Annotated in this window: 47 protein-coding genes (1 of these 47 cut by a window edge); 23 read left to right on the top strand and 24 right to left on the bottom strand. The window is 53.9% G+C overall.

All coding sequences use genetic code 11. The features are described from left to right. Positions 1-28 precede the first annotated feature (28 nt). Positions 29-556: a hypothetical protein gene (locus AC0VXT_RS05980; RefSeq protein ID WP_475547906.1), complete on the top strand. Its 528-nt coding sequence runs from the start codon at positions 29-31 to the stop codon at positions 554-556. 112 nt (positions 557-668) lie between these two features. Here the strand turns inward: AC0VXT_RS05980 and AC0VXT_RS05975 are convergent, their stop codons facing one another. After that, the gene (locus tag AC0VXT_RS05975) at positions 669-2,129 is read right to left on the bottom strand and encodes an NAD-dependent succinate-semialdehyde dehydrogenase (protein ID WP_475547905.1); all 1,461 of its coding nucleotides are present in this window, start codon (positions 2,127-2,129) and stop codon (positions 669-671) included. 541 nt (positions 2,130-2,670) lie between these two features. Between AC0VXT_RS05975 and glpD the strand changes: the two genes are divergently transcribed. The 8 genes from glpD (at position 2,671) to AC0VXT_RS05935 (ending at position 11,411) form a co-directional block, all read left to right on the top strand. After that, positions 2,671-4,221, top strand: a complete 1,551-nt coding sequence (gene glpD / locus AC0VXT_RS05970) for a glycerol-3-phosphate dehydrogenase (RefSeq protein ID WP_475547904.1) — start codon at positions 2,671-2,673, stop codon at positions 4,219-4,221. Then, positions 4,218-5,318 carry an ABC transporter ATP-binding protein gene (locus tag AC0VXT_RS05965; RefSeq protein ID WP_475547903.1) on the top strand — a complete coding sequence of 367 codons (1,101 nt, stop codon included), beginning with the start codon at positions 4,218-4,220 and terminating at the stop codon, positions 5,316-5,318. The genes glpD and AC0VXT_RS05965 overlap by 4 nt, the downstream gene beginning before the upstream one ends. A gap of 15 nt (positions 5,319-5,333) precedes the next feature. Next, positions 5,334-6,428 carry an ABC transporter ATP-binding protein gene (locus AC0VXT_RS05960; RefSeq protein WP_475547902.1) on the top strand — a complete coding sequence of 365 codons (1,095 nt, stop codon included), beginning with the start codon at positions 5,334-5,336 and terminating at the stop codon, positions 6,426-6,428. Positions 6,429-6,442: 14 nt separating this feature from the next. Beyond that, positions 6,443-7,315 (top strand): carbohydrate ABC transporter permease, encoded by an 873-nt coding sequence (locus AC0VXT_RS05955; protein WP_475547901.1) that lies wholly within the window; start codon positions 6,443-6,445, stop codon positions 7,313-7,315. 1 nt (position 7,316) lies between these two features. Beyond that, entirely contained in the window at positions 7,317-8,120 is an 804-nt protein-coding gene (locus AC0VXT_RS05950; protein WP_101302526.1) for a carbohydrate ABC transporter permease, read from the top strand. Positions 8,121-8,144: 24 nt separating this feature from the next. Beyond that, positions 8,145-8,417, top strand: a complete 273-nt coding sequence (locus AC0VXT_RS05945; protein ID WP_102785279.1) for a DUF2160 domain-containing protein — start codon at positions 8,145-8,147, stop codon at positions 8,415-8,417. 134 nt (positions 8,418-8,551) lie between these two features. Next, positions 8,552-10,300, top strand: coding sequence for an ABC transporter substrate-binding protein (locus AC0VXT_RS05940; protein WP_475547900.1), 1,749 nt, complete (start codon positions 8,552-8,554; stop codon positions 10,298-10,300). Positions 10,301-10,550: 250 nt separating this feature from the next. Beyond that, positions 10,551-11,411, top strand: a complete 861-nt coding sequence (locus tag AC0VXT_RS05935) for a tetratricopeptide repeat protein (protein WP_475547899.1) — start codon at positions 10,551-10,553, stop codon at positions 11,409-11,411. A gap of 73 nt (positions 11,412-11,484) precedes the next feature. Here AC0VXT_RS05935 and AC0VXT_RS05930 read toward each other — a convergent pair whose 3' ends face one another. From AC0VXT_RS05930 to AC0VXT_RS05920, 3 genes are all read right to left on the bottom strand, one after another. Beyond that, positions 11,485-11,955 (bottom strand): NfeD family protein, encoded by a 471-nt coding sequence (locus AC0VXT_RS05930; protein ID WP_475547898.1) that lies wholly within the window; start codon positions 11,953-11,955, stop codon positions 11,485-11,487. Positions 11,956-11,976: 21 nt separating this feature from the next. Further along, positions 11,977-12,903 carry an SPFH domain-containing protein gene (locus AC0VXT_RS05925; RefSeq protein WP_022732194.1) on the bottom strand — a complete coding sequence of 309 codons (927 nt, stop codon included), beginning with the start codon at positions 12,901-12,903 and terminating at the stop codon, positions 11,977-11,979. A gap of 196 nt (positions 12,904-13,099) precedes the next feature. Then, positions 13,100-13,792 carry an NTP transferase domain-containing protein gene (locus AC0VXT_RS05920; protein WP_475547897.1) on the bottom strand — a complete coding sequence of 231 codons (693 nt, stop codon included), beginning with the start codon at positions 13,790-13,792 and terminating at the stop codon, positions 13,100-13,102. Between the two features lie 153 nt (positions 13,793-13,945). Between AC0VXT_RS05920 and sugE the strand changes: the two genes are divergently transcribed. Beyond that, positions 13,946-14,266 (top strand): quaternary ammonium compound efflux SMR transporter SugE, encoded by a 321-nt coding sequence (sugE, locus tag AC0VXT_RS05915; RefSeq protein ID WP_417824313.1) that lies wholly within the window; start codon positions 13,946-13,948, stop codon positions 14,264-14,266. 78 nt (positions 14,267-14,344) lie between these two features. On the opposite strand, the gene hydA is transcribed toward sugE, so the two are convergent. The 7 genes from hydA to aptA all read right to left on the bottom strand — a co-directional run bounded on the left by hydA (position 14,345) and on the right by aptA (position 22,534). Further along, a complete protein-coding gene (gene hydA, locus AC0VXT_RS05910) occupies positions 14,345-15,796 on the bottom strand; it encodes a dihydropyrimidinase (RefSeq protein ID WP_101302461.1) in 1,452 nt (483 codons plus the stop codon). A gap of 162 nt (positions 15,797-15,958) precedes the next feature. Further along, complete coding sequence (locus AC0VXT_RS05905; RefSeq protein WP_101302460.1) at positions 15,959-16,945, bottom strand: ABC transporter substrate-binding protein; 987 nt, start codon at positions 16,943-16,945, stop codon at positions 15,959-15,961. A 62-nt stretch (positions 16,946-17,007) separates the two neighbouring features. After that, positions 17,008-18,165 carry an ABC transporter permease gene (locus AC0VXT_RS05900; RefSeq protein WP_475547896.1) on the bottom strand — a complete coding sequence of 386 codons (1,158 nt, stop codon included), beginning with the start codon at positions 18,163-18,165 and terminating at the stop codon, positions 17,008-17,010. Next, entirely contained in the window at positions 18,162-19,091 is a 930-nt protein-coding gene (locus AC0VXT_RS05895) for an ABC transporter permease (protein ID WP_475547895.1), read from the bottom strand. Before AC0VXT_RS05895 ends, AC0VXT_RS05900 begins: the two co-directional genes overlap by 4 nt. After that, positions 19,081-19,872, bottom strand: coding sequence for an ABC transporter ATP-binding protein (locus tag AC0VXT_RS05890; RefSeq protein ID WP_028791527.1), 792 nt, complete (start codon positions 19,870-19,872; stop codon positions 19,081-19,083). The genes AC0VXT_RS05895 and AC0VXT_RS05890 overlap by 11 nt, the downstream gene beginning before the upstream one ends. Positions 19,873-20,085: 213 nt before the next feature. Next, positions 20,086-20,922, bottom strand: a complete 837-nt coding sequence (locus tag AC0VXT_RS05885; RefSeq protein WP_430470676.1) for a nitrilase-related carbon-nitrogen hydrolase — start codon at positions 20,920-20,922, stop codon at positions 20,086-20,088. A 280-nt stretch (positions 20,923-21,202) separates the two neighbouring features. Then, positions 21,203-22,534, bottom strand: a complete 1,332-nt coding sequence (aptA, locus tag AC0VXT_RS05880) for an omega-aminotransferase AptA (RefSeq protein WP_475547894.1) — start codon at positions 22,532-22,534, stop codon at positions 21,203-21,205. 475 nt (positions 22,535-23,009) lie between these two features. Between aptA and AC0VXT_RS05875 the strand changes: the two genes are divergently transcribed. The 3 genes from AC0VXT_RS05875 to AC0VXT_RS05865 all read left to right on the top strand — a co-directional run bounded on the left by AC0VXT_RS05875 (position 23,010) and on the right by AC0VXT_RS05865 (position 26,394). Further along, positions 23,010-23,690: a TetR family transcriptional regulator C-terminal domain-containing protein gene (locus AC0VXT_RS05875; protein WP_475547893.1), complete on the top strand. Its 681-nt coding sequence runs from the start codon at positions 23,010-23,012 to the stop codon at positions 23,688-23,690. Between the two features lie 217 nt (positions 23,691-23,907). Further along, on the top strand, positions 23,908-24,699 hold the full coding sequence (locus tag AC0VXT_RS05870) for a substrate-binding periplasmic protein (RefSeq protein WP_475547892.1): 792 nt from the start codon (positions 23,908-23,910) through the stop codon (positions 24,697-24,699). A gap of 183 nt (positions 24,700-24,882) precedes the next feature. Beyond that, positions 24,883-26,394 (top strand): alkaline phosphatase D family protein, encoded by a 1,512-nt coding sequence (locus AC0VXT_RS05865; protein WP_475547891.1) that lies wholly within the window; start codon positions 24,883-24,885, stop codon positions 26,392-26,394. A gap of 97 nt (positions 26,395-26,491) precedes the next feature. Here the strand turns inward: AC0VXT_RS05865 and AC0VXT_RS05860 are convergent, their stop codons facing one another. Genes AC0VXT_RS05860 through AC0VXT_RS05850 form a run of 3 tightly spaced genes read right to left on the bottom strand, consistent with a single transcriptional unit; the run spans position 26,492 to position 30,478 of the window. Further along, positions 26,492-27,769 (bottom strand): Zn-dependent hydrolase, encoded by a 1,278-nt coding sequence (locus tag AC0VXT_RS05860; protein WP_412776776.1) that lies wholly within the window; start codon positions 27,767-27,769, stop codon positions 26,492-26,494. Positions 27,770-27,816: 47 nt separating this feature from the next. Further along, on the bottom strand, positions 27,817-29,094 hold the full coding sequence (preA, locus tag AC0VXT_RS05855) for an NAD-dependent dihydropyrimidine dehydrogenase subunit PreA (protein WP_101302451.1): 1,278 nt from the start codon (positions 29,092-29,094) through the stop codon (positions 27,817-27,819). A gap of 22 nt (positions 29,095-29,116) precedes the next feature. Continuing rightward, on the bottom strand, positions 29,117-30,478 hold the full coding sequence (locus AC0VXT_RS05850) for an NAD(P)-dependent oxidoreductase (protein ID WP_475547890.1): 1,362 nt from the start codon (positions 30,476-30,478) through the stop codon (positions 29,117-29,119). 530 nt (positions 30,479-31,008) lie between these two features. On the opposite strand from AC0VXT_RS05850, the gene AC0VXT_RS05845 reads away from it, so the two are divergent. Then, entirely contained in the window at positions 31,009-31,425 is a 417-nt protein-coding gene (locus tag AC0VXT_RS05845) for an acyl-CoA thioesterase (protein ID WP_475547889.1), read from the top strand. Here the strand turns inward: AC0VXT_RS05845 and AC0VXT_RS05840 are convergent. The 6 genes from AC0VXT_RS05840 to AC0VXT_RS05815 all read right to left on the bottom strand — a co-directional run bounded on the left by AC0VXT_RS05840 (position 31,416) and on the right by AC0VXT_RS05815 (position 38,975). Beyond that, positions 31,416-32,480 carry an osmoprotectant NAGGN system M42 family peptidase gene (locus AC0VXT_RS05840; RefSeq protein ID WP_475547888.1) on the bottom strand — a complete coding sequence of 355 codons (1,065 nt, stop codon included), beginning with the start codon at positions 32,478-32,480 and terminating at the stop codon, positions 31,416-31,418. The genes AC0VXT_RS05845 and AC0VXT_RS05840 overlap by 10 nt on opposite strands. A 43-nt stretch (positions 32,481-32,523) precedes the next feature. Further along, positions 32,524-33,393, bottom strand: coding sequence for a FadR/GntR family transcriptional regulator (locus AC0VXT_RS05835; RefSeq protein ID WP_475547887.1), 870 nt, complete (start codon positions 33,391-33,393; stop codon positions 32,524-32,526). Positions 33,394-33,448: 55 nt separating this feature from the next. Then, positions 33,449-34,450 carry an ABC transporter ATP-binding protein gene (locus tag AC0VXT_RS05830; RefSeq protein ID WP_475547886.1) on the bottom strand — a complete coding sequence of 334 codons (1,002 nt, stop codon included), beginning with the start codon at positions 34,448-34,450 and terminating at the stop codon, positions 33,449-33,451. Further along, entirely contained in the window at positions 34,443-36,392 is a 1,950-nt protein-coding gene (locus tag AC0VXT_RS05825) for a dipeptide/oligopeptide/nickel ABC transporter permease/ATP-binding protein (protein WP_475547885.1), read from the bottom strand. Before AC0VXT_RS05825 ends, AC0VXT_RS05830 begins: the two co-directional genes overlap by 8 nt. Further along, a complete protein-coding gene (locus AC0VXT_RS05820) occupies positions 36,389-37,336 on the bottom strand; it encodes an ABC transporter permease (RefSeq protein WP_028791526.1) in 948 nt (315 codons plus the stop codon). Before AC0VXT_RS05820 ends, AC0VXT_RS05825 begins: the two co-directional genes overlap by 4 nt. 70 nt (positions 37,337-37,406) lie before the next feature. Next, positions 37,407-38,975, bottom strand: coding sequence for an ABC transporter substrate-binding protein (locus tag AC0VXT_RS05815; RefSeq protein WP_101302442.1), 1,569 nt, complete (start codon positions 38,973-38,975; stop codon positions 37,407-37,409). Positions 38,976-39,215: 240 nt separating this feature from the next. On the opposite strand from AC0VXT_RS05815, the gene AC0VXT_RS05810 reads away from it, so the two are divergent. From AC0VXT_RS05810 to AC0VXT_RS05790, 5 genes are all read left to right on the top strand, one after another. Next, on the top strand, positions 39,216-39,881 hold the full coding sequence (locus AC0VXT_RS05810; protein WP_475547884.1) for a DUF1028 domain-containing protein: 666 nt from the start codon (positions 39,216-39,218) through the stop codon (positions 39,879-39,881). 13 nt (positions 39,882-39,894) lie between these two features. Next, positions 39,895-41,142, top strand: a complete 1,248-nt coding sequence (locus AC0VXT_RS05805) for an allantoate amidohydrolase (protein ID WP_475547883.1) — start codon at positions 39,895-39,897, stop codon at positions 41,140-41,142. A 331-nt stretch (positions 41,143-41,473) separates the two neighbouring features. Further along, positions 41,474-41,908: a universal stress protein gene (locus tag AC0VXT_RS05800; RefSeq protein WP_022732168.1), complete on the top strand. Its 435-nt coding sequence runs from the start codon at positions 41,474-41,476 to the stop codon at positions 41,906-41,908. Between the two features lie 35 nt (positions 41,909-41,943). Next, positions 41,944-43,464, top strand: a complete 1,521-nt coding sequence (locus AC0VXT_RS05795; protein ID WP_475547882.1) for an alanine/glycine:cation symporter family protein — start codon at positions 41,944-41,946, stop codon at positions 43,462-43,464. A gap of 288 nt (positions 43,465-43,752) precedes the next feature. Continuing rightward, positions 43,753-45,399 carry a U32 family peptidase C-terminal domain-containing protein gene (locus AC0VXT_RS05790; protein ID WP_475547881.1) on the top strand — a complete coding sequence of 549 codons (1,647 nt, stop codon included), beginning with the start codon at positions 43,753-43,755 and terminating at the stop codon, positions 45,397-45,399. Between the two features lie 70 nt (positions 45,400-45,469). Here the strand turns inward: AC0VXT_RS05790 and AC0VXT_RS05785 are convergent, their stop codons facing one another. The 4 genes from AC0VXT_RS05785 to AC0VXT_RS05770 all read right to left on the bottom strand — a co-directional run bounded on the left by AC0VXT_RS05785 (position 45,470) and on the right by AC0VXT_RS05770 (position 50,477). Further along, positions 45,470-46,063: a DedA family protein gene (locus AC0VXT_RS05785; protein WP_475547880.1), complete on the bottom strand. Its 594-nt coding sequence runs from the start codon at positions 46,061-46,063 to the stop codon at positions 45,470-45,472. Positions 46,064-46,205: 142 nt separating this feature from the next. Further along, a complete protein-coding gene (locus AC0VXT_RS05780; RefSeq protein WP_475547879.1) occupies positions 46,206-46,619 on the bottom strand; it encodes a DUF3830 family protein in 414 nt (137 codons plus the stop codon). 98 nt (positions 46,620-46,717) lie between these two features. After that, a complete protein-coding gene (locus AC0VXT_RS05775) occupies positions 46,718-48,169 on the bottom strand; it encodes a SagB family peptide dehydrogenase (RefSeq protein ID WP_475547878.1) in 1,452 nt (483 codons plus the stop codon). A gap of 10 nt (positions 48,170-48,179) precedes the next feature. Further along, on the bottom strand, positions 48,180-50,477 hold the full coding sequence (locus AC0VXT_RS05770) for a TOMM precursor leader peptide-binding protein (RefSeq protein WP_475547877.1): 2,298 nt from the start codon (positions 50,475-50,477) through the stop codon (positions 48,180-48,182). Between the two features lie 964 nt (positions 50,478-51,441). On the opposite strand from AC0VXT_RS05770, the gene AC0VXT_RS05765 reads away from it, so the two are divergent. The 4 genes from AC0VXT_RS05765 to AC0VXT_RS05750 all read left to right on the top strand — a co-directional run. Beyond that, complete coding sequence (locus AC0VXT_RS05765) at positions 51,442-52,359, top strand: GNAT family N-acetyltransferase (RefSeq protein ID WP_475547876.1); 918 nt, start codon at positions 51,442-51,444, stop codon at positions 52,357-52,359. Between the two features lie 537 nt (positions 52,360-52,896). Beyond that, positions 52,897-54,030: a type III PLP-dependent enzyme gene (locus AC0VXT_RS05760; RefSeq protein WP_475547875.1), complete on the top strand. Its 1,134-nt coding sequence runs from the start codon at positions 52,897-52,899 to the stop codon at positions 54,028-54,030. A 24-nt stretch (positions 54,031-54,054) separates the two neighbouring features. Then, positions 54,055-54,561: a GNAT family N-acetyltransferase gene (locus AC0VXT_RS05755; protein WP_475547874.1), complete on the top strand. Its 507-nt coding sequence runs from the start codon at positions 54,055-54,057 to the stop codon at positions 54,559-54,561. Between the two features lie 261 nt (positions 54,562-54,822). Next, positions 54,823-57,671: the 5' portion of a hybrid sensor histidine kinase/response regulator gene (locus AC0VXT_RS05750; protein ID WP_475547873.1), read on the top strand. Its footprint extends 109 nt past the window's final position; 2,849 of the gene's 2,958 nt are visible here — the first part of the coding sequence; its start codon is at positions 54,823-54,825; the stop codon falls past the right edge of the window.

Here is a 57,671-nt window from a genome sequence, read left to right as displayed (position 1 = left end):
CGGCATCTTTTTCCCATGGAGGGCTCTTATGGGATTGTATGACACGTTGATGAATGTCACCAACACCGCCTATAGCGCCAAAAACACTGTTGAGCAGGCACGGACGATTGCATCAAACAGCCAGCCGCTTCCTGAGAAGAACAAGGAAGAAAATGCCGAGCTGGCCTATATCCGCGAACACGGTTTCACCACCTACGTCAAAGAAATCGAAGACCGCAAGATCGAAGAAATGCGCGCCAAGATGCTGCAAAGCATGGGACTGGATGAAGATGCGCTGGCCGAAATGGACGGTACCCAACGCCAGGCCATCGAAAAAGCCATATCCGATGCGATCGAGCAGAAGCTTAATGGCAATGCAGTTGCCAATGCGGAAATGAACACGCCGGAAAGTGAGAGCGAACGGCGCGACAAGATGCAAGCACAGATCGCCTTTAACCCGCGCATGTTTGATGTCTTTACCGAACTGCAGTCGCAACTGCCCGCCGGATCATCGCAATCGATCCTTGGCGATGACAACAAGAACGCCAAAAACACCAAAGACGATCAGCTTATCTAAGGTCAGGACATATCATCCGGCCTTACCTGTCGATGAAAAAGGGGCGCTGCAACCAGCAGCGCCCCTTTTCGTGTAAGCGAGATTGATCTGGCGTTCTGCCAAATATCACACGTTATTCGTCAACGCCGCCCATGCAGACGTATTTGACTTCGAGGTAATCCTCGATCCCGTATTTCGATCCTTCGCGGCCAACGCCAGACTGTTTGAAGCCGCCAAACGGGGCGACTTCGGTCGCCATGACGCCGACATTCACCCCGACCAGACCACTTTCAAGGCCCTCGGCCAGCTTCCAGATCCGCGAGATATCGCGTGAATAGAAGTAGGATGCGAGGCCGAACTCGGAATCATTGGCCATCTCAAGCACTTCATCGTCCGTGTGGAAGCGGATCAATGGGGCCATCGGACCAAAGGTTTCCTCACGGAAGACCGTCATCTCGCGGTTGGCATCGGCAATCACGGTCGGCTGGAAGAACGACCCGCCTTTTTCATGACGCTTGCCACCGGTCAGGATGCGCCCGCCTTTGGACACCGCATCGGCAACCTGGCTTTCAACCTTCTGGATGGCCTTTTCGTTGATCAGCGGACCAATCACGGTACCGTCTTCGAAGCCATCGCCAACCTGCATTTTCGCGACCTTGGCAGCGTATTTTTCCGCGAACTCGTCATAAACCGCGTCATGCACAAACAGACGGTTGGCACAGACGCAAGTCTGACCGGCATTGCGGTATTTCGATGCAATTGCGCCGTCAACAGCGGCATCAATATCGGCATCTTCGCAAACGATGAACGGCGCGTTCCCGCCAAGCTCAAGACTGATTTTCTTAACCGTATCGGCACACTGACGCATCAACAAACGACCCACCGCGGTCGAGCCGGTAAAGGTCAGCTTGCGGACTTTGGCGTTCTCGGTCATTTCGGCACCGATTTCGACCGCATCACCCGTCACAATCGACAGCAACCCTTTGGGCAATCCGGCCCGTTCGGCCAGAACCGCCATGGCAAGGGCGGAATAAGGCGTTTCCATCGCCGGTTTAACCACCATCGCACAGCCAACAGCCAGTGCCGGGGCGGCTTTGCGCGTGATCATGGCGGTCGGGAAGTTCCACGGCGTGATGGCGGCACAAACACCCACCGGTTCTTTGAGAACCAGAACCCGGCGTCCTTCGGCAAAGGTCGGAATGACATCACCGTAAACGCGTTTGCCTTCTTCGGCGAACCACTGCAGGAACGATGAACCATAGGCGATCTCGCCCTTGGCCTCGGCAAATGGCTTGCCTTGTTCTGCCGTCATCAGGGTCGCCAGATCGTCCTGATTTTCCATCATCAGGTCGTACCATTTCATCAGAATGGCACCGCGTTCCTTTGCTGTCCGCTTTTTCCAAAGCTTCTGGGCCTTTTCGGCAACGTCAATCGCGTGCGCGACGGCGTCACGGCCAAGAACCGGAACCGTTCCAATCACATCCCCGTTTGCCGGGTTGGTGACCTGTTCTGTTTTCCCATCTGGGGCGTCGACCCATTCCCCACCGACGTAGGCCTGCTGGGTGAAGAGTGACGGGTCTTTAAGCGAAACCATTTTAGTGCCTCCGGTATTCTTCATTGGGAGTGACAAAATGCGATAGCCATCATCTAGTCTGCTCCGGTCAAGATGCCACATCTTCGCGAGATATTTATGGATTGGCAATCGCAAACAGGGACAAACCCACGCTTTGCAACAAGATTGCACCCCATACGCCTGAAAGAGTTGGTTTTGGCAGAATGTGCGGCAAACACGGTCAAGGCGACCTGTTCCCGTCATGCACATATATCGCCACCGCATATCCCTGCCGGGTATTTAACACCGGCGCTGTTTTTTCATTTTCAACCGATTCCGATCACCAAACCGGGCATTCAGAAGCAACTTCGCCCCCCTTTCCCAAACCGACGATATGCATCTGAATTCAAAATATCGTTCAATTACAATTTGTTATCGGTTATGAAATTCAGTTCACTATCGAAAATTTCAGCTCACCATAATTTTCGCTTGCAATTATTTTGGGTGGTTCGTAACGTCTATGACAATAAAGAACGACAGTTGAGAACATCTGTCACAAATAAGAGCACCAGGGAGGAAGCGGTTGCTCAGTTCAGAAACATACGACGTCGCCATCATTGGCGGTGGCATCAATGGCACAGGCATCGCACGGGACGCTGCGGGGCGTGGGCTTAAGGTCTTTTTGTGTGAAAAGAACGACCTTGCCAGCGCCACGTCATCGGCCAGCACAAAGCTGATCCATGGTGGCCTGCGCTATCTTGAGCATTACGAATTCCGTCTGGTCCGCGAAGCGTTGATCGAACGTGAAGTTTTGCTGCGTGCAGCCCCGCACATTATTTGGCCACTGCGTTTTGTTCTGCCCCATGTCAAAGGCCTGCGCCCGGCATGGATGATCCGCCTTGGTCTGTTTTTGTATGACCATCTTGGCGGACGCGAAAAGCTTCCGGGCTCTGAAGGCATCAAACTTAAAAACCACCCGGCGGGTAAACCGCTGGTCGATGGCATGAATAAGGCATTTGTTTATTCCGATTGCTGGGTACAGGACGCGCGTCTTGTTGTGCTAAACGCGATGTCAGCCCGCGATCTGGGGGCGGAAATCGAAACCCGTACGGAATGTGTTTCGGCCAAACGTGACGGTGATCTTTGGAAAGTGGTCATCCGCAATGAGGATGGCGAACGGACCATCCCTGCACGGTCTGTCGTCAATGCGGCGGGCCCATGGTGTGCCGAGCTTCTTGAAAACCGGGTTGAGGCCAAAAAGAAACAGGGCATTCGCATGGTTCAGGGCAGTCACATTGTCGTGCCCAAGCTGTTTGACCATGACTATTGCTATATCTTCCAGAACCCGGATGGGCGGATTGTCTTTGCCATCCCCTATGAACAGGACTTCACCCTGATCGGCACGACAGATCGCGATTACAAAGGTGATCCGGCCAAGGTCGCCATCAGCGCCGACGAAACCGACTATCTGTGTCAGCTGACCAACACCTATTTCGAAAAGAAAATCACACCTGACGATGTTGTCTGGGCCTATTCCGGTGTTCGTCCGCTGTATGGCGATGGCAGCGAAGACGCATCACAGGTCACACGCGATTATGTTCTTGAAATCGACAAGGGTGATCGTGACGGTAATGCTGCGCCGCTTCTAAACATCTATGGCGGCAAGATCACCACCTATCGCAGGCTGGCAGAATCCGCGATGAGCAAGATTTGCCCGCTTTTGGGGCACGATGACATCCGCTGGACAGCCGACAAACCCTTGCCGGGCGGTGACATGCCGAACGCGGATTTCGATGATTATTTTGCCGCGATGCACAAGAAATTTTCTTGGATTCCGAAACCACACATCTACCGTTACGTGCAAAACTACGGCACACTCACCAAACTGATCATTGGTGATGCGTCTGATCTGGAAGGGCTTGGTAAGCATTTCGGCGATGACGTATATGAATGTGAATTGCGGTATCTGGTTGATCGCGAATGGGCCCGAACGGTCGAGGATGTCTTGTGGCGTCGCTCAAAACTGGGCCTGCATCTTTCAGACCAAACACGTAATGCCATCACCCAATGGTTTAACACCGAACTGAAATCAAAAAACACCGTGAAAGCGGGCGAAGGAAACAGTGGAATATGACCCTTACGCTTGAAAACATCACCAAGACCGTGGGCGGGGAGACTCACATCGACGACGTGTCGATGACGCTGGAACCGGGGTCATTCAACGTCCTTCTGGGGCGGACTCTGGCCGGTAAAACGTCCCTGATGCGGATGATGGCCGGGCTTGAACCCCCAACCAGTGGCCGCATACTCGTCAACAATGCCGATGTGACCGGCATGGCAGTGCAGAAACGCAACGTCGCCATGGTCTATCAGCAGTTCATCAATTATCCGTCGATGAATGTGTATGACAACATTGCATCCCCTTTGAAATTACAAGGTGTGGATAAGGCTGAAATTGAAAAGCGTGTGCGCGAAACTGCCGAGTTGATGCACATCGAACATCTACTTGATCGCCTGCCACAGGAATTGTCCGGTGGACAGCAGCAACGCACCGCGATGGCACGCGCCATGGTCAAGGATTGCACGTTGCTTTTGCTTGATGAGCCGCTGGTGAACCTTGATTACAAATTGCGCGAAGAATTGCGCGAAGAAATTCCTAATCTTTTGGCCAAGCGCGACACCATTGTTGTCTATGCCACGACAGAACCAATGGAAGCCCTTCTTCTGGGCGGAAAATGTGCCGTCATGCACGAAGGCCGCGTCACCCAGTTCGGGCCGACCACAGAGGTTTATCACAACCCGGCTTATGTCGAGACCGGCCTGATCTTTTCCGATCCGCCGATCAATCTGCTTAAGGCCGAGGTCCGTGACGGTGCGCTGTATCTTGCCAGCGGCCATCAGGTTTCGCTGTCGGGTCACTTGGCCGATCTTGGCAATGGCAACTACACCGTTGGTGTGCGCGCCAATCATTTGTCGGTCGAACAGGAAAACGCACAGTGCGTTGCCATGCAGGGTCAGGTTGAACTGGCCGAAATCACCGGTTCGGAAACCTTTGTTCATGTTCACTTCAACGATGTTTCGTGGGTGATACAGGAAGAAGGTGTTCACAACCCGCGGCTTGGCGAAGCCACCACATTCTATCTCGATCCGAACCGTCTGTTTGCCTATGACGCCGATGATCGCCTTGTGGCAGCCCCGCCCAGTGAAATTCAAAACGGCAAGGCCGCCTGAGGTTGGAGAATTAAAATGGCACGTATCGATCTTAAAAGCCTTGCGCATTCATACTTCCCCGATCCGAAATCGGACGCGGATTATGCGCTGCGTCGCATGGAACATGTTTGGGAAGATGGCGGGGCTTATGCCCTTCTCGGCCCGTCGGGTTGTGGCAAGACCACATTGCTCAACATCATTTCCGGCCTTTTGACCCCGTCGGAAGGACAGGTACTGTTTGATGGCAAGGATGTCACCAAACTGGCCCCGGAAGAACGCAACATTGCACAGGTTTTCCAGTTCCCGGTGATTTACGACACCATGACCGTTTACGAAAACCTTGCCTTCCCGCTGCGCAATCGCGGTGTTGATTCCAAACGGGTCGACGAACGGGTGCGTGAAATTGCCGGGATGCTTGATCTGACCGGCAAGCTTAAGCAAAAAGCACGCGGTCTGGGCGCGGATGAAAAACAAACCATTTCACTGGGCCGTGGTCTGGTGCGTGATGATGTGTCGGCCATCCTGTTTGATGAGCCGCTGACCGTGATCGACCCGCATCTGAAATGGGTTCTGCGCCGCAAGCTCAAGGAAATCCACAACAAGCTGCGCCCGACCATGGTTTATGTCACCCATGATCAGGTCGAAGCCCTGACCTTTGCCGACAAGGTTGTTGTCATGTATGGCGGCAAGGTTGTTCAGCTGGGCACGCCTCAGGAACTGTTTGAAAATCCGGCCCATACCTTTGTCGGATATTTCATCGGCAGTCCCGGCATGAACATCATGGATTGCAACATTGATGACGGTGCTGCCTGGATTGATGGGCAACGCATCGCGCTTACCGACCGTCATCTTGATGCGGTTTCAAAACAAACCGGCAAGATTGAACTGGGCATCCGGCCAGAGTTCCTGAAACTTGAAACCGGCGACGGGGTCAGCAGCGACAACGGCGTTGCGGTCAATATCACCAAGGTCGAAGATCTCGGCCAGTACAAGATCGCAACCACCCGGTTCGGATCATCCGACATCAAGGTCAAGCTTGGCGAAGACGCCCAAATCATCGGTCAGTCCGGCGTGCTGCGTTTTGCACCCGAATGGACCAAACTTTACGCCGACAGTCAGTTGGTCGCGTAAGGGGGAATAGGGAAATGAACAAAATTACCAACAATAAGGCCTGGTTCCTCGTTCTGCCGGTCTTCTTTATCGTCGCCATCAGCGCGATCATTCCGCTGATGACCGTTGTGAACTATTCGGTTCAGGACATTTTCGATCCGCAAACGCGGTTCTTTGTCGGCACAGAATGGTTCGAACAGGTTCTGGGTGATCGCCGCCTGCATGACGCGCTGATCCGTCAGATCGTCTACACCATGAGCGTGCTGCTTATCGAAGTTCCGTTGGGTATTGCAGTTGCACTGACCTTGCCGCGCAAGGGCTGGGGTGTTTCGGCGTCGATGGTTCTTCTGGCCTTGCCATTGCTTATTCCATGGAACGTGGTTGGAACGATCTGGCAGATTTTCGGCCGTGCCGACATCGGGCTTGGCGGCTATGTCATCAATCTGATGGGCATTGACTATAACTATTCGCAAAATCCGATGGATGCCTGGGTCACGGTTCTGGTGATGGATGTCTGGCACTGGACCAGTTTGATTGTTCTTCTGTGCTATGCCGGTTTGCGGTCGATCCCGGACGCCTATTATCAGGCGGCCAAGATTGATGGCGCGTCGAACTGGGCGATTTTCCGGTTCATCCAACTGCCGAAAATGCAGTCGGTTCTGGTGATCGGTGTGCTGCTGCGCTTTATGGACAGCTTCATGATCTATACCGAACCATTCGTTCTGACGGGCGGCGGACCGGGCACGGCCACCACATTCCTCAGCCAGTTCCTGGTGACGATTGCGGTTGGTCAGTTTGATCTTGGTCCGGCGGCGGCATTCTCGTTGATCTACTTCCTGATCATTCTGCTGGTTTGCTGGGTTTTCTATACCGTCGTGATGAACGCCGGAAAGCGGGAGGAACAATAAAATGCGGTTCCAGAAACGTCATATCGCACTCATTCTTTACATACTGTTCCTGTTGCTGCCGATCTATTGGCTGTTCAACATGTCGATCAAGACCAATTCGGAAATTCTCGGTGCAATGACCTTGTTCCCGGACAATCCGACACTGGCCAACTATGCAACGATCCTGACCGATCCGGCGTGGTATTCGGGCTATATCAACTCGATGATCTATGTTGCGATCAACGTGGTCATATCCTTGGCGGTCGCCCTGCCCGCAGCTTATGCTTTCTCGCGATTTAACTTTGTCGGCGACAAGCATCTGTTCTTCTGGCTTTTGACCAACCGTATGGCACCGCCTGCTGTGTTCCTGTTGCCGTTTTTCCAGCTGTATTCAAGTGTCGGTCTGTTTGACACCCATATTGCGGTCGCCCTTGCGCACTGTCTGTTTAACGTGCCGCTTGCTGTGTGGATCCTCGAAGGTTTCATGTCGGGTATCCCCAAGGAAATCGACGAAACCGCCTATATCGATGGCTATTCGTTCCCGCGCTTCTTTGGCACGATCTTCATTCCGCTGATCCGTTCGGGCATTGGGGTGACGGCATTCTTCTGCTTCATGTTCAGCTGGGTGGAATTGCTGTTGGCCCGCACCCTGACATCGGTTGATGCAAAACCGATTGTCGCCACCATGACCCGTACTGTTTCGGCATCGGGGCTTGATTGGGGTGTTTTGGCCGCAGCGGGTGTTTTAACCATCGTGCCCGGGGCCTTGGTGATCTGGTTTGTTCGAAACTACATCGCCAAAGGTTTCGCGATGGGCCGCGTGTAATCGGAAAACAGGAGGAATAATAATATGTCTTGGATGGCCTGGACCCCGATTACGGCAGTGTTTTTCAGCTGCATTATCCTGATGCTGATCGGGATGGGAATTTGGCAGACAGTTTCACCAACGGTGCCACGTCGCGGCTTCTTGCCGCTGACCACCACGCGCGGTGATCGCCTGTTTATCAGCCTTCTTGGCGCGGCCTATATCCATTTGGGCTGGCTGGCATTTACCGATGCCGCCCTGTGGATTGCGTCAATCATAGCACTTTTCTGGCTCTTCATTGTGATGCGCTGGGGATAAGAAACCGGACCGGCACGGCGTCCTACACCCGTGCCGGTCCCAATCCATTCATTACGGTGGGTACCCGTCTTCCCCCACTGTTGATGACCGGTTCGACCGGACGAGAAAAAGGAAGACGATCAGGGAGAAACGACATGATCGTTAAGTTTAAGGGATCCTCTGCCGTAATCAAAGGCAGTGCAGTTGCCGTCGCCCTTGGCCTTGCCGTGCTGGCAAACCCAGCATCAGCAGACCAATATACCGACGCAGCGAAGAACTGGATCGACAGCGAATTTCAGCCGTCGAGCCTGAGTAAAGATGCCCAGATGGCCGAACTTGAATGGTTCATCAAAGCCGCAGAACCGTTCCGCGGCATGGACATCAACGTGGTGTCGGAAACCATCACCACGCACGAATATGAGTCCAAGGTTCTGGCAAAGGCGTTCTCGGAAATCACCGGGATCAACATTACCCATGACCTGATTGGCGAAGGCGATGTCATCGAAAAACTGCAAACTCAGATGCAGTCGAACCGCAACATCTATGACGCCTATATCAATGACTCGGACCTCATCGGCACCCATTCGCGTTATGACGCGGTTGTGCCGCTGACTGACTTTATGGCCAGCGAAGGCGCTGATGTGACCTCTCCGACGCTTGATCTGGACGACTTCATCGGTCTGTCCTTTACCACGGGCCCGGATGGCAAGCTTTATCAGCTTCCTGACCAGCAGTTCGCGAACCTTTACTGGTTCCGGTATGACTGGTTCCAGCGCGATGACCTGCAAAAGCAGTTCAAAGACAAATATGGCTATGATCTTGGTGTTCCGGTCAACTGGTCGGCTTACGAAGACATCGCCGAATTCTTCACCAATGACGTGAAGGAAATCGACGGTCAGAAAGTCTATGGCCACATGGATTACGGTAAAAAAGACCCGTCACTGGGTTGGCGCTTTACTGATGCGTGGCTGTCGATGGCTGGTGCTGGCGACAAGGGCATCCCGAACGGCCTTCCGGTCAACGAATGGGGTATCCGTGTTGAAGGCTGTGCGCCTGCTGGCTCAAGTGTCACCCGTGGTGGTGCCGCAAACGGCCCGGCAGCGGTTTATGCTTTGACCAAATACATTGATTGGCTCAAAGCCTATGCGCCGCCAGAAGCCGCTGGCATGACCTTTGGTGAAGCTGGTCCGGTTCCGGCCCAGGGCCAGATTGCTCAGCAGATCTTCTGGTACACGGCCTTTACCGCCGATATGGCGAAAAAAGGTACGCCAGTTGTGAATGACGATGGCACGCCGAAATGGCGTATGGCCCCGTCCCCGCATGGCCCGTACTGGGAAGAAGGCATGAAGCTTGGTTATCAGGATGTGGGTTCCTGGACGCTGATGAAGTCCACCCCGCTTGAGCGCCGTAAAGCAGCATGGCTCTATGCACAGTTCACGACGTCGAAATCGGTATCGTTGAAAAAGACCCTTACGGGCCTGACACCGATCCGTCAGTCTGACCTGGATTCCCAGGCCATGACCGACATCGCACCGAACTGGGGTGGTCTGGTTGAGTTCTATCGCTCACCTGCCCGTGTTCAGTGGTCCCCGACCGGTACCAACGTTCCCGATTATCCAAAACTGGCTCAGCTCTGGTGGCAGAACGTTGCCGAAGCTGTTACCGGGGAACGGACCCCGCAGGAAGCAATGGATAACCTTGCAACTGCGATGGACCGTGTGATGCAGCGTCTGGAACGTGCAGGCATCGGTGGTGAATGTGCACCGAAGCTGAACGAAGAACGTGACGCACAATACTGGTTCGACCAGCCGGGTGCGCCGAAACCGTTGCTCGACAACGAAAAACCGCAGGGTGAGACCGTTAAATATGACGATCTGATCGCGGAATGGAGTGCTGCCCAGTAATTCGGGCTTCACTACTGGGGGTGTCGGGGGTGATTTTTCATCCCCGGCCGTCCCACCGGATTTTAAAGACGTTCTTTTGTTGATCCCTATTTCACACCCGAATTTGTATTTTTTAAATCAATTCACGCATCTGCCCTCAATCTGATCCTCCCTGCCATGAGCGGACTTTCCGGGACTGATACCGCCCCAAAGCACCATCAGTCCCGGAGCTTTTTGGCCGCCACACAGCAAGAATGTTAGACAGAAGTTTATGAAAACCCTGATTACCCGTTTTTCCAAATCACCCGCGGCACTTATCCTGACCGCATCCCTGACATTGGTCCCATTCGCCGGTCAGGCCGATGCATCTTCTGTACTTGATGACGGCATTTCGGCCTACCGCCATGGTGATTTTGAAAAATCGGCACAGGTTTTTACCTCGCTTGCCGATCAGGGCAACGCCACCGCGCAGTACCTTTTGTCGTGTCAAATGATCAATGGTGTCGGCGTTAAGGCCAATGAAGACGCCGGATGGACCATGATGAAGGCGTCGGCGGGCAATAAGAACCCTGATGCCAGCATTGTCATGGCCCGCAAACTTGAGGCGACTGGCGCCCCTGCCGATCTGATCCGCACCCTGTATCAACAGGCCGCCGATCAGGGACAAACACAAGCCATGCTGTGGCTTGCCCTTGATGCGCTTGATCAGGGTAAAACCGACCCGGCAAAAGAATATCTGACCACCGCATGGGAGGCTGGTGATCCGCGTGCGGCCACCCTTCTTGCCAACCGCTTTGCCGCCAGCGATACCGCACGCTATCAATATCTGCGCCAAGCGGCCGAACGCGGTGAAATGCGCGCCGCAGCTTATCTTGCCGAAGAAGCCAAGTCCCTTGGCGATCCGGCCGAAGCCGTTGGTTGGTGCGCGATTGCCACCGGCCTTCCCGGCCACACCGAAGATGTCAACTGGAAAACCATTGGCGATGCGGTCGAAAAGAACTGTGGCAAGTACGACAAGGATCTTGAACCGACGGAGCGCGCAGCCAACCGTGAACGGGTTGATCAGTTTCTGGCCCGGTTCTTTGACGACTATAAGCCCTGGACGCCGTGGCGGGCCTGTGCGGTCAACTAACCAAATCAAAAAGGCCCCGATCAACCACGATCGGGGCCTTTCATTTACCAGAAACGTGACTAGGATCTAAACCCTAGCTTGGTGCGTCGGTTTTGACCGCCTCGATAAGAAGCATACTGCCTTCGATGCCGCAGACACGGACTTTCTGTCCTTTGGCAAGGTCTTCGTCTGATTTCAGGACCCAGCTTGATCCATAGACGCTTTGGCGCACGCGGCCATTGGTGGTTTTTTCGGTCAGGACCGTTGTTTTACCAACCAGCGAAGAACTGGCACTGCTGACATCTTGCTCGTTCGCACCGGAAACCCCGGGACGAAAGAACCGTCGTCCGATCACGAACGACAGCACACTAAACACGCCAAACGCGATCAGTTGCAGTTCCACAGAAATGTCGGGAACCAACAAAACGACAAATCCCACGGCCGCCGCCGCGACGGACAACCACAAGAAAATGATCCCCGGCAACACCATTTCAAGTACGAGCATCAAGCAGGCCAAAATCCACCAATGCCAAAACTCGATACTCAGATCAGCAAACAAATCCATTACAGCGATCCCAAGGTCACGTTAGCTTTTATCCGTCTGCGAAATCGTTTTGATCAACTCGGCAACACCGCCAATCGATCCAACGACACCTGACGCATCGAGCGGCATAAACACCAGTTTACTATTGGGGCTTGATGCAATTTGGCCCAGTGACTCAACATATTTCTGAGCAACAAAGTAATTGATCGCCTGAACATCGCCTTCGCGGATGGCTTTGGACACCGTTTCGGTTGCTTTGGCTTCTGCCTCGGCCGTACGTTCACGGGCCCGTGCATCCAGCTCGGCAGCGGCCATGCGGCCTTCTGCGGCCAGAATGGCCGCCGATTTTTCACCTTCGGCGCGCTTGATGTTGGCTTCACGTTCACCGTCAGCTTCAAGGATAAGCGCACGTTTTTCGCGTTCTGCCTTCATCTGACGGTTCATGGCATCGGTCAGATCTTCGGGCGGATTGACGTCCTTGATCTCAACCCGGGTGATTTTAACACCCCAATCGCTTGTCGCTTCATCAAGAACTGCCAAAAGCAACAGGCTGATCTTTTCGCGGTTTGACAGCATCTCGTCGAGTTCCATCGAGCCGAGCACACTGCGCAAATTGGTCATTGCCAAATTCTGAACCGCATAATCAAGCCGTTCGACTTTATAGGCCGCATCTTTGGTGGTGGTCACCCGGATGAAGACGACACCATCAACCGCAACGGACGCATTATCCTTGGAAATGACTTCCTGACTGGGAATGTCAAGTACCCGTTCCATCAGGCTCATACGCTGTCCGAGCCGATCAATAATCGGGACCAGGACGTGCATCCCAGGATCAAGCGTGCGCAAATAGCGGCCCAGTCTTTCGACGGTAACTTCGTAGCCCTGCGGCACGATCTTGACACTCATGAAAGTCAGAACGACTGCCAGCACAACAAAGGCGAGCGAGAATATTGCAAACGTCGATTGCATCTTTAGCCCTTAGAATGTCGAATCTGATAACGAAGATTCGGTGTTTAGATGGCCAGATCGGCGCAAAACATAGCCAAACGAGAACCACCAGAAATGAACAAGTCCAATCATACCTGCAACCTGCATTTGGTGTGCAATAATATTGTTCGAACTTTGATTTTCTAGAACATCACCCAAATGCCGTCCGGGGGAAGGGTTAGCCCCCCTTGCCGCCGACAAAGCCAGACAGCATTTTATGAAGTGCGCTTAAATCCTCCGGTGAGTTGACATTGGTAAAGGGCTCAATCGCCCCGTCGGAAACAGGAAACGTCACCTTTACCGCATCCATCATCCGCAAGGCAGCCCCAACGCGGCGGTTATCGTCGGCAAGCTGCCTTGCAATAACCGGCGCACTGCCGCGATGCCAGATACTTGAAAGATAATGATCCCGATCCGCGTAGCTGGCAAAGGCGGCTTTGACGTCTGCATTTCGGGCACCGCTCAACAACTGCGCAACCATGTCATCGGGTACAATCGGGCAATCGACTGGAAAACTCACAAGCCAGTCAATGTCGCCCGGCAATACATCCAGCCCCCCCAGAACGCCGCCCAACGGTCCCTGCCCGGCTTTGGGAAGGTCCCGCACCACCGACACGTCATATTCGGCAAATATCGCGGTATCTTCGTTTGACGAAATCATCACATGATCGCATTGGGCCCGCGCTGCTTTGATCACGCGCGCCAGCAATGTCATGCCGCCCACTTCGCGAAACGGTTTGTTGCCGCCCATGCGCCGCCCCGCGCCGCCAGCAAGGATCAGGGCGGCGGTCTTTGGTATGGCACAGGTATCAGATGATCTCATCATGTCGCCCAGAATGCTCAGAATAATGACAAAGTGGCATAGCGCCATTGCCAATCGGACAATTGCCCACCGGTGATTTGTCGCCTATAAATCCTGTTAGCACAATGGTGACCTTGCGCGCGCAAGGCACCCGGAAAACCGGACGACCGGTTTTCGGTATCAGAGCAACGGGGACGGCCCCTTTTTAAAAGGAGGCCGCCGATGGCCTGGATTGCATTGATCATTGCCGGTGTTTTGGAAGTTTGCTGGGCATCTGGCCTGAAATATTCCGAAGGTTTCACCAAACCCGTCCCGACCATTTTTACTCTTGTCACCATGGCCGGCAGTTTCTGGCTGCTCGCGCTTGCCATGCGGACCATTCCGCTGGGCACGGCTTATGCCATCTGGACCGGAATTGGCGCGGTTGGTGCGGTGATTTTTGGCATCGTCATGCTGGGCGAAGCGGCAAATATTGGCCGTTTGATCGCAATTTGCATGATCCTTGGCGGGATTGTGATGCTGAAACTGTTTAGCCCAAACTGACAGTCCCAAACGCAGCGCAGAATGCAAAACGGGGCAGCCGATGACTGCCCCGTTTGTCGTGCTATACCTGAACGAACCTTAGACGCCCGCTGGAATGCCTTTGCGTTCCACTTTGCGCGGTGAGGTCAGCTCTTTCCACTTTGAAAGCGCCTTGTTGACTGCCGGGTAAGCATCACGACGGACAAACTCGCCATCCCCGCATTTGGCAACAACAACGCCTTCCTCGGCGGCGATGCGGCCACGGCTGATGGTGTAGCGCGGAAGACCGGTGACTTCGATACCTTCAAACACATTGTAATCAATTGCCGATTGCTGGTGTTTCGCCGTAATGGTTTTTGACACCTTCGGATCCCAAACCACAAGGTCAGCATCCGCCCCGACAAGGATCGCCCCCTTACGCGGATAGACATTCAAAATCTTGGCAATGTTGGTCGATGTGACGGCCACGAATTCATTCATGGTCAAACGACCGGTATTCACACCGCGCGACCAAAGAAGCGGCATGCGGTCTTCAAGACCACCCGTCCCGTTCGGGATTTTAGTGAAATCACCAACGCCCATGCGTTTCTGTTCCGTCGTAAACGCGCAGTGGTCGGTTGCCACCACCTGAAGGCTGCCCGATGCCAGACCGTTCCAAAGACCGTCCTGATGTTCCTTGCTGCGGAATGGCGGGGACATAACCCGGCGTGCGGCGTGATCCCAATCGGTGTTTTTATATTCGCTGTCATCCAAAACAAGATGCTGGATCAGCGGTTCGCCAAACACACGTTTGCCGTTCTGGCGTGCGCGGCGGATGGCTTCGTGGGCCGGTTCGCACGACACATGCACGATATAAAGCGGCACATTGGCCATATCTGCAATCATGATCGCACGGTTACATGCTTCGCCCTCAACATCCACGGGGCGGGAATAGGCGTGCGCCTCAGGCCCGTTATTGCCTTCGGCCAGCAATTTTTGCTGCAAGGTCGCGACCACATCGCCGTTTTCGGCATGAACCAGTGGCATTGCCCCCAGTTCGGAACAGCGCTGGAAGGATGCAAACATTTCATCATCATCGACCATAAGCGCGCCCTTATAAGCCATGAAGTGCTTAAAGGTGTTGATGCCCTTTTCCTCGACGACGATTTTCATTTCGTCAAAGACCTGCTCGCTCCACCAGGTCACCGCCATATGGAATGAATAATCACAAACGGCTTTGGATGATTTGTTATCCCACGCCTGAAGCGCTTCAAGCAGCGACTGGTTCGGGGCTGGCAAACAGAAATCGACCACCATGGTCGTGCCACCGGCAACAGCCGCCTTGGTGCCGCTTTCAAAATCGTCTTCGGAATAGGTGCCCATAAAGGGCATTTCCATGTGGGTGTGCGGATCAATCCCGCCGGGCATGACATAGCAACCGTCGGCGTCAATCACCTTGTCACCGGTCAGATTGTCCCCGATCGCGGCGATTTTGCCGTCTTCGACCAGAATGTCAGATTTATATGTCAGATCGGCGGTAACAATGGTTCCGCCACGAATAACCATGGACATGGGTGGCTCCTTGTCTGTCTCTTGCGGAAAGGTGCGGGCAGCCCGGCATTCCGTCTGTTTCCCCAACTATGTCGGGGCATCATCTAAAGCATTTTCGGGAGGTGAACCCGTCCGGCGAACAGATGCCCGCCGGACGGTTTAAAGTCGCGGTTCAAGAACCGATTACATTGCCGATTTATCGGTTACGGCATGGGTCCAGGCACCTTCCGGTTTTTTGGTAATCACCGGATCAGAACCACCCGACAGCAGGCTATCGACGGTCCGCTGATAGGCCGCTTCGTCCAATGCACCGCTATCACCAAGCAGTTTGGCAACTTCGGTCATCATGCGGACCTGATGTTTTTCGGTCTGGGCACCGGTCATATCGTTATCAAGAACGATCATGGCCGCGTCTTGCGGGTTTTCTTTCGCCCACATCCAGCCTTTCATGCTGGCATCGACGAAGCGCGCCATTTTATCGACAAATGCCGGGTCCTTGAGGTTGTCCTCAAGCACATAAAGACCGTCTTCAAGGGTCGCAACACCCTGATCTTCGTATTTGAAGACCTTCAGGTCATCGGCTGAAATACCGGCATCAATCACCTGCCAGTATTCGTTATAGGTCATGGTCGAAATGCAATCGGCCTGCTTCTGGATCAGTGGATCAACGTTAAAGCCCTGTTTAAGGACGGTAACACCCTTGTCGCTGCCATCGGTCGGAATGCCAAGTTTCGACATCCAGCTTAGGAACGGATATTCATTGCCAAAGAACCAGACGCCAAGGGTCCGGCCCGGAAAATCGTCCGGGCTTTCAACGCCGGTTTCTTTCAAGCAGGTCAGCATCATGCCCGATTTGGCAAATGGCTGTGCGATATTGACCAGCGGAACGCCTTTTTCGCGTGACGCCAATGCCGATGGCATCCAGTCAACAATCACATCCGCACCACCGCCAGCAATTACCTGCGGCGGGGCCACATCCGGGCCGCCCGGGTTGATGGTAACGTTCAGATCGGCGTCTTCGTAGAAGCCTTTATCAAGTGCCACGTAATAGCCGGCAAACTGAGCCTGCGTAACCCATTTAAGCTGCAGGGTTACGTCATCTGCTGCCATCGCTGAAAGCGATGTCAAACCGAAACTCAACCCTAGTGCAGTCGCCAATAATTTCTTCATTCGTCGATGTCTCCTCAAGGTTATCGTCAAGTCCTCCCGGTGGGTCGTCTTTGATTGTGCCTTTAATGGCGACGTACCCTAAAAGACGGATGCCATGACGTTGCTTTTCTCTCAACATACGCAACGGCCCCGTAGAAGGCGGTCCCCGCAAGGGCCGCCAGTGCGATTTCCGCCCAGACCATGTCGATATTCATGCGGCCCACCTCGGTCGAGATGCGAAAGCCCATACCAACAATCGGGGTGCCGAAAAATTCGGCGACGATTGCACCAATCAGCGCAAGCGTGGAATTGATTTTAAGTGCGTTGAAAACAAACGGCATGGCCGCCGGCAACCGCAGACGGAACAGTGTCAACCAATAGCCCGACGCATAGGTCGCCATCAGGTCCTTTTCAAGCTTCCCCGCCGCATTCAACCCGGTCACCGTATTCACCAGCATCGGGAAAAACGTCATGATCACAATGACCGCGGCCTTCGATTGCCAGTCAAAGCCAAACCACATCACCATGATCGGCGCGACCCCAATGATCGGAAGTGCGGAGACCATATTGCCCAGCGGCAAAAGCCCGCGTTTAAGAAACGGCACACGGTCCACCGCAATCGCGACCAGAAACGCCGATCCGCAGCCCATGACATAGCCACTGAGTGCTGCCTTGACAAAGGTCTGGTAGAAATCGGCCATCATGGTGTCGGTCGAAGAAACGAAACGTACCCCGATCATGCTGGGCGGCGGCAGCAAGACCTGCGGCACCCCAAAGCCCGACACAACAACTTCCCAAACAAACAGCAACCAGACGCCAAACGCGATGGGCACAATAATATTGGCCGATTGCTGTTTGACGGTTTCAAGGCTGTGGTAATTGGCGATCACATCAATCGCACGCCAGACAAACGCCCAAAGCGAAATGATAAACAGCCAGAACCCGGTGCTGGCATAGCCCGCCACACCGTAATCATACAGCGCATCAATCGCCTGCCAGGCGCCAAACACCGCCACCGCCAGAAGGATCGCGGCATGCAGTATGGTGCGCACACCAATCCAGGTGAACGCCGCCCCGGCAATCACGCACAGCGCCATCGCACTGGCAAGACCGGGAATATCACCGACAAAGGCAACCTGTTTACCCGTGTCACCATCAATGCCCGCCAGCGGGAAAATCAGGGCCAACAGGGCAGCAACGGCACCAACAAGGCAGAATTTATCAAGCTTTACCTGTGTCATGCGTTTACCCCCATCCGGGCGAGAACACGCCGTTCACACCAGCCAACAATCACCACCATCATAGCGGCCAAAAAGGCTGCGGTGAACAATGCCGACCAGATTTGAATGGTTTGGCCATAATACGATCCGGCAAGCAGTCGTGCACCAAGCCCAGCTTGCGCACCCGTTGGCAATTCGCCAATAATCGCGCCGACCAGACTGATCGCAATCGCAACCTTTAAGCTGGCAAACAGGTACGGCATGGCGGATGGCAACCGCAGTTGCCAGAATGTCTGCCATTTTGAGGCATTATAGGTCCGCATCAGATCAAGCTGGATCACCTGAGGGGATCGAAGGCCTTTAACCATGCTGATCGTGACCGGGAAGAAACAAAGATAGGTCGAAATAATCGCCTTTGGCACCAGTCCCTTGATCCCGATCGCACCCAGTACAACGATGACCATCGGCGCAATGGCAAGGATCGGGATGGTTTGTGACGAAATTACCCACGGCATCAGGCTTTTTTCCAGCGTCATGACATGGACAATCCCCACCGCCAAAACAATGCCCAGCAACGTCCCAATGCCAAAGCCCAGAAGGGTTGACGAAAGTGTCACCCAACTATGATAGACCAAGGACCGCTTTGACGTGATCTTGATCGCAAAGATGGATTTATACATCTCCTCGACGACTTGATGCGGCGCAGGCAGGATTGGACGTTCCTGTGCCAGCGTATCTTCAATCAGCTGACTGGTCGTCCATGTTTGATCCGCCCGGTCATATCGGTCGATCTGGGTCGGCGCATTCATGAAAACCGCACCGACGTACCAAAGAACCAACAGGGCCAGCAGAACAACACAGACCGGTCCGCTGTGCCCCGACATCATCCGGGTCCAAAGCGACGGTCCAGTAACTGATCCCGACAGGGTTGCGGTGTTACTCGTCATGGCCATGCCCCGCGCGCAGTCCTTCGCGTACCCGATGGGCAATCTCAAGGAATTCCGGCGTTTCGCGTATGTCGAGTGTTCGGTCCTTGGGAAATTTGGTTTCGATCACATCAATGATCCGCCCCGGACGCGGTGACATCACGACAATCTTGCTTGAAAGATAGACCGCCTCGGGGATGGAGTGGGTGACAAAGGCCACCGTCTTGTTGGTCCGCGCCCACAGCTTCAAAAGCTGTTCGTTCAAATGATCACGGACAATTTCATCCAACGCGCCGAATGGTTCATCCATCAAAAGCAAATCGGCATCAAATGAAAGCGCACGCGCAATGGACGCGCGCTGCTGCATGCCGCCTGAAAGCTGCCATGGGAATTTCTTTTCAAACCCGTTGAGTTCCACAAGCTTGAGCGCGTCATGGGCGCGTTTGATGCGTTCTTCCTTGGACAGGTCCATGATCTCAAGCGGCAAAGTCACATTGCGTTCAATGGAGCGCCACGGCAACAATGCCGGCGCCTGAAATACATAGCCATATGCGCGCGCTTCACGGGCCGCCTCGGGCGAGACGCCATTGATCGAAATTTCGCCGCCGGTGGCTTTTTCCAGATCGGCAATCACGCGCAAAAGCGTTGTTTTGCCACAGCCCGACGGACCAATGAACGATACGAAATCACCTTCTTCAATCGTAAGATCAACTTCTGACAGCGCGTAGACCGGGCCATCAGCCGTTTGAAAAGTCAGCGATAAATCTTTGATATCAACAACGGCTTTTTTCGATGCGGGCATCGCGGCAACGTTATCAACAACTTGTTTTAGCGTCATGGGGTGTCCCCTGATCGTATGTCTCTCTCGGAACCAAAAGAGTTTCTTTTGGCACACTCGATGGAAGCCTCCCTCAGGGACGTTGCCCTGAACTTTGCCGGAATTTCGGGGTCATTGCCCCATATGTCGGTCAAAGCAAAACGGCGAGCGGGTTTCCCCGTTCGCCGGTATTCAATGTCAATTTCCGTCTGTCAGTCGGGTATAAGTCGAAGGACGACGGTCGCGGAAGAACTGCCAGTTATTGCGAATTTCACGCACCATCGACATGTCCATGTCATGGACCAGCAGTTCGTCATTCTCACGCGATGCCTGTGCTTCGATTTCGCCGCGCGGATTGACGAAATAGCTTTGGCCATAAAACTCGCCAATATCCCATGGCTGTTCGCGGCCAACCCGGTTGATCGCCCCGATAAAGCAGCCATTGGCAACGGCAGATGCGGGCTGTTCGAGTTTCCAGATATATTCTGAAACCCCGGCAACAGTGGCCGATGGATTGACGATATATTCCGCCCCATTTAAGGCCAGCGCACGCCAGCCTTCGGGGAAGTGACGGTCATAGCAAATGTAAACACCAAGCTTGCAATACTGGGTTTCAAACACCGGCCAGTTTGACGCACCGGGTTTAAAGAAGAATTTCTCCCAGAAACCGGCGACATGGGGGATATGGGTTTTGCGGTATTTACCAAGATAGGTGCCATCGGCGTCAATCACCGCAGCGGTATTGTAATAGACCCCGGTGATGTCCTCCTCATAGATTGGAACAACAATCACCATTTTGTATTTGGCCGCCAACTCGCACATCAGTTGCGTGGTCGGGCCATCGGGGATCTTTTCCGCCGCTGCATACCATTTCTTGTCCTGACTGGGACAGAAATAGGGCTGGGTGAAAACTTCCTGAAAACACAGGACCTGCACACCTTTTTTACCCGCCTCTTCGATATAGGGCAGATGTGCCTCGATCATGGCTTTGCGGATTTCTTCGGGGGTCTGATCGGTTGAACCTTTCAGGCTCATTTGAATCAGGCCGCCTCTCAGCTTTGACATCCGAGATAACCTCCTTGATCTGATATTTTAATGTCCTTTTGCCGGCTTATGCCGATCTTCGGACTTATGTCCAATCGCGCCCCAAAGACCCATTTTTTATGCGGATCTAATTCCCAGTCGGGACGCGATCAGAAAAATCGCGAAACAGATGTTTCCTCATCATGCGCCGATCTGCTGTCGTTGTTGTAATCAGCAGACCGGGCTTTTGTCCCCTGCCCGATCCGGGCAAGGGACATAGATCAACGACCAATCAGTCGATTTCTTTAAGCACTTCGCGCAGCGTGCCAAACAGCTGATCAATGTGTGATTTTTCAATAATCAGCGGCGGCGACAGCGCAATGATATCCCCGGTGGTACGGATCAGGATGCCTTTTTCAAACGCCTTGAGGAACGCGTTAAAGGCACGCTTGGTCGGGAATCCTTCGATCCCTTCAAGCTCAATCGCACCAATGAGGCCAAGGTTACGGACATCCTTGACCAACGGAAGGTCGATCAGGCTATGGACCGCATCTTCCCAATACTGGCCAAGTTCCTTGCCCTTTTCATACAGACCGTCTTCTTCATAGGTCTCAAGGGTGGCCATGGCGGCCGCACAGGCAACAGGATTGCCTGAATAGGTGTAGCCATGGAACAGCTCGATCATGTTTTCCGGGCCAGTCATGAAGGCATCATGAATATCATCGGTGGCAAACACTGCCCCCATCGGGATGGTGCCGTTGGTAAGGCCCTTGGCCGTTGTCACCAGATCAGGCTGAACCCCGAAATAATCCACCGCAAACGGCGCGCCAAGGCGACCGAAACCAGTGATGACTTCATCAAAGATCAACAAGATGCCGTGTTTGGTGCAAATTTCACGCAGGCGTTCAAGATATCCCTTTGGCGGGATCAAAACGCCGGTGGAGCCTGCAACCGGCTCGACAATCACGGCCGCAATGGTTGATGGGTCATGCAGCGCGCAAATGCGTTCCAGATCATCGGCCAAAAAGGCCCCATGTTCTGGCATGCCGCGCGTCACACCGTTTTCTTCTGGAAGGTATGTGTGGCGGATATGATCAACACCACCCAGCATCTGGCCAAATGTTTTGCGGTTGCCGGAAATACCACCAACCGAGATGCCGCCAAAGTTCACACCATGATAGCCGCGTTCACGCCCGATCAGGCGGGTGCGCTGGCCGTCGCCGCGTGCACGGTGATAGGCAAGGGCGATTTTAAGGGCGGTCTCAACCGATTCAGAACCAGAGTTGGTATAGAACACATGATTAAGGTCCCCCGGCATGATCTGTGCCAAACGATTGGCAAGCTCAAACGCCTTGGGGTGGCCCATCTGGAAGGCTGGTGCATAATCCAGCTCGTCCATCTGCGCCTTGACCGCTTCGACAATTTTCGGACGTTTGTGACCAGCGTTGCAGCACCAAAGACCCGCGGTCCCGTCAAGGATCTGGCGGTTGTCATCGGTTGTGTAATACATGCCTTCGGCCGCGACCAGCATACGCGGGGTCTGCTTGAACTGGCGGTTGGCCGTAAACGGCATCCAGAATGCCGAAAGATCATTCGGCCGGCTGATTTTCGTGGTGGCTGTCATAAAAGGTCTCCCGTACCTTTTCGCATTGCTTCCCTGATATCGGTCGGGGGACTTTCCCCAATCGCCGACACCTGACTTCTTCATCCAAACGTATGTTTTTCATCCAGCCCAAAGACCAACGCAGTGACCGAAATGTCGAACATTTTTAATTTGGGGTTGTCCGGCATGCGGACACGCAAAAATCGTTAGCATGAGACACGCCCATGCACTAGAGCTTTAACACCACCGGGGAATTGTTTCGAATTTTCGACCGTCAAATGCCATTTTAGGAACCCTGATTTTTGTTTACGGCGCCTTTTTTCTGTTTATCTTTCATCGGGAGTGTTCGATATTTCGGACAAAACCGACTCTGGAACCCTTTTTCGGGTCCCCAAAACATGACGCGCATAAAAAAGTTTCTTTTGCATATTTAAGGTAGAGGTTATTTTAACCTGACCAAACGGTCAAGATAAATGACGCAAATCAGAGAGCATGAATGACCCCACTTAAAACCGGCTCAAAAACAGATAGCAAGACAGCGGTAAAACCGGCGCAAAACGGGGCACACAAAGCCGCCATTCGCCAGGAAAACGAAGAGCAAATTCTTGCTGCCGCCGAGAAGGTTTTTGCTGATTACGGCTTTAAGGGGGCCACCACCGCACTGATTGCCGAAGTTGCCAACGTCCCCAAGGCAAATGTGCACTATTATTTCAGCACCAAAGAAGCGCTGTATCGCCGGATTATGGAAGACGTTTGTGATCACTGGCTTGAAGCGGCCATGACGTTCGACAACAGTGCTGATCCGGCCATTATCTTGCGCGGATACATCGAAGCCAAAATGGATTTATCGCGCGCGCGCCCTTACGGCTCGCGGCTTTGGGCGCATGAAATCATTCGTGGGGCAAAATTCTCGTCTGATTACATCTCGACCACGGTGAAAAACTGGCTTGATAGCCGCGTTGTCGTCATTCGCGGCTGGATTGCCGAGGGCAAGATGGACCACATAGAGCCCTACTCACTGATGTATATGATCTTTGCCACCACCCAGCATTACGCCGATTTCGGTGCTCAGATCGAGATTTTCAATAATGATCAGCCACTGAGCGAAACCCAATTCGCCGAGGCCAAAGAAAATGTCGTGCGCATTATCCTCAAAGGCGTTGGACTGGACGGATAATACATCAAAGATCGGCTTGAAAGCGCGGCTTGTCCACCTCTTGCCCCACTTATGGATAGTTGCAAGCCCCACCCGCGGAACAAACCTATAGCAGCAGATGTTGATATAACTTCCGCCGAGGTCAGAAATGGTGTGCAGGCACCCGCGATCAGGTACGGCTGGCTTTTTTGATGCTGCTTTATTTGTTGGTGCCTTATTTGTTGGCGCCGGGAGTATTTTGTCGATCAGCAGCGCGATTGCCGACGAACCCGACGCCTCCAATGATCAAATGACACGTTCTGTTGCCCTACAGGGATGTGAAACCATGTCTGTTGGCGGTGCTGAAGGCTGGGAACCGATCACCTATATCGACAATCAGGGTCGGCAGTTGGGCCTTGCCATCGACATCCTTGATGACTATGCCGCGCAACATGGCATTCACCTTGACCTCATGCTTGATATTCCCTGGTCACGATCAATTCAAATGCTGGAAAAGGGTGAGATTGACGTCATTGCCGGTGCCTATTTCACCAAGGAACGCAACCGTATTTACTCCTATAGTGCGCCATTCGCCTTTGACGATGTCATGGTTTTCCAGCACCGTCAGAACCGGTTTCCAATGAACAATATTTACGATTTGATCGGCTATCGCGGGGCACGTCCGCAAGGTGGAAGTTATGGCGATTACATCGATCATTACGCCGAAACCAGCCTTGATATGATCTATTCCCCGACAGGAAACAGAATTTTCGATGTTCTTATCAATGGCCGTGCCGATTATGTGATGCTGGGCCGCTATGACGGGCTCACCAACCTGTATAAAAACCATCTAGAAAACGTGATTGAACCCGCAGAACCCCCACTGACCCGCAATAAAGTTTTGCTGGTGTTTTCGCGCCAAAGCCCCTGCGCGCGGCATATTGCCGCAATTAATCTGCTGATCAACAGTTTGACAGAAGACGGCACGCTTGAAAGATGGACAACCAACCACCTTCGCGGCGTTATGAATGAGACGCCCTCAGACAGTTAGGGCATCGAGCGTTGCCTCAGATCATGTTGTTTCGGCAACACCCCATCATGACTGGCCCCCTTTGCGTCAAAACCGCCCGGCCACCGAAAAAAAAGCTTCAGAACAGGCGTTCAAATCTACTTTAAATTGCAATATATTGGCGACCCAAAGCGGGCATAAAATCAAAACAAAGGGGCGGGCACGATGAAAATCCTGATGGGACCGGTACTTTCATTTCGCGGTTATGACGCGGCAACAAACCGCTGGAAACTCAGTGCGCTAATGGTGACCAAAAACAGGCCGCCCGGCGATATTTTCTTTACCGGCGATGTCCAAGTTCCCACCGCCAGCGCGACCCTCCTTTGGCAACTTGGCGACCGTGCGGCGTACAGTTTTTCCTTTGAAGCGCCGCTTACAGATACACCCACCACGCTGACATACAGTCCGGCGCCGGACACCTATTTTGATGTTCATCTGCCACCCCGCGGCCATGCACCAAACATGGCCTATGCATCGTGCAACGGGTTTTCATCGCAAAAGGTGATGAAGGGGGTTGAGGTTAAAAACAAAATGTGGCTTGAGATGGCCGGGCGCCATGATCAAGCCCCCTATCATCTGATGCTTTTGGGCGGGGATCAGGTCTATGCCGATTCCGTTTGGGAAGTGGTCCCCAGTATCAAGACATGGAACGCCTTACCCAATGCCAAGGCCAACAAGGCAAGCTTTACCAAACCGATGGAAAGCCAGCTCGAAAAATTCTATTTCGATCTTTACACCGAACGCTGGGCCCAGCCCGAAGTCGCGCAAATGATGGCGACCGTTCCGGCAATTTCGATGTGGGACGATCATGATATATTCGATGGCTGGGGCTCCTATCCACCCGAACGTCAGAATTGCGATGTGTTTCAGGGCATCGGCAAAATCGCCACCCATGCCTTTGGCGTTTTTCAGCACCATCTTGCCGATGATCCCGAAAATACAGCCCCCTATCTGGCCCCCGATCACGGGTTTTCGGTCGGCCATATTGTCGGCAGCACGGCGATCCTGTGTGTTGATATGCGGTCCGAGCGCACCCAAAGACAGGTCTTATCGCCCGATCACTGGAACCAGATATATGACTGGCTCTCAAAGCTTGAAAACATCGACCATCTGTTTGTGATGTCGAGCATCCCGGTTGTCTATCCGGACTTCAATGTGCTTGAAACCTTGCTCGGAGCCGTGCCCGGCCAACAGGAACTTGAAGACGACCTCCAAGACCATTGGAGCAGCCGAAGCCATAAGGGCGAACGCAGCCGCATGGTCCATCGCCTGTTTAAAATTCAGGAAACCGGCATCCGGGTGACGATCCTGTCGGGCGATGTGCATGTCGCGGCCTTTGGCATGCTCGAAAACAACCGGACCGAATACATTGGTCAGACGCGGGTGATCAATCAGTTGATTTCATCGGCAATTGTCCATCCGGCACCGGGCAAGATGGTGCTGTTTGCCCTGACCCATTTGCTTGATAACGAAAAGGAAATCGATCCGTCGATCATATCGCGGATGGGCACATTCCCCGGCACCAACACCAAGTTTGTCGGTGCGCGCAATTTCCTTAGTCTTGAACCCGACACAAGCCGGGCCCGCCCGCGCTATTGGGCACACTGGGTTGCCGAAAACGAAGACGAGCCCTTTACCAAGGTCATCCATCCGGTCGAAAACGAATTCCCCGTATGATGCCCATGGCCGAAATAGAAAACGGGCGGACCGGATAACCGGCCCACCCGCAAGGACGGCTGCATGGTCAGCCGTCCCGTTATTTTCGATGCGAAACTCAGTCGGATTTCGCCATCACCGTTTCATCGGCCTTGGCCAGAACTGCACTCAAAAGAACCTGCCCACCGGCGTCAGACCAGTGTTTATGGACTTCTTCGATTTCGTTATGGGAAATGCCATCGACACACGGGATAAAGATCATCGCGGTTGGACACACCTGGGCCAAATAGCACGCATCATGCCCGGCACCTGAAACGATTTCCCGCGCCGAGAAACCACCAAGTTCGGCCCCCTTGCGCACCGCATCAACACAGGACGCATCAAACGGGATCGGCGCGTAATAGAAAATATTGTCCAATTCGCTTTCAAGCCCGATGTCTTTTGCGATTTTTTCCACACCTTCGCGCAGGGCCTTGTCCATGTCTGACAGTACCGCATCATCGGGGTGACGGAAATCGACCGTAAAGGAAACCTCGCCGGGAATGACGTTGCGCGAATTGGGATGGATTTGCATCATCCCCACCGTCGCACAGGCCAAAGGCGACCGATCCAGACCGATCTTATTGACCAGATCAACAACCCGTGCCGCCCCCAGCAAAGCATCTTTGCGGGTTTTCATCGGGGTCGGTCCGGCGTGGGCCTCGACACCGGTGAATTTGATTTCATACCAGCGCTGGCCTTGGGCATCGGTGACAATGCCAATGTCCTTGCCTTCGTCTTCAAGGATCGGACCCTGTTCGATATGGGCTTCGAAATAGGCCCCCATCGGATGGGCATCAATGGTCGGTTCATCCGGCCCCAAATAGCCGATACGTTTGAGTTCCTCGCCCATGGTTTTGCCATCGACATCGGCCCGGCCATGCCCGTATTCAAGATCAAATACCTTGGCAAAGACGCCTGACGACACCATCGCCGGGGCAAAGCGCGACCCTTCTTCGTTGGTCCAGCTGACCACTTCAATCGGGGCCTCGGTTTCGTATTTGGCTTCATTCAGGGTTCGGATGACTTCAAGCCCCGAAAGCACGCCATACACACCGTCATATTTCCCACCCGTGGGCTGGCTATCAAGGTGGCTTCCGATGACAACCGGCGGCAGATCGGGGTTTTTGCCTTCGCGACGGGCAAAGATATTGCCCATCTGATCAACACGGATCGAGCAGCCTTCGGCTTCGCACCATTTAATGAACAAATCACGGCTTTCCCGGTCCAGATCGGTCAGTGCCAGACGGCACACGCCGTCCTTTGCTGTTTTGCCGATCTTGGCCATTTCCATCAGGCTGTCCCAAAGGCGATCACCATCAATCGACAGGTTACGTACACTGGGTTGAACGGTCATTATCTAGTCCTTCTTGCTTAGTCACGTGGCGCTGGTGGCCTGATGGATTATTCCGCCGCGGCCCGCATCGGGTTAAGCGGATGTTCGGGCCATGTCATCGGTGGCTTGTCGGTTTTGACCGGCTCCATGGTGATACAATCAGGGACCGGGCAAATGTGGTAACACAGGTTACAGCCAACACATTCCTCGTCGACCACCTCAAACACGCGCCCGCCTTCGGGCTTGTCGGTCATGGTAATCGCCTGATGGGATGTGTCTTCGCACGCGATATGGCACCGGCCACATTCGATACAATTGTCGGTGTTGATCACCGCCTTGGTATCGTAGTTCATGTTAAGCTCGTTCCAGTCGGCAACCTGCGGGACGGCGGCCCGGGTGAACTGTTCGACACTGGTATAGCCCTTGTCGTCCATCCACTGGCTCATGCCGTCAATCAGGTCATCCACAACCCGGAAGCCATAAATCATCGCAGCGGTACAGACCTGAACCGCGTTGGACCCAAGCGCCATGAATTCGACCGCATCTTTCCAGGTAGTGATGCCACCAATACCGGAAATCTCAAGGTTCTTGGTTTCCGGTGTGCGGGCAATTTCGGCAATCATATTCAGCGCAATCGGCTTGACCGCCGATCCGCAATAACCACCATGCGTCCCTTTGCCATCGACAACCGGCTCGGGGATCATATTGTCGATATCAACCGAAATGATCGAGTTAACAGTGTTAATCAATGACACCGCATCTGCCCCGCCCTTATAGGCGGCCTCGGCCGACCACAGGATGTTGGTGATGTTTGGCGTCAGTTTGGTAAAGACCGGGATATCAACCGCATCCTTAACCCAGCGGGTGACCTGTTCGACCATTTCGGGTACCTGCCCGATGGCCGAGCCCATGCCGCGTTCGCACATGCCGTGCGGGCAACCAAGGTTAAGCTCAATCCCGTGCACCCCGCTTTCGGCGATCTGCTGGGCAAGGTCCTTCCAGACACGTTCCTCAATCGGGGCCATCATTGATCCGATGATGACGTGATCAGGGTATTCTTTGCGGCATTCACGGATTTCCTGAAGGTTCACCGCCAACGGGCGGTCAGAAATCAGTTCGATGTTGTTAATGCCCAAAAGACGGCGGTTTTGATCATGATGCGCGCCATAGCGCGACGATACGTTGATCACCGGCGGATCAATGCCAAGGGTTTTCCAGACAACCCCGCCCCAGCCTGCTTCAAAGGCACGCACGACGTTGTATTTCTTATCCGTCGGCGGTGCGGACGCCAGCCAGAACGGGTTTAGTGAATCGATCCCGGCAATTTTACAGCTTAGATCAGCCATGTTCTCTCTCCCTGTACTGGCGTTATGCGCTGGCGGTTTTTAAAAATGCATCGATGGCAACCGCGGCCTGTTTGCCGTCCTCGACCGATTGAACGGTCAGGTCTTCGCCACTTTTGATGCAATCCCCACCGGCAAAGACGCCGGGCGCGGTCGTTTGATAGGTATCATCGACAATGATTTTACCACCGGTGATTTCCATCCCGGCAAGGTCATCGGGTTTGATTTTTTGCCCGATGGCTTTTAAAATCTGATCGGCGGGAACGTCGAACGTTTCACCCGTCCCCACCAGCTTGCCACTGGCATCAAGCTCGGTTTTTTCAAACGACATGCCCATCAACTTGCCATTGGCCTTGATCGCGACGGGCTTTGCCCAATAGCGCACAACAACACCGTTGGTTTTCGCCAGATCCTGCTCAAACTCGGTCGCCGACATGTTTTCAGGCCCGCGACGATACACAAGGGTGACTTCGCCAGCGCCAAGGCGCTTGGCCTGAACCGCGGCATCAATGGCAGTATTGCCCCCGCCAATGACGATCACGTTATTGCCGACCGGCATATCGGATTTCGGTTCGGTCTGACGCAATTGCTCGATGAATTTAATCGCGTCATCAACGCCGGGGAATTCTTCGCCCTTAAGCCCAAGATTATTGGTCGCGCCAAGGCCAACACCGACAAACACCGCGTCATAGGAATCTTTGAGTGCCTGAAGATTGATATCCCTGCCAAGCGCCTTGCCGTATTCAATGCGAACACCACCAATGCCAAGCAGGAATTCAACTTCGCGTTGGGCGAAATCATCGGTCATCTTATAGGCGGCCAAACCATATTCATTAAGGCCGCCCGGCTTTGCCTTGGCTTCAAACACCGTCACATCGTGGCCCAGCATGGCGGCCCGGTGCGCGCACGATAGTCCGGCGGGACCAGCACCGATAATGGCAATCTGTTTGCCGGTTTCAGCCGCCCGTTTGAACGGATGGGGCAGATCGCGCGCCATTAAATGATCAACGGCAAAGCGTTGCAGGCTTCCGATTTCAACAGCGGTATCTTCGGCGACATTGCGTACGCAGGCTTCTTCACACAGAACCTCGGTCGGGCATGCACGGGCACAGGTGCCGCCCATGATGTTGGCCGACAAAATGGTTTTGGCCGCACCGTCGGGATTGGCTGTGCTGATTTTGCGGATGAAGCTTGGAATATCGATTGATGTCGGGCATGCGGTGACACATGGCGCGTCATAGCAATACAGGCAGCGATTGCTTTCTGCCATGGCCTGTAGGGTGGAATACGCCGGATGCAGATCGGAAAAACCGTCATCGGTGTGGCTGTCTGCAACACTGTGGTTCGCACCGGATTTCTGGGCTTGCTTGGCCTGCAAGATGGTCATGTGTTTTGTCTCCCTGCCTAAAAGGCGTCCTCTCCTGACGTCATCGAGAGACAAAACAAGAATGCAAATACGGATCGACCGACAGCCAAAATGATGACCCCAAAATCGGGATCAGGATGGATTTATGGCGTTACGCGGACGGGCGGGCCCGACCAACTGTTGATCTTCACGTACGGACATTCTTGGCGTATCCGTCCGGCATTCGCCGGACTGTTTCCCAGTATTTGATCTGCCGCGTCTTTATGTTTTCGGGTTTATCCCCGGTTGAGTACGCGTGCAGATGCCTCTCTCTGACAGATACAGCATGTCCAATCCTGATCATTTGGTCAAGATTAAAAATGCGAATTCTTGTTTGACCCCGAAAACACCTGAAATCTCCCCGAAAACCGGCGATCTACACCGTTCGTTCCCCACCATAGTCAGCCCGCCCAAGTTGGGTCATCCCGCTGATTTGGCGATATTTTTACTGGCTATCACGCGATCAATTACAGTAACGTCATATTGGTTATGCCCACTTTGGAACGCCTATAATGACACACCATGATGATGCAACGCACACCCCGCCCGACCGGCAACCGTCGGTCCGTGCCGTTGCCATGCCTGCCGACACCAACCCGTCAGGGGATATCTTTGGCGGCTGGCTGATGTCGCAAATGGACCTTGCGGCCGGAACAACGGCCGCCCGACGCGCCAAGGGGCGTACTGCGACCGTGTTTGTCGACAGTATGTCGTTCCTGCGCCCCGTCCATGTCGGGGATGAAGTATCGATTTTTACCGATATTACCCATGTGGGCCGCACGTCACTTCGGATCGATGTCGAAGCCTGGCGTCAAACGCGATTTGAAGAAACGTCCCAGAAAGTCACCGAAGGGGTGTTTACCTTTGTCGCCCTTGACGAACATGGCCAACCCCGCCCGCTTGATCCCAAGGACGACGATCAGGCCTGATCAATCGGCGGGCTTTGCAAATAAGCCATCAGCAATTCCCCCACCGCGACAAAACTGTCGATATGGGCACGTTCATGCCCGTGCGATGCATCCAGCCCAAAACAAATAAGCGATGCTCGTGTGTCGTACCCGGCTTCAAGCGCGGATGCGACGTCACTGCGATAGAATTTAAACACATCGCGGGAATGCTCGATGCCGTTTGTTTCACACAGATCCAGCAAATGACGGTTCAGTTTGCGGTCAAACGGCCCTGACATATCCTTCATCGCAATTGTCACACCAAACTCGCTGGTGTTCTGGCCCGGCGCAAAGGTGCCGTTATCAACCGCGACCAGTTCGGCAATGTCATCGTGCAGGATATGGGGTGCGCCAAGGCCGACTTCCTCGGCAATGGTAAACAGGATATGGCACTCAACCGGCAAGGACGCCTGCCCTTTTACCACGGCGCGCACAGCCGCAAGCACGGCGGCCACCCCGGCCTTGTCATCAAGATGACGTGACACGACAAAGCCGTTGTCGGTAAATTCGGCATTGGTATCAATTGCCACCATATCGCCGACATGAATGCCAAGGGCACGCACGTCATCACCATTGGCAATGCGGGCATCCAGACGCAGTTCAAGCTGTTCCCACGTTACCGGCTGGCTTTCAATTTCGGTGTTATAGGTATGCCCCGATGCCTTGATCGTCAGGATCGTGCCCCGGAACGTCTTGCCGCCATCGGCATAGACCGTCACCCGCGCACCTTCGGCAAAGCGCGACGACCAATGACCGATCATGGTGACTTCCAGCCGGCCATTATCCTTGATCTGTTTGACCATGGCGCCAAGGGTATCAAGATGCACCGCCACCGCCCGATCCGGGCTTTTGCGTGCGCCGGGCAAATCGGCCCGAATGGCACCACGTCGGGTCAGCTCAAACGCAATCCCCATGTCGCGCAATTCATCGCAAACAAATTCCACCGCCCCGTCGGTCATGCCCGTCGGGCTATCAATCGTCAGAAGCTTCGCCAGAACAGCACTCAGATATTGGCGGTCGATATGGGGAGCTGTCATGATAATCGTCCTGAATGGCGTGTTGAGAGAGCATAGAGAAGACTTAGTGTTTGGTGGCGATACCCGAAAGGGCGCGTAATTCCGCACTGGGCGGTAAATCGCGCGGCAGATCAATATTGCCTACGCGCAAGAACCGGTTTTCAACCACTGCTTCCTGTTCTTCCATCAAACGCTGGGCCGCGCACATGTGCTGATAGGTCACCGCACGTGCGGTTTCACCATCCCCGTTGCGCAGGGCTTCGATCAAGCGGAATTGATAATTTCGGCCCGTTTCACGCAATTCGGTGTTGGGTTGATCATAGATTTTTTTGCACACGGTCAAATTCATCAAAAGATCAATCATGAACCGACAGAAAAACGACAACAGCGGATTGGGGCACAGCTCCACCAGCACCAGATGAAATTCAAGTTCCTTGTGGCGTTGACGGCGGGCTTCTTCGATGGATTGCGGGTGGCTTGCGTACCATGTCATGACTTCTTCAAGACGCTGGAAATCCGCCTCGGACAAATGCCCGATACAGGCCGCGGCCATTTCCGGTTCCAGCAGAATGCGCAATTCATAGATATCGCGGATCGAAAGATCCTTGAAAAAGAAGTAATTCGACAAAAGCTCAACCGCGCGTCCCTCCGACACACTGTCGATAAACGCCCCGCCCCCTGGCCCCGTTCGGGTGGTGATGATCCCCTGGGTTTCCATGGATTTCAGCGCTTCGCGCACCGTGCCTTTTGACGCACCAAGAAGGGCGATCAAATCGGCTTCCTGTGGCAATCGCGCACCGGGGCGCAGGCCCTTTTGCGCGATGTAATCTTTCAGCGCATCGGCAATGATATCGGGCCGTTTACGGTCGCGTTTTCGCGGTCGCGTCGTAAGCTCCATATCTTTTAACGGACCCTTGATCGGGTTTTTGGTCATCCTGTTTTCCCTGTCGTGCCCTGAAGGTAATTTATCGGGCACATATTAGTTTATTTTAGGCCGATGTCACCGAATTGAGCGGATGGAAACATGCCGCATCATGATTTTCGAGGCCATAATGCGCATCGGGCACCTTGGCAACGCAATCATCCTGCGCGCGTGGACAGCGCGGGGCAAAGGCACATCCGGGCGGCGGGGCCAATGGGTCAGGCAGTTCGGCACTGGCATCCTCAACCGTCAACCCGCGCTTGCCCGGCACCGGCGCGCTATCAAGCAGCAAACGGGTATAGGGGTGCCGGGGTTTGTCAAACAGCGCACGGCCTTTTGCCTGCTCGACGACGCGCCCGAAATACATCACGGCCACCCGGTCACTAACCGCTTCGACCACGGATAAATCATGGCTGATGAAAACATATGTCAGAGCAAATTTCTTTTTAAGATCGGCCAAAAGGTTCAGCACCTGTGCTTGAACCGACACATCAAGTGCCGAAACCGGTTCATCCAGAACAATGATTTCCGGTTCTGCGGCCAACGCCCGCGCAATGCCGACCCGCTGCGCCTGCCCGCCAGAAAACTCATGCGGATAACGATCCAGAAATTCCGGGCGCAGATTGACCGCATCCATCAATTCCGCCAGTCGTTTGTTCAGATCCTCCCCCGAAAGCCCACGCAGATACCGCAGCGGTGCGGCCAGCGTTTCACGGATCAATTTACGCGGATTAAGCGAACTGATCGGGTCCTGAAACACATATTGAATGCGCCGTGACAACGCATGTCGATCGCGCGCAATCAAATCGTTCATATCCGATCCGGTCAGGGTGATATTGCCCTCTGTCGGGCGATCCAGCCCAACCAGCATCCGGGCCAATGTCGATTTGCCACAGCCAGATTCCCCGACAATGCCAAGGGTTTCACCCTTACGCACCGCGACATCAATGCCGCGCACGGCATAGACGGTTGGCTTTTGTCCGCCAAACAGGGTCCGGCCACCGCCAAAGGTCCGCACCAGATCGCGGGTTTGCAAAACGACGTCAGAAACATGAGACGCATCAGACATCTGCACCCTCCATCGGTTTGATACAGCGCACACCATGACCATTACCAAGATCATCAAAGGCAATTGAGCCAACCCGACATGCGTCCTCGACCCGGTCACAACGATCAGCAAAAGCACATCCGGCAGGCAAATTATTAACCGCAGGCGGCAATCCCGGAATGGCAGACGTCCTTCGGTCGGGTTCGCCCAAACGCGGCACACAATCGATCAACCGCTTGGTATAGGGATGGGCCGGATGATGAAGCACTTGCTCGGTCGTGCCCATTTCAACAATTCGTCCGGCATACATCACCGCCACCCGGTCACAGATTTCCGATACCACGCCAAAATCATGGGTGATGAACAAAACCGACGTGCCGTGATCATTGCGCAGGTTGTTCATCAATTTCAAAATCTGCGCCTGTACCGTCACATCAAGAGCTGTGGTCGGCTCATCGGCAATGATCAGGCGCGGTTCATTGGCCAGCGCCATGGCAATGCCAACCCGTTGACGCATCCCGCCCGACAGTTGATGGGGATAGTTGTCGGCCCGGCTTTGCGGATTGGGAATGCGCACCATGCCAAGTAACTCAACCGCCTTGGCCCACGCATCCTTATAGCTAACAGCATTATGCGCCCGGATGGCTTCGACCAGTTGATCCCCGATGGAAAACAGCGGATGCAGGGTCGATAACGGGTCCTGAAAAACATAGGCCGCCTTACCGCCACGAATGTCGCGCACGTCATCTTCAGACATGCCATAGACATCCTTGCCATCAAACATCACCCGCCCACCAACAATCGTGCCGGGCGGTGATGCCACCAGCCCCAGAAGCGACAATGCCGTCACGGATTTGCCTGAACCAGACTCTCCGACCAGACCAACGCATTCGTTTTTCCCAACATGGAAACTCACCCCGCCGACTGCCTTATAGCTGTCATCGCCCAGAACAAATTCGGTCCGCAATTCATCGACCGCCAGAACCGTGTCATCGGGATAAGTTGTGCCTGCCCCCTCGTCCGTGCGGTCAATGCGGGTTAGCGGTGCCGGACGTGCGAGTGCACCCGATTTCAAACGTGGGTCCAGCACATCGCGAACGCCATCGCCCAACAAATTGATGCTCATCACCAGAACAAAGATCATTGCACCGGGAATGGCCGACAGATGCATCGCGGTTGTGATCAGTTTGCGCCCTTCGCCCAGCATCGACCCAAGGTCGGCCTGCGGGGGCTGTGCGCCCAGACCAAGGAAGCTTAACCCCGCCGTTTCAAGGATCATCCAGCCGACCGTGGTCGAGATCGTAATCACAATCACCGGCATCACATTGGGCAGAATTTCCGTCAGGATGATGCGGATATGTCCCTTGCCCGAAAGTTTGGCCGCGTTGACAAATTCCCGGTGTGCAATCCCGACGGTCACCCCGCGGATGTTACGTGCAAAGAACGGGATGTTGACCACCGCAATCGCATAAAGCGCATTCATCAACCCCGGACCAAGGGCGGCAACAATCGCCAAAGCCAGCAGGATGTAAGGGAACGCCATCAGCATATCAATGCCGCGCATCATGATATTATCGGTACGCCCGCCAAAATAGCCCGAGACAATCCCGATGGCCGAACCAAACAGCGCAGCAACAAGGGACGCCGAAATCCCGACCGCCAGGCTGACCCGCGTGCCCCAAATTAACCGGGACAGCAAATCACGACCCAGATGATCGGTGCCCAGAAAATGCCCGTCGGCAAGGGGCCGCAACAAACGCTGTGCCGGGTCCGTGGCATCCGGATCAGGCAGCGGCAGGATCGGTGTTATAATAACAATTAAAACCACCAGCGCCAAAATCACCGCCCCCATCAAGGCAAGCTGGTTACGCGCCAAAAGCTTGAACGCCGAGGGGCGCGCGGATCGCTTTTTTGCATTGGTATGAGGATTTGAATTTGGGCCTGTCACGGCGGTACTGGTCATGCCTTCACCCTTGGATCAAGCAGATGCTGGATGACATCGGCAAACAGGTTAAACAGAACGTAACTGCCCGCGACCAGAACCACCCCGCCCTGTACCAGCAGGATATCGCGCGTTGAAATCGCATTAACCAGCATGCGGCCAATGCCGGGCCACTGGAACACGGTTTCAATATAGACCGCCCCGCCCAGAACAAAGCCCGCCTGCACCCCGATCACCGGAATGACATTGACCAGTGCCGCCTTGAACGCGTGGCGATAAATCACCCGGTTTTCATCAAGCCCCTTGGCCCGTGCCGTGCGGATGAAATCCTGACGCAGCACTTCAAGCATGTTGGACCGTGTCAGCCGGGCAATAATCCCGGTCGCCACCACGGCCAAGGTGACCGATGGTAAAATCAGATGCCGGATCAAATCAGGCAGATCACCGCCGCCGTAAATGGCGTACATGCCACTGACCGGCAGCCACCGCAATTCAACGGCAAAAAACATCATCAACAACAGACCAAGCCAGAAACTTGGAATGGAAATGCCGATCAAAACCGCAAAGGTCAGTGTTTTGTCGGCCCAACCATATTGACGCACGGCCGAGACAACCCCGGTCAACAGACCAAAGATCGTACATAGAACAAGGGCGGTTCCTGCTAAAATCAGCGTTGCGCCGAAACGTTCAAGAATTTCATCAAGAACCGGACGGTTCAGACTGTAGGATCGCCCAAAATCGCCCTGAACCATATTGGTCAGCCAGATCCAGTATTGTTCGACCATGGATTTGTCCAAACCAAGATCGGCGCGCAATTTCGCGACGTTCTCTGGTGTGGCATAAGATCCAAGGATCGCAAGTGCCGGATCACCGGGGATCAGCGACATAATCAGAAAAACGATCACAGTCAGCCCCAATAAAACCGGGATCATCAGGATCAATCGACGTAAAATATAGACGTGCATGGCGCGGCTCGTCTGAGAAATGCGGGGAAAATTGGCCGGGGCGGTTTTCACCCCGGCCAAAAAGCTCAGGTCAATTCTTTACGACATCATCAAGCAGCAGGAAGAAGGATGGCTGTAATTTGAAACCATCAACCATGGTGCTTGAAACGGCGTTTTGCTTCCAGTTCGCGATAAAGGCCCAAGGGGCATCGTCATAAACGATTTCCTGCATTTCGCGGTACAGCTTGGCCCGTTCAGCCTGATCGGTGGACGAACGCGCAGCTTCAAGAAGCTTGTCGACTTCCGGGTTGGAATAATATCCGGAATTAAACCCGCCCTTGTCGGGCCACGCATCGGTGCGCAGTGCCAGATATGGCAAGGTATCTGGATCATTGGTCATCCAGGCCATTTCCGCCATATCCGCCTTGCCTTCAAGACCCGGGTTCACCTTACCAAGGAAGGTGTTCCATTCGTATGTCTCGATCGCAACGGTCAGACCGATCTGGGCAAGGTCCGCCTGAATGGCCGCCCCCATCGGGATCGGATCAAGCATGCCGGAACCACCTTCGGTGACATAGAAGGTCACTTTCTCACCCTCGGCACCGGCTTCCTTGATCAGCTGTTTTGCCTTTTCGATATCATGGGGATAAGGCTGAAGCTGTTCATTATAGGCCCATGCAAATGCAGGTGGGGTTGGCCCCGTCGCAATTTCGGCTGTGCCCTGAAGGACGTTTTCAACCAGTGCCTTTTTATCAATCGCATAGTTGATCGCCTGACGGACTTTCTTGTCCTTGAACGGGCCTTCTTTCATGTTCAGAATAAGGAACCAAAGATGCGGTCCGGCCTGTTCATAGACACTGAAATTGTCGTCACCCGACAGCTGCGTCAGGCTATCTGGCGGCACTTCGACCATCAGATCAATGCCCCCGGCCATCAGTTCCGCCACACGGGTATTGGCATCCGTGATCGGACGGAACACAACCGCCTCAAGCTTGGCGACATCTTCCCAATAGTCATCATTGCGCACGACAACGACCTTGGCATTGCTTTCCCATTCGGCAAATTTGAACGGGCCTGTGCCCACCGGATGACGACCGTAATCCGCACCAAATTCCTTCACGGCTTCCGGTGAAACGATCAGGCCGGTCGGATAGGCAAGGTTGGACAGAAACGGCGCATAAGGCGCATTAAGCGTAAATTTGACCGTCAGATCGTCCACGACATCGATCGTTTCCACAGCGCTAAAGAAAAACGCCAATGGGAACGGGCCGGTGTCATGTTGGGGATGGTTTTCGTCAAGCATACGGTCGAAATTGTATTTCACCGCTTCGGCATTGAACGGGGTGCCGTCATGGAATGTCACCCCATCGCGCAGCTTGAACGTATACACCGTCCCGTCATCAGAGATCGTCCAGCTTTCCGCCAAGGCAGGCTCAACTTCAAGCGTGCCATCCTTGTAACGGACCAGACCATCATAGACATTCATCAAAATACGAAAATCGTTCACAGCGGTCACAGCCGCCGGATCAAGTGATTTGGGCTCGGCAATCTGACCCACCACCAGAACACCCGGTGGGGTCTGGGCTTCGGCGTGGCCGAACCCGAATGCACAAACCGCGAGGGCGGCTGCTGTCAGCGCCCCTTTAAACAGGCTTTTCATTCAAGCCTCCCTTGTTGAAACCTTCCTGTTACCCCGGTTCAAACCGAACCGACCGACAACGCACCGCTTTTGTGGTGTTCTTTTTTTAACGACGTTTCCCGTTTTCCGAACCCGTTGTCGATGCGTTCGGATGTGACGGTTGCAAAACCTATTTATAATGATAAATTCGAATTCGGCAATTATTTATCATAATAAATTTCCAGACCGCCATCGTGCTAAGCTGGGACACAGGCAGGAAACATGACTTACACAATCGTCGCCAGAGACCCGAAAACCAATGCACTGGGCATTGCCAGTGCAACGGGAAATCTGGCCGTGGGTGGCTTTGTCCCGCATCTAAAACCCGGTATCGGCGTGATTGCGACGCAGGGATTTTCAACCAATTACTGGTACGGGATTAACGGACTAACCTTGCTTGAATCCGGTAAACGGGCCGATTCGGTGCGTGATGAACTGACAAATGCCGATGATGGTCGCCAATGGCGGCAATTGCTGGTGCTTGATGGCAACGGCGAAACGGCGGCCTGGACCGGGGATAAAAACCGCCCTGAAACCACCCATCTTGTTGAACGCGACCTTGTACTGGGCGGTAATATGCTGGCCCATCCCAATGTGCCAAGCGTGATGCGCGACCGTTTCCATGCCATGGCGCAAACATCGCAACGGTTTGATCTATGCCTGCTGGAATCCCTTGTTGCCGGGTTTGATGCTGGTGGGGATGTACGCGGCACAACATCGGCGATGATCAAGGTCGTCTATCCAAATGCCTTGCCGCTTGATCTGCGCGTCGATGATCATACCGATCCAATCGCGGAATTACAGCGCCTTTACGACATGACCCGCGATCCTGAATATCGTACCTTTTTTGACCGACTGCCGACCCCTGACAAGCCCCACCAGTACTAAGGTTCCAATCATTATGCTTGGCCAACTGATCTTTGACCGTCTCGAAGACGCCGCCCGCCACAGCCAACCCGGCCCCGGTGTGACCCGCCTGTTTCTAAGTGACGAACACCGCGCGGTAACCCCGTTGATCCGCGACTGGATGACCAAAGCCGGCCTAACCAGTGAAATTGACGCGGCAGGCAATATCGTTGGCCGCGATGCCAAGGCCCTTTCTGGTGCCCCAACCTTGATCCTTGGATCGCATCAGGACACGGTTGTGTCAGGCGGGAAATATGACGGAATGCTCGGTGTTGCCCTGCCGATTGCGGTGATTGAGCACCTTTTAAAAACCGGCATTGAATTGCCGTTTGGCATCGAAGTTGTTGCCTTTGGCGATGAAGAAGGCACGCGTTTTCAATCCACCCTTGTCGGGTCCCGCGCCCTTGCCGGGACGTTCGATCCCAATGCACTCGATGCCACCGATGATCAGGGCGTCACCGTCGCCGACGCGCTTAAGGCTTTTGGCTGCAATCCCGATGACATCCCCACCCTTAAGCGGGACCGCAACACTGTGCTGGGCTTTGTCGAAGTCCATATCGAACAGGGGCCGGTTCTTGAAAAAATGGACCTACCGGTTGGTGTGGTCACGGCCCTGACCGGGATCGAACGCCATCGCGTACGCATTCAGGGCAAGGCAAGCCATGCCGGAACCACCCCGATGCATGTCCGTCACGATGCGCTGGTTGCCGCCGCCGATGTCATCCATCAGGTCGAAGGCATTTGCAGCGCGACCGAGGGAATGGTCGGTGTGGTTGGCAAAATCGATGTCACGCCAAATGCGGTCAATGTCATTCCCGATCATGTCGATCTGACGATTGAACTGCGCGCACCGGAACGCATCGTACGGGTCAATGGCCGGGGACAGATCCTGTCGGCCCTGCCCAACATTGCGCGCAACCGCCGGGTCGAAATATCAGCCGATCAAACCTATGAGGCAGAAGGTGTTAAATGTGCCGACTGGATCATGAATGGCTTGGGTCAGGCCATTGGCGAACAGGGCATCACCCCCCATCGCCTGTTTAGCGGGGCGGGCCATGATGGACTGGCGATGCATGATCTGTGTGACATCGGCATGCTGTTTGTTCGTTGCCGCGACGGGCTGAGCCATCATCCTGACGAAGCCATCACGCCCGAGGATGCCGATGTCGCAGCAGCCGTATTGATCGACTTCCTGCAAATGGTTGGCCCGATGAAGGGTCTACAGGCCAAGTCATCGATCTAACGCATCCGGTTCTTCTCACTCTTTTTCGATAAACAGACAGTATTTTACGACGCGCCGAGTTCATTTCGGCGCGTTTTATTTTGTTTTGGCCCCGAAAAACCCAATCCCAAGCATATACGAAATACCTTTAAATCAACTTTTTAGCGAAATTATTTCATTTTTATGTATCCTTTGTTTTGTGTCGCCTCAACTGGCGGTGGGGGAATGCATATCGGGGAAACCGTCGTCCTGCCGTCATTGACCATCGCGACAAGGTGCAAAAGAACCGTTTTTGCATTGCGTGCCGTGGGAGAATCTACCTGACAATTTCGTCTCTGATCAGGAGAAGCACATGACCGACCAGCCGATACTCGTAGGCTATGACGGAACTGATGCAGCACAACGTGCCGCAGAATTTGCCGGTCAACGCGCAGCAGCCGTAGGCTGTGCCGTTCATCTGGTTTTTGTTCTTGAGTGGTCCCCATACAGCTTCCTTTCAACAAAGGAACTGGAAGAAAGACATCAACGCCGTACAGAAGAATTGTCGCGCGCCGAGGAAACACTCAAGCCCGCGCTCGACGCTCTTGCCAAACTAAAAGTTCCGGTGACTTCGGAGGTCCGATACGGCCATTCCGGCGAGCTGATCTGTGCGATCGCAAAGGAAAAGAACGCATCGCAGATCATTCTTGGTCGTAAAGGCGGTTCCGCGCTGGGTGCGCGGTTACTGGGCAGTTTGCCGCTGACACTGGTGCAGGCATCGCCTGTTCCGGTCACGGTCGTTCCATAAGGCGATCACCTTAAAAGATAAACCGGAGAAACTTCATGTTCTGGAAAAAGACAGCCGCGGCAAGCGCCGTTGCTATGATGTCGACCCTTCTGCCGCATGTCGCCACCGCGCAGGAAGCCAGTTTCGACGAACAAATCAACCAAGCCATCGCCCCCATTTCAAATGTGATCGCCGGGACCATATTTTATTCGATCCCGGTTGCCGGCACCGCCTTCCCACTGATTGTCGGATGGCTGGTAATTGCGGCCACCATTTTCACCCTGTATTTCGGGTTTGTGCAGTTCCGCAAATTCGGCCACGCCATATCACTGGTCAAGGGGGACTATTCCCACCCCGAAGACGCTGGTGAAGTATCGCACTTTCAGGCCCTTGCCACCGCCCTTTCGGGCACGGTTGGCCTTGGCAATATCGCAGGTGTGGCCGTCGCCGTTTCCATCGGCGGTCCGGGCGCGACATTCTGGATGATCCTTGCCGGGTTGCTGGGCATGGCATCCAAATTCACCGAATGTACGCTTGGCGTGAAATACCGTAACGAATACCCCGATGGCCGGGTGTCGGGGGGCCCGATGTATTACCTGTCCAAGGGGCTCGCCGAACAGGGTAGACCGGGACTTGGCAAGGTATTGGCCATTCTGTTTTCGGTGTGCTGTATCGGCGGTGCGATTGGTGGCGGCAACATGTTCCAGGCCAATCAGGCGTTTCAGCAGGTTGTCAATGTCACCGGGGGCGAAAACAGTTTCCTGGCCGGATCGGGCTGGTTATTTGGTCTTGTCATGGCAATCATTGTTGGCGTTGTCATTATTGGCGGTATTAAATCCATCGCCAAGGTCACGGAAAAAATCGTGCCCTTGATGGCGATCATTTATGTCACTGCGGGCATGATCATTATCATCAGCAACATCAGCATGGTCGGCGATGCCTTCGCACAAATCTTCGTCGGGGCCTTTACCGGTGCCGGGGTTGCGGGTGGTGTTGTTGGCGCGCTTATTCAGGGCTTTAAACGTGCCGCGTTTTCCAACGAAGCGGGCATTGGTTCTGCTGCCATTGCCCACGCGGCCGTGCGGACAAAAGAACCCATCACCGAGGGCTACGTCTCCCTGCTTGAACCGTTCATTGATACGGTGGTGATCTGCACCATGACCGCCCTTGTGATTACCATCAGCGGCGAGTTGAATTCCGGTTTGACCGGGGTTGAACTGACCTCGGCGGCATTTGCATCGGCCTTTACATGGTTCCCGTTGATCCTGGCACTGGCGGTTGTGCTGTTTGCCTTTTCAACCATGCTGTCATGGTCCTATTACGGGCTTAAAGGCTGGACCTATCTTGTTGGTGAGGGCAAAGGCAAGGAGATCGTTTTCAAGCTGTTCTTCTGTCTCTGTGTCATCGTCGGGGCATCCATGAGCCTTGGTCCGGTGATTGATTTCTCGGACTCCATGATCTTTGCCATGGCCATCCCCAACATCATTGGCCTGTACTTCCTGATGTCGGTGGTGCGCGGCGAGGTCACTCAATATTGGGACAAGATTGAAAGCGGCGAAATCAAGAAGGTCAAATAAGCACCTTTTGACGATATAAACCCATGCGTAGCACCCCCGCACATTCTGCGGGGGTGCTTTGCGTTCTACTTTGGACTTTATGCGCCACGCCGCAAACCGCCCTGCGTCGGCGTCGGCGTCATGGCTGCCGATCATCCGCCCACCTATGCAAGGGCGGGAAAATATGCGATTTTAATCGGCAATAAGGCTGCTTCGTGATATGAAGCGCCCCACTCGATGAGAGACGCCTGATAAGAGATCAGGCACAGAGATTTCCCGCAGACGATCAATAGAAAAGACCCGCACGTGATGAGTACTCAATCGCACCGTTCCGAATTGCTGATGCCCGCAGGCTCGCTCGAAAAGCTGAAAGTCGCCGTGCTTTATGGCGCAGATGCTGTTTACATGGGCACGCCGGACCTGTCATTGCGGGTCAAAAGCCAGATGTCACTTGAAGATGTGGTTGAGGGCATCGGATTTGCCCATGAACATGGCGTTCGCGTTTATCTGACGCTGAACCTGTTTTCGCACAACAAGGACATCGACAAGCTGCCGGAATATGTCGATACCGTGCGCAAGGTCAAACCAGACGGGTTGATCGTGGCCGATCCGGGCGTGTTTATGTTTGTCCGTGAACATGCGCCGGAACTTGATTTGCACGTATCCACACAGGCCAATGTCTGTTCGTGGCAGTCGGTCAAATTCTGGCAAAGCATCGGCGCCAAACTTGTCGTGCTCGGCCGTGAGGTTTCCTATGAGGAACTGACCGAAATCCGTGCCAAATGTCAGGACATCAAAATCGAGGCCTTTGTGCATGGTTCGATGTGCATGACCTATTCCGGGCGCTGCTTGCTGTCGAACTTCATGTCCGAACGCGGCGCCAATCAGGGGGCATGTGCCAATTCATGCCGCTGGAAATACAAAGTCCACATGAAGCTTAAGGACGGCACGGTCAAGGAACTCAACCTGACCGAAGAAAACCTTGAGATGTTTGATTTCTTCCTTGAAGAAGAAATGCGTCCGGGTGAGTTGATGGAAATTCAGGAAGACGAGCGCGGGTCCTACATCCTTAATTCCCGCGATCTGTGCATCATGCCGAAGCTTGAAGATTACCTGAAAATCGGGGTCGACAGCCTCAAGGTTGAAGGCCGTGGCAAAAGTGCCTATTACGCGGGCCTGGTCGCGCGCGCATACCGCATGGCGATTGATGACTGGTACGAAGATCCGGAAAACTGGTCGGCTGAAACCTATATGAAGGAACTGTTGACCATCCCGAACCGGGGCTATACGCTGGCGTTCCACGATGGCCGTCTGACCAACTATGCGCATGGCTATGACACATCTGGCAATGTCTCGGACTGGGAATTTGCCGGGCAGATCGAGGCCGTCGAAGACGATGCCTTTATCATGTCGGTCAAAAACCGCATGCTGGCTGGCGACGTGATTGAAATCGTCCCGCCACGCGGGCGTAAAACCGTTTTCATCCGCATGTATGAATTCATCGATGCCAAAACCGGCAAGGTCGGCGAAGCCGTGCATGCTGGCAACAAGCCGCTGGTACGCATTCCATTTGATCTGATGGAGCTTGAAGACCGCGAATATCTGCGCACCGCCTTCCCGCCGATGACCATCATCCGCAAGGAAAAGGCGCTGACCGAAGACGAGTGGCAGCGCATGAAACTTGACCAAGAAGGTCACAAGATCGAAATGGGCAAAGGCAATGAAGAACGCTATGACTCCAAACGCGAAGCGCTTCAGACCGCCCTTGATGACCGCCAGAAAGACCGTTCGTTCCGCACCCCGCGCGTTGGCACCAAAGGGTGCTGTGGCCGGGGTTGTAATGGTTGCCTGATCTTCTGGCACGATGACAGCTATGCCAAGGCACGCGAGGTCCTTGCCAAACGCAAACAGGGTGAGATGTTGGAGCGTGACGGCAAGACGATTGCCGCGGAATAAGCACAAGCTTTACCTTGCTCCTCAAATACAAACGGCAGCATTCAAAGCGGATGCTGCCGTTTTCTTTTGCCTATTCCGTGGCTTTCAAGGCTCGTTCTTCAAGCTTGTCAATCCGGCGCAGCGCCAGCCAGCCCACTGCGACAAAGACCAACAACAAGATCGGCCCCAGCAGCATCAGGTTATGTTCGAGAAGTTCAGACATACTCGCCCCCAAGCTATACCCAAGGGCGACGTAAATCCCGATCCAAAGCAGAAGGGATAGGGTGCTAAACGGCAAGAAACGGATTAGCGACATCGAACTCATGCCAACCGGCAACATCCCAATCATGCGGACGGTGTTGGGATAACGACATAAAAGGATATAGGCGACGCCATAATGTTCAAACAGGCGCATGGTCTTACCCATCCAACCGGCAAAGGACTTTGGCATTTTGGCAACGATCACCTCGCCATAGCGCCGCCCCAGTCCAAAGCGCAACATGTCCCCGGCAAAACCACCAGCAATCATCGCGGTCAATGACGACACCAAAAGCAGGCTTTCCGATGCGACCAGAATGCCGACGAACACAGGTAAAATGCTGCTTTTGCTGACGCAATAGGTAAAAATCAGGATATAGACCAGATCCTGATGATCCTGAATCCACAGATTAATCGTTTCTATCACGTCGAACTCGCCTGCTTGATAAAGGGGTGTCGCGTTCTAAAGCACAGCCATCCATTAGACCAGTGTGCCACATCACACCTGGGACAAGACCAACGCCCAAGATCAACAAACCAGACAGACTGACGGGATCATTGGCCAAGCTTCACGCCAATTCAAACGTGATCGGCTGGGCCCCTTCCCACAGCGTCATTTTACCAAGCTTTTCAAGGTCACCCAGATTGCTGGTGACGGTGATAAAATGGTTGCCGGCAAGCTGGCCCATTTTTGATGCGAAATGCACCCCGCCATACGCCAGCAGGATTTCGGTTTCGCTGATCCCGCCAGGATACAGGATAATCTGGCCCGGCGCCGGATAGCTGGTGTGGTTTTCATAGCCCACCCCAAACTGATAATCACCCAACGGCATCCACACCCCTTCGCCAGACCAGCGAACGTGCACTGCCTTGCTTTCAAACGGCATGCGCTCAACGAACGCCTTGCAGGTATCCGGTGCTTTTTCGGTTTCGAGAACCCCGTCAAAGGTAAAGGGTCCGGCGGTGATTTTAATCTTGGTCATCTCAAATCCATTTAAATAAACAGCGTTTCCGGGCGGTCAATGCAGGCCCAATTTTCGGGACCGATAATGGCAAAGCAGCATCATTGCGAAAAGCGTTGTTATTGCAACGGCCCGTTTTGGCCATCTGTTGTCATCTTCACCTGACGGCCATTGAGGACAAATTCGCCAATTGCCGCTTCTTCATCCTCGGCAAGGCCGGTGGCAAGCGAAAACAAGGTGGAATCCCCGCTGCCCGTCGCACAGGGCGAAAGCCCCATATCCTCGGCCACCAGATAAAATGCTTCCATGGCCACCCCCGCATGCAACATCGACAGGCGATAAGCCAACCCTTGGTACTTCCAGGCCAGCCGCAACAGCCGGGACGCCATAACAATTACGCAGTCAGGTGAGGTGCCAACGATCCCCATGCCCGCCGATGCGCCCGATAAAATGGCCTGAACATAGGATGGTTTGGCAGGCAGCACATAAAGCGCATGTTCGCCGCCATGATAATGATACAGCCCCGGCGCCAAACCGTCGCAGCGATGCACCGCAACATAGAATTCCAGTTCATGGATCGCCCCACCCGCAGGGATCGGCCGTTTGAGCAATTCCTGCCCGCCGCCTGATATCTGGTCGCGGACCGATACTGTCCGCCACAAAAACACGCCCAGGTCGGCAAGTGTCAGGGGGAAATCGCCGGGATTGCGTAGGGAATGCCGGGTTTCCATCACGCTGTTTAGCGAACGCGATCGCGGTGTCTCTTCGCCGTCACGCAAACGGGGCAAGGCGATTTTATGTTCCGACATTGCCGGTTTTTGCGCGGGCGGCGACGCAACACGGCCTTTCAAACGAAAAGACATACCAATGGTATGCCCACCAAGAAAACCCCGTGACCCGGCGTGAAACACCCGGTCATGAAATTCCCACGCCTGACGGGACGGTGTATCGGTTTCACCCGTTTCCAGAAACCCCGAACACCACAGGAAATGCCAGAAGGCCTGATGCAACGAAGGTATTTCTGACGAAGCCCCGACGGCTGGTCCGGAAAATGCCACCGGCAGCAAATCCTGCCCGCTGCTGGTAAACCGTAACACCGCATGATGTTCCGGATTTTCCAGAAGTGTCGCATCCCCATCACGCCGCATAAAGGCAAAGCGCGACAAAACCGCCCCTTCGGGCACCGGCCCCGACCCGAACTGAGGATAAAACCGACGGGATAGAGGATCAAGGAGACATAAGGGGTCGTCTGCCGTGCCAAACCACCAGCGCACCATGTCGTTCTGCGTCAGGCGGCGCAACACGGCATTCGTGGTTTTGGCAGCATCTTCGTCTGATAGGTTGGGATTAACCGATGCCACCGCCTGACGCAAATCCGGCAGGGACATGCCCGACGTACCAGACATGCGTCTGATCAGGTCGGCCACCCCGGCATCGCCCCATGGCAAATCCCTTTTTCCCCCGCCCTGAAAATGCACCGTCAACATCACACGTTTGTCGTCAAACGATATTGCCGAAATCATCGGCGACAGCATCATCCCCAAAAACGGGCCAGACGGTGGAAGTGTCATGACAAAAGCCTTAAATGAAAAAGTTAACAGGGTTAAGTTCGGCTTCATTTAAGGGCCGGGCAAGGTTCCCCATGCGCACCGGCGCCTCGGTCAAACGCCCAGCCGCGCGGCGGTTCCAGAAATGGCGCAATCCGGGCACAACAACCCGCACACAATTAAGCGGCAAATCCTTGCGGCTGTAATCAACCACAATAAAATCATGCCCCGCCTGCGCGACCCGATCAACGCCATAGCGCACCGCCTGATCGATACTGTCAAACTGATGGGCGGGCATCTCATCAGCCGTGATCATGCCATCGGGTTTCAAATAGGGATGATCATCCAGACTGGCCTGATCAAGCCATCGCCACAGCGCGTCATCTACTATGTGATTTGCACTGCGTTCCGTTTCCGGGGATTGATCGAACAATATAATCTGATGAATTTCGGTAAGCGCACGCAAGGCGGCGATCCGTCCATCAATATGTGCGCCAAAACCGGTCAGGATGCGCCGACCGTCAAAGGTGGCCGAGACCGCTACCACCACCGGAATCCCAAGATCGGTGGTGATATCAAGCAACCAGATATCACGTCCCAAGCTGCGATAATAATCCTGCACCTGCGCGACATAGGTATCATCAAGCCCGTCAAACGCAACCTGAGCAACGCGCAGGCGGTTATACCACCAGATCGCCACCGCATCACGCTCGACCACCTCAAGGAACCCTTGCAGGATGGCTTCTTCGATGCTGCCGCCTGTCGCACAGCCATTGGAATCCGCCCAACAGAATTTATGATCGCCCGGCACAAGACCATCGGGATATTGATAAAAACAAAACCGGCTGGGCAACCAGCGCTCCGCATCATCGCGCAGCGACCATGCCGGGCTCCAGTCAACCAGTGCGGTCTCGTCAAACGGTTCAGCAATGCGGCCCATCATGCCAATCGTTTTGTTCAATTCAATCCGGTTTTCGTACTGAAAGTCGCTATATTGCAACAAATCACGGGGATGCGGGGCACTTGCGCCCAGATCGCGCCAGATTGCCTGTCGGCGGGGCTCACTGCCCACCCATTGCGCGCCATATCGCTCGACCGCCTCGGCCAGACAGCTGATTTTTGCCTGCTTTGCACTTAATCCTTTGCCTGCTGCCCCGCCCGCGCGGCCAAGGGTACGGTTCTGGCGCGGATCAATCGCACTCCTGTTCCCTTGGGACGCGCTGTAAACGTGCAACCCGTCGCCAAGGGTAACCGGACTTATATAGGCGACAATTCCGGTAATCGGGCTGACGATCGGTTCTAACCGTGCCAATGCTTGCTCGGGCGAAAGGGCGCGCCAACCACTGTCGGCACCATCGAAATTTTTAACCGGTGACAATCGGATCGGCACGGCATCGACCGGATCGTTTGGCCCATCAGGCCCCGCGTTCCGCCCATGCTCCTGTGCGCTATCTTGTGAAGGGCAATCGTCAAACAACGGCACCATGTGCGCCGCATTTTGGCCGTCAACAATGCCCCAGGTCATAAGGCGCTGTTCGATCTGCTGCGACTGACCAAGGGCAAATCGGGTCAGTTCCAGCGTTGCCTGACCGCATGCAATTGCCAAAGTCGCCGGTGTCCATGCCTTTGCCGAGCGAACACCGGTCATGGTCGGGGTCAGCACATGCTCCCCCGGTCGATGTTCCGCCAACCGCCGCGCCAAACAGAAATAACAATTATGATCGCCACTATGGCTGCCCATTACCGGGCCGAACCATGCCGACATGCCGCCCGGTTTAAACGGAATCCACAGGGCTTTGCGCTGTGCTGCCGAGCGGGCGAATTCGCCAAGGGCAGGTTGAAGATAATCTTCGACCAGTACAATCGAAACATGGGAATTTTTATAATCGCTGATGCAAAAACCCGCGGCCATCAACATTGCGGTCAGTTGGGATGCCTGTGCGGATCCAGCCGGACCATCCTTGCCCAACGCCACTACTGCCACCCGGTATTGCGCCAAATGGGTTTCGCAATCGACCGGTGGCAGGTTCTGCGCACTCCAGAATGCAGACCGCGCACTATCAGCCCATGGTTCGACCGGGACGACATATCGCTTGGCCAGCATGGTATCGATCAGAGCATTAAGCTCGTCAGCGGGGGCGCGTCCGGCAAGCTGTTCAAGGATTTGCGCACGGGTAAACCGACCATCCAGCAAGGGTATGACCAGCACATACCCCATCCCAGACAACCGGAAACTTTGATCCTCGGACAATAACATAAACTGGTCATCCCTCATGCGATGCACATTGAAATGCGGTGCGATGGCCAGATAATGATTGCTATTTTGTCCCATAAACCGGCCTTTACCGGTTTGTGTACCGGCCCCCTCTTTTTTGACGGGCTGCGCCACGTCTTGTGTTGTTTGTTATGCCCATACAGAGCACCGGTTAATTTTCCGAAATCATGATCACCCGGACATTGCATCATTTTCATTCATCGAGTAAGGTCATGCAACAAAAAGTCTTGAGAGTTCAATAAGCTAAAGTAAAGTTTCTTAAAATTTTACGGCACGCGGGCAGTCCTTTTTCAAGGATTTCCGCTTTGAATTTTTGGATGCGTCATGGGAAATGTCCTGTCAACGCGATACGCCATCAGGAGCAGCAGGGATTATGACACAGAACAATATGATCAGGGCGGGTCACTTGCCGCCGCCGGTTTTTTCTCGTTTTAGCGACGACGAAACCATTCAGCTTTCCACCAGTCTCCCAACACCGCTATTGTCGCGCATTAGCGATGTTGATGCTCTTGCAGTACTATCCGGACCTGTGCCAAATCCGAACACCATGTGCTTCGGTGTAAATATCACGGATGAGCAACTGACAGCGGCACCTAACGGCCGTCCGATGCCAAATTGTTCCTGCTTTATCAATGCAGATGAAGAACTGACTGTATCCACCGCACCGGTAAGTCCTTGCCAATGCTGGGTTGGACAGAGCACAAAACTGGCACCGATTCCGTTGTATTGCTCCTTTAGCAGTGACGAAGAACTTTCTGCCAGTGGCCCTCAGCCACAGCCTGGCAGATGCGTCCCTACATGTTATATCAGCGAAAATTAGAACCTGTCGGCTCTCCCGGGTATTAATCCCGACATGTGCAGGCAATCTCAGCTTTGCCAATTCTGATGTCAACAGAATAAAAATCATCTAACAGGAGCGCGGTTGCTAATTGGGTTTGGCAGTCGCGCTTTTTTATCCTCAAAATGTACCACAACATTCCACCGCACGTTCCTTACCCGGCATTTAAGAAAGACACGTTTCATGACCACGATCCAGCCCGTAGCCTGCCAGGTTGTCGAATATGATCCGGCTTGCATGCAAGACGTACTGATCGAACTGGTCGCGGGATGGGGTGGGAATGATCCGGCATCGCATTACTATGAGTTTTGGCAATCGGTGATTGCAGCGCCGCATAAAAGCATGGAAGTCGTTTTGCTGGCCGTAAAGGATGATCAGGCAAAGGGCGTCGCATTTGCCAACTGGCGTCCCTACCGCGATGAGAATACACGGACTGTCGTTTATCTTGTCCCCAAAGACTGCCAGAAACAAGGTATCGGTGCGGCCCTGAAAAACGGGATGGATGTCGCCTTTCGCAAACGCGGACTGACCCATCAGGTCGCCATGCTCGATGAAACATCCATTGCCGTGGCCGGTTTTTTTGAAAAAACCGGCTTTGTCGCCGAAGACGATATGGTGAAGCTTGCATGGGACGGCGATGATTATTCTTATAAAGAAGTCCTCGGCCTGTCTCTTCATCTCTATGATGCCAGCTGTCTTGATGACAAGATCGATGACGAACTGGCCGCGTTTTACAATCGTGCCTATGCCAATGAAGGATTAGGGACCCAGTTTACCGGGGCTGAAATCCGGCGCCTGATTGCCGATGAAAATGTCTGGATGATGTATGCCCGCGACGATAAAAGCGGTCAGATCGCAGCCTATACTGAAGGCACCAATACGCCATTTTTTTCCGGCATCGCGGTCCTGCGGCCTTGGTGGGGCACTGGACTTGCCCAATGGATCGGTGGCCACACGATGGATCTGTACCGCGAACGAGGGTTTGACGCGTTATGGTGTGTCGCCCGACGCAGCAACGCCGCCTCGATCCGGTTGCAAAAAAGCATGGGGTGGCATGTTGTCGGTCCCCGCCCAAATTATATTGCAGCGGTCCCCGACTGACAGACACCCGCACCGCCACCAAACGCGCTTGATTGGATCGTGCGATATGCACAAATTGCAATGCCCCATACCAAAATGCATTGGGTTGCCAACTCAAAACCTAAAACACAGCCATTCGCGCCATTTTTTGCGCCGCAACATCACTTCTTCGACGATCCTGCGATTGTTTCATGACAAATCGGGTGAAAATTTCACTTGCTTGGAAAAAGCAATGGGCGTAAATCGCGACTTGCCCAAAGTCGCACGTGCCTGCGGTGGTCTTACTTCAAGAACCCTGTAGGACTTACTTAAAGCAACGACGGTGTAGGGCTTTTTTGGTCTCAGGTGGTTGTCCAAATCCACCGACACTAAAGAGGCACACCATCATTGCCCACGTGCGGACGGGGAACTCCCATCCATAGCGAGGCAGACTTCGCAAGTTTCGGTAGGCACCGGAACCTTATTCAGCCTGCAGGTAGTCCGCGTCACGCGCCTCCACCGCGCCAAAACGCATCAGGTGCCGCAAGCTGCCATAACGTGGAATGGGAGAACGCCCCAATGGCAACGCAGCGTATTATTGATTTTCTTGCCCAGAACCGACCAGAAGGCCCGTGCCTTGTTGTCGATCTTGACGTAGTTCAGCGCAACTACGAAACCTTTACCCGCGCCCTGCCCGATAGCCGCATTTTTTATGCGGTTAAGGCCAACCCGGCACCGGAAGTCCTCAGCCTGCTGGCTGATCTTGGCAGCAACTTTGACACTGCCTCTGTCGTCGAAATTGAAATGGCGATGGCTGCTGGTGCGACGTCTGAACGCATTTCATTTGGCAATACGATTAAAAAAGAACGCGACATTGCGCGCGCTTTTGAACTTGGCGTGCGCCTGTTTGCGGTTGATTGCGTCGAAGAAGTCGAAAAAATTGCCCGTGTCGCCCCGACGGCACGCGTATTTTGCCGCATCCTGACCGACGGCGAAGGTGCTGAATGGCCGCTGTCGCGCAAATTTGGTTGCGCACCATCCATGGCGCTTGAGGTTCTTGAGCATGCCCATCACATGGGTCTGGATGCGTACGGCGTATCGTTCCATGTCGGATCGCAGCAATGCAACCTTGATGCATGGGATACCGCCCTTTCCGAAGCCTCCGCGATCTTCCGCACCTTGGCTGATAAGGGCATTGTCCTTCGAATGGTCAATATGGGTGGGGGTTTCCCGACCCGGTATTTGCGTGACGTTCCAAAAACCGAGGCTTATGGCGCGGCAATTGTTGATGCGCTTCACACCCATTTTGGCAATCACATGCCAGAAACCATCATTGAACCGGGCCGTGGCATGGTTGGTGACGCGGGCGTGATCAAAGCCGAAGTGGTGCTGGTTTCGCGCAAACATGCCGATGATCCGGTGCGCTGGGTGTATCTCGACATTGGTAAATTTGGCGGTTTGGCTGAAACCATGGACGAAGCCATCCGCTATCCGATCACGACCATCCATGATGGTGGCGATGTTGCTCCGTGTGTCTTGGCTGGCCCGACCTGTGATTCGGCCGACGTGCTTTATGAAAAGAAACCTTATGACCTTCCGATTGCTTTGACGATTGGCGATGAGGTTCTGATCGAGGCCACCGGTGCGTACACCACCACCTATGCGTCCGTGGCGTTCAACGGCTTTGCGCCGTTGGCCTCCTATATCATCTGACCCCTTTTTGGGAACGATAGGACAATGATCACGATTGATCGCGAAGGGCAGTTTGATCACGTCGAACGTGAAATCCTGCTCGACCGCGTCATGGGACAGGCCCGGTTTATCAAATCGTCCGAAGTGCTGCGCCGGAACCGGCGCCCGGCAGACGGTCTGGCCTTTGTTGCCTTTGATGGCAACCACATGATCGGCACCGTCCGGTTGTGGAATGTTGATGCTGGCAACGGCGGTTCTGCGCTGTTGCTGGGTCCGCTTGCGGTTGAAAAAGTCTATAACGGATCTGGTGTCGGCGCGGGCTTGATGTATGCCGCACTCAATGCCGCCCAGTCGGCTGGCCATCGGTCGGTTCTTTTGGTTGGCGACCCGGACTATTATGCCCGCTTTGGCTTTACCGCCAATCCCGCCAATGGGCTTTTGATGCCGGGACATTTCGATCGCCATCGCTTCCTTGGCATCAATCTGGGCAATAGCGACTGCCTGAGTGGATCACAAGGCATGCTGGTTGCCACAGGGACGTCCACACACTAACCATGCTTAGACAAGCCCCGCAGCAGACGTAGCGGGGCTTTTTTCGTCCCCGCCCCATCAATCGGGTTGAAATCGATATCGAGAAAGAACATAGATTGTTATGAATGATCCACGACGACATGAAACTTGTCAAAAGATCGTGGATGCGAAAATATACCTATTTCGCATTGTAGGCTGCCAAATAAGACACAACCTGTAATGCATTGATCTTAAATCTAAGGTCGGCACCGTCCCATAAACATGAATAGCCTGGAAGTCTGAATGCTTGAAGATCTGAAACAGACAATCTTTCGCCGCAACAGCCTTCCAGTGACGCTGGCAGCATGCGCTATTACCCTGCTTGTTCTGGGCTTAAACTATTATGTACATGTCCCATTGGCCGAAAATGCCGAACAAAGGGAACTGAGGTCGCTTTCGACCCTTCTGGACGGGTATGCACGCCAGGTTGAAGAGCAGATGATCGGGGTGGAAACCACATTAACCGCCCTTGGAAGCATGGCGAATGACGAGCGCTATTCCCCGCGTGAGAAACATCTGCTGCTGAAACAAGCTGCCGATGCATTGGACATCGTGCGTGTCTTTGGCATCACGGATGCCAATGGGCATATCATTCATTCATCCCGTAATTTTCCAGCGCCAGATTTAGATCTTTCACACCGTGATTACATCCAATATTTCCTCGATGGCGGGAAAGGTCAACGGGTTCTAACGGGTCCGGTCAAAAACCTTGTTGACGGAAGGTGGCAGATTTCCCTCGCGCGGGCCATTCGTGATGAATCCGGCACGTTAGCCGGAATAATTACGACTGTCATTGATCCAGGCACGATGATTGATCGCATCGCGCAATCATCCATTGATGCGGATTACGTCACGTTACTGGATCAGAATTTCAATCTTGTCGCCCGCAAACCGACCAAGGACGACATGATCGGCAAATCGATGGGCAATGCCGAAATCTATACAGACGCCGCCAATGCCCCCGATAACGCAGTAGCCGACATCTACGCCAATGTCTTTACCGGACAGGTTCGGTTTGGCGTCGCTGAAAGGGTCTTCCACGATACGCTGGTCATATCGACGTCACGGCCATACGGCTATGCGATGCAGTACTGGAAAGTGTTCTCATCGGGTACGACAATTGCCTCGATTATTGTTCTTGTCTTTATGATTGCCATTCTGTTGTTTATCAGCCTGCGTGCATTTGCCGCTCAGAAACATAACGAAGAACTGAAGTCGATAAACGCCGAGCTTGAAATCGCGCGCGGAGATGCCGAAAAACTGGCCAGCATCAAGGATGACTTCTTGGCCAATATGAGCCACGAAATCAGAACACCAATGAATGCTATTTTCGGTCTGACGCAGTTGCTAAAGCGTACACCTTTAGAACAACAACAACGCGAATATGTAAGACAAATCGGACTGTCTGGGCGGTTCTTGCTTGGTGTTATCGATGAAATTTTGACGTTCTCAAAGATTGAGGCAAATGAACTCGTTCTTGATAAAGAACCATTTGTTTTGTCTGATATCATCGACAATGTCGGATCGATCATGTCCATGGCGGTCAATGACAAACAAATCGAAGCCATTATTGATGTATCCCCGGACGTGCCAAAATCAATCATCGGGGATGCTCACCGGTTACAACAAATATTGGTGAACCTGATCAGCAACGCGATCAAGTTTACGGAATCAGGCTCGGTCAAACTTGACGTTCACACAGAAATGTCCCCCAAAACCGGTGAACGCATTTGCTTCCTTGTTTCTGACACCGGCATCGGAATCCCGGCGGCACAGCAACAGATTATTTTCGATCCCTTCACCCAGGCCGATGCCTCTACCACAAGGAAATTCGGGGGGACCGGGCTCGGACTTGCCATTTCCAGCCGCCTGGCATTGGCAATGGGCGGCGAGATTCAGTTGTCCAGCCGCCCGGGCAAGGGCTCGCTCTTTACATTGAAAATACCCTTTACGGTCGATCATTCTCGTAGTGATCAACCTCTCCCGATTGCCCGGGACAACAACTTGCGCGTCCTGATCGTTGATGATCACGAACAAACCCGCAAGGCACTGCACACAATTGCGCAATCACTGTTTATCAGTGCCGATACTGCACCAAACGGCCCCGCCGCAATCGATATGTTGCTCGCTGCGGATCAGCCGTACGATATCTTGATGATCGACTGGCAAATGCCCGAACTTGATGGTCTTGAAACCATCACGCAGCTTGAGGACAAACAACTCAAAAAAATGCCTACTGTCATTATGGTCACAGCTTACGAGCGCGAACTGCTATCGCAGGTTCCTGCAGCTCAGGGCATCGAATTATTGACCAAACCCGTCACAGGCTCATCCTTCCTCAATGCCATATCTTCCATATCGGATGCCAGCGTGGTTATCCATCCAAACTCTCACAATATTACCGACCTTCTTGCCGACAATACGCTAAGCGGATACCACATCCTTCTGGCCGAGGATAACGCAGTAAATCAGCAGGTCGCGGTCGAACTTCTGACGTCTCTGGGTGCGGATGTCAGTCTGGCGGAAAATGGCATCGAGGCGATTGATGCGATAGAAAAAGAACATTTCGACATTGTCCTTATGGATATACAAATGCCCGAAATGACGGGTCTTGAAGCAACCCGCCACATTCGATCCGCCCACCCGAATTTGGCCATTCCAATTATTGCGCTAACAGCAGGTGTTCTTGAGAACGAACAACAAAAATGCCGCGAAGCCGGCATGAATGACTTCATTGGAAAGCCATTCGACTTCGAAGTTGTGGTTGGCAAAATCGTTCAACATCTGCCAAAGCCCGACACCACAAACAATACGGCCCAGAAGTCATCTTCAGATACCCCTGTGCCCTCTTCCTCGACTCCTCCGGCCACACCGATCCACGATCCAGACAAGGCAATCGAACTGGTCGCCGGGAACAGAGACCTCTACGTTCGCCTAAGCAAACTTTTCAGGCCACAGGCCGAAGAGTGCCAAAAACAAATCCAGACTGCATTGGCAGAACACAATGCAAAAGCCTTGTTTGAGCAATTCCACACGATGAAGGGGTCGGCGGCTCAAATTGCCGCCTCACGGATTTCGGAAATTTCCGGAAA

Source organism: Thalassospira sp. Z349TD_5, assembly GCF_056173045.1.
Note: the sequence above shows the minus strand (reverse complement) of the source record. Positions and strands in the feature narration are given on the sequence as shown.

Bases quoted from the DNA above. Each gene is read 5' to 3' on its own strand.
- AC0VXT_RS05835 (WP_475547887.1), bottom strand. From the start codon at position 33,393: ATGACCAAAAACCCGATCAAGGGTCCGTTAAAAGATATGGAGCTTACG.
- AC0VXT_RS05775 (WP_475547878.1), bottom strand. From the start codon at position 48,169: ATGACACTTCCACCGTCTGGCCCGTTTTTGGGGATGATGCTGTCGCCG.
- AC0VXT_RS05900 (WP_475547896.1), bottom strand. From the start codon at position 18,165: ATGACACAGGTAAAGCTTGATAAATTCTGCCTTGTTGGTGCCGTTGCT.
- AC0VXT_RS05920 (WP_475547897.1), bottom strand. From the start codon at position 13,792: ATGGCGCTATGCCACTTTGTCATTATTCTGAGCATTCTGGGCGACATG.
- AC0VXT_RS05795 (WP_475547882.1), top strand. From the start codon at position 41,944: ATGTTCTGGAAAAAGACAGCCGCGGCAAGCGCCGTTGCTATGATGTCG.
- AC0VXT_RS05850 (WP_475547890.1), bottom strand. From the start codon at position 30,478: ATGACCATCTTGCAGGCCAAGCAAGCCCAGAAATCCGGTGCGAACCAC.
- AC0VXT_RS05790 (WP_475547881.1), top strand. From the start codon at position 43,753: ATGAGTACTCAATCGCACCGTTCCGAATTGCTGATGCCCGCAGGCTCG.
- sugE (WP_417824313.1), top strand. From the start codon at position 13,946: ATGGCCTGGATTGCATTGATCATTGCCGGTGTTTTGGAAGTTTGCTGG.
- AC0VXT_RS05770 (WP_475547877.1), bottom strand. From the start codon at position 50,477: ATGGGACAAAATAGCAATCATTATCTGGCCATCGCACCGCATTTCAAT.
- AC0VXT_RS05955 (WP_475547901.1), top strand. From the start codon at position 6,443: ATGAACAAAATTACCAACAATAAGGCCTGGTTCCTCGTTCTGCCGGTC.
- AC0VXT_RS05975 (WP_475547905.1), bottom strand. From the start codon at position 2,129: ATGGTTTCGCTTAAAGACCCGTCACTCTTCACCCAGCAGGCCTACGTC.
- AC0VXT_RS05815 (WP_101302442.1), bottom strand. From the start codon at position 38,975: ATGAAAAGCCTGTTTAAAGGGGCGCTGACAGCAGCCGCCCTCGCGGTT.
- AC0VXT_RS05875 (WP_475547893.1), top strand. From the start codon at position 23,010: ATGACCCCACTTAAAACCGGCTCAAAAACAGATAGCAAGACAGCGGTA.
- AC0VXT_RS05860 (WP_412776776.1), bottom strand. From the start codon at position 27,769: ATGACCGTTCAACCCAGTGTACGTAACCTGTCGATTGATGGTGATCGC.
- AC0VXT_RS05940 (WP_475547900.1), top strand. From the start codon at position 8,552: ATGATCGTTAAGTTTAAGGGATCCTCTGCCGTAATCAAAGGCAGTGCA.
- AC0VXT_RS05805 (WP_475547883.1), top strand. From the start codon at position 39,895: ATGCTTGGCCAACTGATCTTTGACCGTCTCGAAGACGCCGCCCGCCAC.
- AC0VXT_RS05845 (WP_475547889.1), top strand. From the start codon at position 31,009: ATGACACACCATGATGATGCAACGCACACCCCGCCCGACCGGCAACCG.
- AC0VXT_RS05825 (WP_475547885.1), bottom strand. From the start codon at position 36,392: ATGACCAGTACCGCCGTGACAGGCCCAAATTCAAATCCTCATACCAAT.
- AC0VXT_RS05895 (WP_475547895.1), bottom strand. From the start codon at position 19,091: ATGACGAGTAACACCGCAACCCTGTCGGGATCAGTTACTGGACCGTCG.
- aptA (WP_475547894.1), bottom strand. From the start codon at position 22,534: ATGACAGCCACCACGAAAATCAGCCGGCCGAATGATCTTTCGGCATTC.
- AC0VXT_RS05945 (WP_102785279.1), top strand. From the start codon at position 8,145: ATGTCTTGGATGGCCTGGACCCCGATTACGGCAGTGTTTTTCAGCTGC.
- AC0VXT_RS05755 (WP_475547874.1), top strand. From the start codon at position 54,055: ATGATCACGATTGATCGCGAAGGGCAGTTTGATCACGTCGAACGTGAA.
- AC0VXT_RS05890 (WP_028791527.1), bottom strand. From the start codon at position 19,872: ATGCCCGCATCGAAAAAAGCCGTTGTTGATATCAAAGATTTATCGCTG.
- AC0VXT_RS05810 (WP_475547884.1), top strand. From the start codon at position 39,216: ATGACTTACACAATCGTCGCCAGAGACCCGAAAACCAATGCACTGGGC.
- AC0VXT_RS05935 (WP_475547899.1), top strand. From the start codon at position 10,551: ATGAAAACCCTGATTACCCGTTTTTCCAAATCACCCGCGGCACTTATC.
- AC0VXT_RS05760 (WP_475547875.1), top strand. From the start codon at position 52,897: ATGGCAACGCAGCGTATTATTGATTTTCTTGCCCAGAACCGACCAGAA.
- AC0VXT_RS05765 (WP_475547876.1), top strand. From the start codon at position 51,442: ATGACCACGATCCAGCCCGTAGCCTGCCAGGTTGTCGAATATGATCCG.
- AC0VXT_RS05780 (WP_475547879.1), bottom strand. From the start codon at position 46,619: ATGACCAAGATTAAAATCACCGCCGGACCCTTTACCTTTGACGGGGTT.
- preA (WP_101302451.1), bottom strand. From the start codon at position 29,094: ATGGCTGATCTAAGCTGTAAAATTGCCGGGATCGATTCACTAAACCCG.
- AC0VXT_RS05930 (WP_475547898.1), bottom strand. From the start codon at position 11,955: ATGGATTTGTTTGCTGATCTGAGTATCGAGTTTTGGCATTGGTGGATT.
- AC0VXT_RS05885 (WP_430470676.1), bottom strand. From the start codon at position 20,922: ATGAGCCTGAAAGGTTCAACCGATCAGACCCCCGAAGAAATCCGCAAA.
- AC0VXT_RS05925 (WP_022732194.1), bottom strand. From the start codon at position 12,903: ATGCAATCGACGTTTGCAATATTCTCGCTCGCCTTTGTTGTGCTGGCA.
- AC0VXT_RS05950 (WP_101302526.1), top strand. From the start codon at position 7,317: ATGCGGTTCCAGAAACGTCATATCGCACTCATTCTTTACATACTGTTC.
- AC0VXT_RS05865 (WP_475547891.1), top strand. From the start codon at position 24,883: ATGAAAATCCTGATGGGACCGGTACTTTCATTTCGCGGTTATGACGCG.
- AC0VXT_RS05800 (WP_022732168.1), top strand. From the start codon at position 41,474: ATGACCGACCAGCCGATACTCGTAGGCTATGACGGAACTGATGCAGCA.
- AC0VXT_RS05965 (WP_475547903.1), top strand. From the start codon at position 4,218: ATGACCCTTACGCTTGAAAACATCACCAAGACCGTGGGCGGGGAGACT.
- AC0VXT_RS05960 (WP_475547902.1), top strand. From the start codon at position 5,334: ATGGCACGTATCGATCTTAAAAGCCTTGCGCATTCATACTTCCCCGAT.
- hydA (WP_101302461.1), bottom strand. From the start codon at position 15,796: ATGTCCATGGTTATTCGTGGCGGAACCATTGTTACCGCCGATCTGACA.
- AC0VXT_RS05905 (WP_101302460.1), bottom strand. From the start codon at position 16,945: ATGAAGAAATTATTGGCGACTGCACTAGGGTTGAGTTTCGGTTTGACA.
- AC0VXT_RS05840 (WP_475547888.1), bottom strand. From the start codon at position 32,480: ATGACAGCTCCCCATATCGACCGCCAATATCTGAGTGCTGTTCTGGCG.
- AC0VXT_RS05980 (WP_475547906.1), top strand. From the start codon at position 29: ATGGGATTGTATGACACGTTGATGAATGTCACCAACACCGCCTATAGC.
- AC0VXT_RS05830 (WP_475547886.1), bottom strand. From the start codon at position 34,450: ATGTCTGATGCGTCTCATGTTTCTGACGTCGTTTTGCAAACCCGCGAT.
- AC0VXT_RS05820 (WP_028791526.1), bottom strand. From the start codon at position 37,336: ATGCACGTCTATATTTTACGTCGATTGATCCTGATGATCCCGGTTTTA.